This is a genomic window from Leptospira neocaledonica (genome assembly GCF_002812205.1).
Classification (GTDB): Bacteria; Spirochaetota; Leptospiria; order Leptospirales; family Leptospiraceae; genus Leptospira_B; species Leptospira_B neocaledonica.
This window is the reverse complement of sequence record NZ_NPEA01000001.1, coordinates 230,687-288,357: the sequence shown is the minus strand read 5'-3', so window position 1 is coordinate 288,357 and position 57,671 is coordinate 230,687. Positions and strand designations below refer to the sequence as shown.

At 40.8% G+C, this 57,671-nt stretch carries 58 protein-coding genes (2 of these 58 running past the window's edge); 33 read left to right on the top strand and 25 right to left on the bottom strand.

What is annotated here, in order from left to right; all coding sequences use genetic code 11:
- The 8 genes from CH365_RS01315 to CH365_RS01280 all read left to right on the top strand — a co-directional run.
- Window positions 1-19 carry the 3' end of an LBBP_01157 family protein gene (locus CH365_RS01315; RefSeq protein ID WP_100766804.1) on the top strand. It extends 761 nt beyond the left edge of the window, so 19 of the gene's 780 nt are visible here — the last part of the coding sequence; its start codon lies beyond the left edge, outside the window; it ends in the stop codon at window positions 17-19.
- A 2-nt stretch (window positions 20-21) separates the two neighbouring features.
- Complete coding sequence (gene gmhA / locus CH365_RS01310) at window positions 22-609, top strand: D-sedoheptulose 7-phosphate isomerase (protein WP_100766803.1); 588 nt, start codon at window positions 22-24, stop codon at window positions 607-609.
- Window positions 610-612: 3 nt separating this feature from the next.
- Window positions 613-1,398 carry an ATP-binding cassette domain-containing protein gene (locus CH365_RS01305; RefSeq protein ID WP_100766802.1) on the top strand — a complete coding sequence of 262 codons (786 nt, stop codon included), beginning with the start codon at window positions 613-615 and terminating at the stop codon, window positions 1,396-1,398.
- Complete coding sequence (locus CH365_RS01300; protein WP_100766801.1) at window positions 1,382-2,857, top strand: FHA domain-containing protein; 1,476 nt, start codon at window positions 1,382-1,384, stop codon at window positions 2,855-2,857. Before CH365_RS01305 ends, CH365_RS01300 begins: the two co-directional genes overlap by 17 nt.
- Window positions 2,858-2,982: 125 nt before the next feature.
- The gene (gene leuC, locus CH365_RS01295) at window positions 2,983-4,380 is read left to right on the top strand and encodes a 3-isopropylmalate dehydratase large subunit (RefSeq protein WP_100766800.1); all 1,398 of its coding nucleotides are present in this window, start codon (window positions 2,983-2,985) and stop codon (window positions 4,378-4,380) included.
- 16 nt (window positions 4,381-4,396) lie between these two features.
- The gene (gene leuD / locus CH365_RS01290; protein WP_100766799.1) at window positions 4,397-5,023 is read left to right on the top strand and encodes a 3-isopropylmalate dehydratase small subunit; all 627 of its coding nucleotides are present in this window, start codon (window positions 4,397-4,399) and stop codon (window positions 5,021-5,023) included.
- A gap of 33 nt (window positions 5,024-5,056) precedes the next feature.
- Complete coding sequence (locus CH365_RS01285) at window positions 5,057-6,058, top strand: PLP-dependent cysteine synthase family protein (protein ID WP_100766798.1); 1,002 nt, start codon at window positions 5,057-5,059, stop codon at window positions 6,056-6,058.
- 5 nt (window positions 6,059-6,063) lie between these two features.
- A complete protein-coding gene (locus CH365_RS01280) occupies window positions 6,064-7,947 on the top strand; it encodes an AAA domain-containing protein (protein WP_100766797.1) in 1,884 nt (627 codons plus the stop codon).
- A gap of 3 nt (window positions 7,948-7,950) precedes the next feature.
- On the opposite strand, the gene CH365_RS01275 is transcribed toward CH365_RS01280, so the two are convergent.
- Window positions 7,951-8,577, bottom strand: a complete 627-nt coding sequence (locus CH365_RS01275; protein WP_100766796.1) for an NrsF family protein — start codon at window positions 8,575-8,577, stop codon at window positions 7,951-7,953.
- 124 nt (window positions 8,578-8,701) lie between these two features.
- On the opposite strand from CH365_RS01275, the gene CH365_RS01270 reads away from it, so the two are divergent.
- From CH365_RS01270 to gshAB, 7 genes are read left to right on the top strand one after another with little or no spacing between them, the layout of a single operon-like run.
- Window positions 8,702-9,289, top strand: coding sequence for an RNA polymerase sigma factor (locus tag CH365_RS01270; protein WP_100766795.1), 588 nt, complete (start codon window positions 8,702-8,704; stop codon window positions 9,287-9,289).
- A 3-nt stretch (window positions 9,290-9,292) separates the two neighbouring features.
- Window positions 9,293-10,465: a GNAT family N-acetyltransferase gene (locus tag CH365_RS01265; RefSeq protein ID WP_100766794.1), complete on the top strand. Its 1,173-nt coding sequence runs from the start codon at window positions 9,293-9,295 to the stop codon at window positions 10,463-10,465.
- Entirely contained in the window at window positions 10,462-10,785 is a 324-nt protein-coding gene (clpS, locus tag CH365_RS01260; RefSeq protein WP_008590347.1) for an ATP-dependent Clp protease adapter ClpS, read from the top strand. Before CH365_RS01265 ends, clpS begins: the two co-directional genes overlap by 4 nt.
- Window positions 10,782-13,025 carry an ATP-dependent Clp protease ATP-binding subunit ClpA gene (gene clpA / locus CH365_RS01255; RefSeq protein WP_100766793.1) on the top strand — a complete coding sequence of 748 codons (2,244 nt, stop codon included), beginning with the start codon at window positions 10,782-10,784 and terminating at the stop codon, window positions 13,023-13,025. Before clpS ends, clpA begins: the two co-directional genes overlap by 4 nt.
- Window positions 13,025-14,788 (top strand): gamma-glutamyltransferase, encoded by a 1,764-nt coding sequence (ggt, locus tag CH365_RS01250; protein ID WP_100766792.1) that lies wholly within the window; start codon window positions 13,025-13,027, stop codon window positions 14,786-14,788. Before clpA ends, ggt begins: the two co-directional genes overlap by 1 nt.
- Before the next feature lie 27 nt (window positions 14,789-14,815).
- The gene (gene gshA / locus CH365_RS01245; protein ID WP_100766791.1) at window positions 14,816-16,357 is read left to right on the top strand and encodes a glutamate--cysteine ligase; all 1,542 of its coding nucleotides are present in this window, start codon (window positions 14,816-14,818) and stop codon (window positions 16,355-16,357) included.
- Window positions 16,345-17,385 (top strand): bifunctional glutamate--cysteine ligase GshA/glutathione synthetase GshB, encoded by a 1,041-nt coding sequence (gene gshAB, locus CH365_RS01240; RefSeq protein ID WP_165782559.1) that lies wholly within the window; start codon window positions 16,345-16,347, stop codon window positions 17,383-17,385. The genes gshA and gshAB overlap by 13 nt, the downstream gene beginning before the upstream one ends.
- On the opposite strand, the gene CH365_RS01235 is transcribed toward gshAB, so the two are convergent.
- The 9 genes from CH365_RS01235 to CH365_RS01195 all read right to left on the bottom strand — a co-directional run bounded on the left by CH365_RS01235 (window position 17,368) and on the right by CH365_RS01195 (window position 22,991).
- Window positions 17,368-17,628, bottom strand: coding sequence for a glutathione S-transferase N-terminal domain-containing protein (locus CH365_RS01235; RefSeq protein WP_100766789.1), 261 nt, complete (start codon window positions 17,626-17,628; stop codon window positions 17,368-17,370). The genes gshAB and CH365_RS01235 overlap by 18 nt on opposite strands.
- Before the next feature lies 1 nt (window position 17,629).
- Window positions 17,630-17,941: a Grx4 family monothiol glutaredoxin gene (gene grxD, locus CH365_RS01230; protein WP_100766788.1), complete on the bottom strand. Its 312-nt coding sequence runs from the start codon at window positions 17,939-17,941 to the stop codon at window positions 17,630-17,632.
- Between the two features lie 26 nt (window positions 17,942-17,967).
- Entirely contained in the window at window positions 17,968-18,192 is a 225-nt protein-coding gene (locus CH365_RS01225) for a BolA/IbaG family iron-sulfur metabolism protein (protein WP_100766787.1), read from the bottom strand.
- A gap of 65 nt (window positions 18,193-18,257) precedes the next feature.
- Complete coding sequence (locus CH365_RS01220; protein WP_100766786.1) at window positions 18,258-18,530, bottom strand: BolA family protein; 273 nt, start codon at window positions 18,528-18,530, stop codon at window positions 18,258-18,260.
- 5 nt (window positions 18,531-18,535) lie between these two features.
- On the bottom strand, window positions 18,536-19,309 hold the full coding sequence (locus CH365_RS01215; RefSeq protein WP_100766785.1) for an ABC transporter permease: 774 nt from the start codon (window positions 19,307-19,309) through the stop codon (window positions 18,536-18,538).
- Window positions 19,306-20,223, bottom strand: a complete 918-nt coding sequence (locus tag CH365_RS01210) for an ABC transporter ATP-binding protein (protein ID WP_100766784.1) — start codon at window positions 20,221-20,223, stop codon at window positions 19,306-19,308. The genes CH365_RS01215 and CH365_RS01210 overlap by 4 nt, the downstream gene beginning before the upstream one ends.
- Window positions 20,224-20,285: 62 nt before the next feature.
- Window positions 20,286-21,665 carry a dihydrolipoyl dehydrogenase gene (locus tag CH365_RS01205; protein WP_100766783.1) on the bottom strand — a complete coding sequence of 460 codons (1,380 nt, stop codon included), beginning with the start codon at window positions 21,663-21,665 and terminating at the stop codon, window positions 20,286-20,288.
- Between the two features lie 167 nt (window positions 21,666-21,832).
- Window positions 21,833-22,648 carry a hydroxyacylglutathione hydrolase gene (locus CH365_RS01200; protein ID WP_100766782.1) on the bottom strand — a complete coding sequence of 272 codons (816 nt, stop codon included), beginning with the start codon at window positions 22,646-22,648 and terminating at the stop codon, window positions 21,833-21,835.
- Between the two features lie 28 nt (window positions 22,649-22,676).
- Window positions 22,677-22,991 (bottom strand): STAS domain-containing protein, encoded by a 315-nt coding sequence (locus CH365_RS01195; RefSeq protein ID WP_100766781.1) that lies wholly within the window; start codon window positions 22,989-22,991, stop codon window positions 22,677-22,679.
- 275 nt (window positions 22,992-23,266) lie between these two features.
- On the opposite strand from CH365_RS01195, the gene CH365_RS01190 reads away from it, so the two are divergent.
- Together CH365_RS01190 and glpK are read left to right on the top strand one after the other, a co-directional pair.
- Window positions 23,267-24,223: an MBL fold metallo-hydrolase gene (locus CH365_RS01190; RefSeq protein WP_100766780.1), complete on the top strand. Its 957-nt coding sequence runs from the start codon at window positions 23,267-23,269 to the stop codon at window positions 24,221-24,223.
- A gap of 31 nt (window positions 24,224-24,254) precedes the next feature.
- The gene (glpK, locus tag CH365_RS01185) at window positions 24,255-25,748 is read left to right on the top strand and encodes a glycerol kinase GlpK (RefSeq protein ID WP_100766779.1); all 1,494 of its coding nucleotides are present in this window, start codon (window positions 24,255-24,257) and stop codon (window positions 25,746-25,748) included.
- Here glpK and CH365_RS01180 read toward each other — a convergent pair whose 3' ends face one another.
- The 6 genes from CH365_RS01180 to sppA all read right to left on the bottom strand — a co-directional run bounded on the left by CH365_RS01180 (window position 25,749) and on the right by sppA (window position 31,541).
- On the bottom strand, window positions 25,749-27,053 hold the full coding sequence (locus tag CH365_RS01180; protein ID WP_100766778.1) for a hypothetical protein: 1,305 nt from the start codon (window positions 27,051-27,053) through the stop codon (window positions 25,749-25,751).
- Between the two features lie 17 nt (window positions 27,054-27,070).
- Window positions 27,071-27,358: a hypothetical protein gene (locus CH365_RS01175; RefSeq protein WP_100766777.1), complete on the bottom strand. Its 288-nt coding sequence runs from the start codon at window positions 27,356-27,358 to the stop codon at window positions 27,071-27,073.
- 50 nt (window positions 27,359-27,408) lie between these two features.
- On the bottom strand, window positions 27,409-28,389 hold the full coding sequence (locus CH365_RS01170; protein ID WP_100766776.1) for a PP2C family protein-serine/threonine phosphatase: 981 nt from the start codon (window positions 28,387-28,389) through the stop codon (window positions 27,409-27,411).
- Window positions 28,386-29,003, bottom strand: coding sequence for a hypothetical protein (locus CH365_RS01165; protein ID WP_100767013.1), 618 nt, complete (start codon window positions 29,001-29,003; stop codon window positions 28,386-28,388). The genes CH365_RS01170 and CH365_RS01165 overlap by 4 nt, the downstream gene beginning before the upstream one ends.
- Before the next feature lie 100 nt (window positions 29,004-29,103).
- On the bottom strand, window positions 29,104-30,522 hold the full coding sequence (locus tag CH365_RS01160) for an MBOAT family O-acyltransferase (protein WP_100766775.1): 1,419 nt from the start codon (window positions 30,520-30,522) through the stop codon (window positions 29,104-29,106).
- 23 nt (window positions 30,523-30,545) lie between these two features.
- Window positions 30,546-31,541, bottom strand: a complete 996-nt coding sequence (sppA, locus tag CH365_RS01155) for a signal peptide peptidase SppA (RefSeq protein WP_100766774.1) — start codon at window positions 31,539-31,541, stop codon at window positions 30,546-30,548.
- A 170-nt stretch (window positions 31,542-31,711) separates the two neighbouring features.
- On the opposite strand from sppA, the gene CH365_RS01150 reads away from it, so the two are divergent.
- The 5 genes from CH365_RS01150 to CH365_RS01130 all read left to right on the top strand — a co-directional run bounded on the left by CH365_RS01150 (window position 31,712) and on the right by CH365_RS01130 (window position 37,385).
- Window positions 31,712-32,584 (top strand): aldose epimerase family protein, encoded by an 873-nt coding sequence (locus CH365_RS01150; protein WP_100767012.1) that lies wholly within the window; start codon window positions 31,712-31,714, stop codon window positions 32,582-32,584.
- A gap of 76 nt (window positions 32,585-32,660) precedes the next feature.
- Window positions 32,661-34,355, top strand: a complete 1,695-nt coding sequence (locus CH365_RS01145) for a DNA repair helicase XPB (RefSeq protein WP_100766773.1) — start codon at window positions 32,661-32,663, stop codon at window positions 34,353-34,355.
- 18 nt (window positions 34,356-34,373) lie between these two features.
- Window positions 34,374-35,591, top strand: a complete 1,218-nt coding sequence (locus CH365_RS01140; protein WP_100766772.1) for a pyridoxal phosphate-dependent aminotransferase — start codon at window positions 34,374-34,376, stop codon at window positions 35,589-35,591.
- Between the two features lie 4 nt (window positions 35,592-35,595).
- Entirely contained in the window at window positions 35,596-36,585 is a 990-nt protein-coding gene (locus CH365_RS01135; RefSeq protein WP_100766771.1) for a hypothetical protein, read from the top strand.
- On the top strand, window positions 36,570-37,385 hold the full coding sequence (locus CH365_RS01130) for an alpha/beta fold hydrolase (protein WP_100766770.1): 816 nt from the start codon (window positions 36,570-36,572) through the stop codon (window positions 37,383-37,385). The genes CH365_RS01135 and CH365_RS01130 overlap by 16 nt, the downstream gene beginning before the upstream one ends.
- On the opposite strand, the gene CH365_RS01125 is transcribed toward CH365_RS01130, so the two are convergent.
- Window positions 37,360-38,817: a sodium:solute symporter family transporter gene (locus CH365_RS01125; protein ID WP_100766769.1), complete on the bottom strand. Its 1,458-nt coding sequence runs from the start codon at window positions 38,815-38,817 to the stop codon at window positions 37,360-37,362. The two genes, CH365_RS01130 and CH365_RS01125, sit on opposite strands and share 26 nt — an antisense overlap.
- 120 nt (window positions 38,818-38,937) lie before the next feature.
- Here CH365_RS01125 and thrB point away from each other — a divergent pair, with 120 nt between their 5' ends.
- On the top strand, window positions 38,938-39,912 hold the full coding sequence (gene thrB / locus CH365_RS01120) for a homoserine kinase (RefSeq protein WP_100766768.1): 975 nt from the start codon (window positions 38,938-38,940) through the stop codon (window positions 39,910-39,912).
- Here the strand turns inward: thrB and CH365_RS01115 are convergent.
- Window positions 39,909-40,553, bottom strand: coding sequence for a hypothetical protein (locus CH365_RS01115; RefSeq protein ID WP_100766767.1), 645 nt, complete (start codon window positions 40,551-40,553; stop codon window positions 39,909-39,911). The genes thrB and CH365_RS01115 overlap by 4 nt on opposite strands.
- 3 nt (window positions 40,554-40,556) lie before the next feature.
- The gene (locus CH365_RS01110; RefSeq protein ID WP_100766766.1) at window positions 40,557-40,874 is read right to left on the bottom strand and encodes a hypothetical protein; all 318 of its coding nucleotides are present in this window, start codon (window positions 40,872-40,874) and stop codon (window positions 40,557-40,559) included.
- A 229-nt stretch (window positions 40,875-41,103) separates the two neighbouring features.
- On the opposite strand from CH365_RS01110, the gene CH365_RS01105 reads away from it, so the two are divergent.
- The 9 genes from CH365_RS01105 (at window position 41,104) to serB (ending at window position 49,437) form a co-directional block, all read left to right on the top strand.
- Window positions 41,104-42,171, top strand: a complete 1,068-nt coding sequence (locus tag CH365_RS01105) for a DsbA family protein (protein ID WP_100766765.1) — start codon at window positions 41,104-41,106, stop codon at window positions 42,169-42,171.
- Window positions 42,172-42,204: 33 nt separating this feature from the next.
- Entirely contained in the window at window positions 42,205-43,185 is a 981-nt protein-coding gene (locus CH365_RS01100) for a malate dehydrogenase (protein ID WP_100766764.1), read from the top strand.
- Between the two features lie 19 nt (window positions 43,186-43,204).
- Window positions 43,205-44,344: an aminotransferase class I/II-fold pyridoxal phosphate-dependent enzyme gene (locus tag CH365_RS01095; protein WP_100766763.1), complete on the top strand. Its 1,140-nt coding sequence runs from the start codon at window positions 43,205-43,207 to the stop codon at window positions 44,342-44,344.
- Between the two features lie 2 nt (window positions 44,345-44,346).
- Entirely contained in the window at window positions 44,347-45,012 is a 666-nt protein-coding gene (bioD, locus tag CH365_RS01090; protein ID WP_100766762.1) for a dethiobiotin synthase, read from the top strand.
- On the top strand, window positions 45,009-46,313 hold the full coding sequence (bioA, locus tag CH365_RS01085; RefSeq protein ID WP_100766761.1) for an adenosylmethionine--8-amino-7-oxononanoate transaminase: 1,305 nt from the start codon (window positions 45,009-45,011) through the stop codon (window positions 46,311-46,313). The genes bioD and bioA overlap by 4 nt, the downstream gene beginning before the upstream one ends.
- Before the next feature lie 68 nt (window positions 46,314-46,381).
- Window positions 46,382-47,476: a biotin synthase BioB gene (gene bioB, locus CH365_RS01080; RefSeq protein ID WP_100766760.1), complete on the top strand. Its 1,095-nt coding sequence runs from the start codon at window positions 46,382-46,384 to the stop codon at window positions 47,474-47,476.
- Window positions 47,477-47,623: 147 nt separating this feature from the next.
- On the top strand, window positions 47,624-47,797 hold the full coding sequence (locus CH365_RS19930) for a hypothetical protein (RefSeq protein WP_008591702.1): 174 nt from the start codon (window positions 47,624-47,626) through the stop codon (window positions 47,795-47,797).
- Between the two features lie 24 nt (window positions 47,798-47,821).
- Entirely contained in the window at window positions 47,822-48,565 is a 744-nt protein-coding gene (locus CH365_RS01075; protein ID WP_100766759.1) for a GDSL-type esterase/lipase family protein, read from the top strand.
- A gap of 5 nt (window positions 48,566-48,570) precedes the next feature.
- Window positions 48,571-49,437, top strand: a complete 867-nt coding sequence (gene serB, locus CH365_RS01070; RefSeq protein WP_100766758.1) for a phosphoserine phosphatase SerB — start codon at window positions 48,571-48,573, stop codon at window positions 49,435-49,437.
- A 52-nt stretch (window positions 49,438-49,489) separates the two neighbouring features.
- Here serB and mutS read toward each other — a convergent pair whose 3' ends face one another.
- Together mutS and CH365_RS01060 are read right to left on the bottom strand one after the other, a co-directional pair.
- Window positions 49,490-52,048 carry a DNA mismatch repair protein MutS gene (gene mutS / locus CH365_RS01065; protein ID WP_100766757.1) on the bottom strand — a complete coding sequence of 853 codons (2,559 nt, stop codon included), beginning with the start codon at window positions 52,046-52,048 and terminating at the stop codon, window positions 49,490-49,492.
- Window positions 52,017-52,679 carry a phosphoribosylanthranilate isomerase gene (locus CH365_RS01060; protein WP_100766756.1) on the bottom strand — a complete coding sequence of 221 codons (663 nt, stop codon included), beginning with the start codon at window positions 52,677-52,679 and terminating at the stop codon, window positions 52,017-52,019. The genes mutS and CH365_RS01060 overlap by 32 nt, the downstream gene beginning before the upstream one ends.
- Window positions 52,680-52,775: 96 nt before the next feature.
- Here CH365_RS01060 and pgeF point away from each other — a divergent pair, with 96 nt between their 5' ends.
- Window positions 52,776-53,474, top strand: a complete 699-nt coding sequence (gene pgeF / locus CH365_RS01055) for a peptidoglycan editing factor PgeF (protein ID WP_100767011.1) — start codon at window positions 52,776-52,778, stop codon at window positions 53,472-53,474.
- Window positions 53,475-53,498: 24 nt separating this feature from the next.
- Here the strand turns inward: pgeF and CH365_RS01050 are convergent, their stop codons facing one another.
- The 4 genes from CH365_RS01050 to CH365_RS01035 form a co-directional block, all read right to left on the bottom strand.
- A complete protein-coding gene (locus tag CH365_RS01050) occupies window positions 53,499-53,906 on the bottom strand; it encodes a response regulator (protein WP_100766755.1) in 408 nt (135 codons plus the stop codon).
- Between the two features lie 108 nt (window positions 53,907-54,014).
- Complete coding sequence (leuB, locus tag CH365_RS01045) at window positions 54,015-55,091, bottom strand: 3-isopropylmalate dehydrogenase (RefSeq protein ID WP_100766754.1); 1,077 nt, start codon at window positions 55,089-55,091, stop codon at window positions 54,015-54,017.
- A gap of 20 nt (window positions 55,092-55,111) precedes the next feature.
- Window positions 55,112-56,329: an aspartate aminotransferase family protein gene (locus CH365_RS01040; RefSeq protein ID WP_100766753.1), complete on the bottom strand. Its 1,218-nt coding sequence runs from the start codon at window positions 56,327-56,329 to the stop codon at window positions 55,112-55,114.
- A protein-coding gene (locus tag CH365_RS01035; RefSeq protein ID WP_100766752.1) for a phospho-sugar mutase crosses the window boundary here: on the bottom strand, window positions 56,326-57,671 show its 3' portion. It continues 421 nt past the right edge of the window; the window shows 1,346 of its 1,767 coding nt (coding positions 422-1,767); its start codon lies beyond the right edge, outside the window — the gene reads right to left on this strand; the stop codon is at window positions 56,326-56,328. Before CH365_RS01035 ends, CH365_RS01040 begins: the two co-directional genes overlap by 4 nt.

Below are 57,671 nucleotides of genomic sequence, written 5' to 3'. Positions count from 1 at the left end.
GTCTAAAAAGGATAAATGAGAATGAACTTAAAAGAAATCGCATCCAAACAGATACAGGACTCGATAGAGACCAAAAAAGCAGTATTGGATACACTTCTTCCGGAGATTGAAGAGGCAGGAAAAATTGCTTCCGAAGTATTAAAAAAAGGGAATACGATCCTTTTTTGCGGGAATGGCGGTTCGTCCTGCGATGCTTCTCATATAGCTGCAGAACTTGTGGTTCGTTACAAATCAGGAAATGAAAGAAGAGCGCTTCCTGCTTTATCATTGTCCGCCGATTCAGCGGTGCTCACAGCTTGCTCCAACGATTACGGATATGAATTCGTATTTTCCCGTCAGGTAGAAGCATTCGGAAAACCGGGAGATCTGCTCGTTGGACTTTCCACTAGTGGGAATTCCAAAAACGTGATCGCTGCCTTGGAATCCGCCAAAGAGATAGGGATGAAAACGATCTCTTTCTTAGGAGGAGACGGTGGAAAAATGAAAGGAATGGCGGACTTGGATTTGATCATTCCCAGAAAAGAGACAGCGCGTATCCAGGAATCCCATATTCTGATCGGTCATATTCTTTGTTCCATCGTGGAATACGAACTCTTTCAGTTAGGATAAAACTTGGAGAGGACTTCTTCAGAACCCATTCTTTCTATACAAGATCTGAATGTAAAAATCGGGTCTTCTCATATTCTTAAAAACTTCAATCTGCAACTTTTTAAAAAGGAAATACATGCATTGGTAGGAGAATCCGGAAGCGGAAAATCCACATTTGCAAATACGGTTCTAGGACTTCCAAATGAAGAAGCCTCCGTGTCCTGGGAAAAATTTTCAATATTCTCCGAAAATATACCGAGCGGAGATTTTTCTCTATGGAAAAATTGGCGAGGAAAACGGATCAGTTTGATTCCGCAAACTGCAGCGATCGGACTTCATCCATTCTTGAGTGTCGGATCTCAGATCCTGGAATATTTTTCGATCATACAACCTGAGTTTGCAAACGAAGAAACTTGTATCCGTTTATTAAAAGAATTCGGACTTTCCGATCCGGCGGCCGCATGGAAGGCGAGGCCTCATCAACTTTCTGGCGGAGAAAGACAAAGAATTTTAATACTACTTTCGGTGTATTCAGGTGCGGAACTTATCCTCGCAGACGAGCCCACATCCGCTCTGGATCCGAATACAGGAAAGGCAATTCTGGAACTTTTGCGAACCAGGGTAAAAGATATGGGAGCAGGGCTTCTATTTATCAGCCATGATCTTAGTTCTGCTAGGGACCTGGCCGATACTATAACTGTGATGAGAAGTGGAGAAAAACTCGAGACCCTAAGAAACCAAGGCGGGTCTTGGGAGCCACATTTGGAGTATTCCAGAAAACTGTTTACTTTGGATGAAAATCCCGCTTAAATTGCAAAATCTTATGATCCGGTCCTTCTTCGTTTACTTTCTGATCTTAGCGGCTAACGTTTATCCGTCGTTCGTCGGTGCAGAAAGTATCCATCTGGAAGAATATGATATTTCCAGATATCCTAAAGTGGAATTAAAGCTGAGAGCTAGTAAAGGTGTATCCTTAGATCAGGAGATTCTTACTGTTTCAGAACAAAAAGAAAATCGCTCTAGAAGAGTAGGTCCTCTTAAGATCCATAGACCGGAAGGCACAAGGCCAGTTCATATTTATCTGATCACACAGATGACAAATTCATTCGATCATAATGTGCAAGCCACAGAGATCTTAAAAACAATTGTTGAAAGAGCGGATTCTGCAGATCGTTTCAGCTTCGTATTTTTTACGGACGACGTATTCTTCTCCAAAGACGACTTAAGTAAATCGGATGCTTTGAAAGAAGCTAAGGTTCCTGGTGGGAAGTCCAACAGGAATACTTCTGCAAATCTGGATTATGTTTTTCAAAAGATCTCTCCTCATTTGAAAGAAACTGATTATATTCTGACCATTTTTTATGATCAGGATCTCATCCCATCCAACGAGGCTCAGAATGGGGAATACACTCCGAATATTCCTATCAATGTTCTTTCATTTCCTTCCAATGGTGGAAAATTTTTGGCCAAAAGATATGGTGGAACATTCTACTCTTTGATGAGTCCTGATTTTAGGACGCAAGCTTTCGGGGACCTGGATTATTTCAGAAAAGAACCCTGGTCTTTGGTTTACGAATCTCCTTTCCAAGACGAATGGCAGTTCCAGGGAAGCGGTAATTTGGAAGTGGAACTGGAAACTAAAAATTCCAGACGACTGAGCTTTTCCTATGATCTTCCATTCCAAACTAGACTGGCAGTTTTCTTATTACATCCTTCTATCTTTCTTCCAAGTTTTACATTCTTATTAGTTCTTACTTTGGTTGCTCTTATCGTAGTCCTGAAAAAAGGAAAAAAGCAGATTCCAGAGGGAACTGTGAGTGCGGAAGAGAGACTTCATACGATTGAATTCGAACAAGATGCTTACCGTAAAATGTACGGCAACCAATACCAACTTGTTTACTCCGAAGAAGATCGAATCGAAACGGAAAGGGCAGCCCCGGTCGCTTTAAAAGAATTCGAACAAGGTGAATCTTATGAAAAGGCTACCCTTGTTTTTAAAGAAGGAAGAAATCCTGGTAAACAATACTCTCTTGCAAGAGCGGAGACAAATATTGGAAATTCCGACCTTTGTGATCTAGTCTTATACGAACAATCTGTCAGTAAAAATCATGCTAGGATCAGAAAAGTACGTAACCGGTATATTCTATATGATCTGGTCTCCGAGTCCGGGACCTTCTTGAACGGTAAAAAAATTCTGAGACCCAGGATCTTATACGATTTTGACGAGATAGGAATCGGTAAAGCTTTGCTAGTTTTCCGAGGCAAATGATAGATTCGGGGCCTTCTTCCCGGAACCTTCTTTACGAAAAACCCCTGATTTTTAGCATGGAAGAGAGCTTCCTCAAGGAAGTCTAATCTTTACTCTTGAATTACCCCCTGGGGGATCTGCAAACCATGAAAACGATGTTCGAAAAAATCTGGGAAGACCATCTGGTCAGTGAAATGGACGGAGGGTCCTATCTTATTTATATAGACCGCCATCTGATCCATGAGGTAACGAGTCCCCAGGCTTTTGACGGTATTCGTATGGCCGCAAGAAAGGTAAGACGTCCAGAAGCTACTTTTGCTACCATGGACCATAACGTTTCCACTCGGATTCGTGACCTGGAATTAGCTGATCCGATCTCTGCGAACCAGATGAAAACTCTTATCAAGAATTGTAATGAGAACGGAATTACTCTTTATGACCTAAATCATCCGGATCAAGGTATCATTCATGTGATCGCTCCTGAGATGGGACTCACTCATCCAGGTATGACGATCGTTTGTGGAGACTCTCATACTTCTACTCACGGTGCATTCGGTGCTTTAGCTTTCGGAATCGGAACGTCCGAAGTAGAGCATGTGCTTGCTACTCAGACTCTTATGCAAAGAAGAGCAAAAACAATGGAGATCAGAGTAGATGGTCAACTTTCTCCTCATGTAACCGCTAAAGATATCGTTCTAGCGATCATCGGAAAAATCGGTACCGGTGGAGCAACAGGATACGTAATCGAATATAGAGGTTCCGCAATTTCTTCCTTAAGTATGGAAGCTCGTATGACTGTTTGTAATATGTCTATCGAGGCGGGAGCAAGAGCAGGACTGATCGCTCCGGACCAAACCACTTTTGATTATCTGAAAGGAAAAGATTTCGCACCTAAAGGTGCAGAATGGGATCTGGCCGTCCAAAAATGGAAACGTTATGTTACAGACGATGGAGCAAAATTTGATACTAGTATCGTATTAAAAGCAGAAGAGATCGCTCCTCAAGTGACCTGGGGAACTTCTCCTGGACAAGTTGTTCCTGTGACAGGAATCGTTCCTGATCCAAAAGACGCTCCTGACGCTGTAGAAAAGATCAGTATCGAAAATGCACTTAAATATATGGACCTGAAACCTGGACAAAAGATGCAAGATGTCTTTGTTAATAAGGTTTTCATCGGTTCTTGCACAAACTCCAGGATAGAAGACTTGAGAGTGGCTGCTACAACCGTAAAAGGTAAGAAGGTTTCCGATAAGGTTCAGGCTATCGTAGTCCCTGGTTCCGGAAGAGTGAAACGCCAAGCGGAAGCAGAAGGACTGGATAAAATTTTTATAGAAGCAGGCTTCGAGTGGAGACAACCAGGTTGTTCCATGTGTCTTGCTATGAATGACGACGTTTTACAACCTGGAGACAGATGTGCTTCCACTTCCAATCGTAACTTCGAAGGAAGGCAAGGAAAAGGTGGAAGAACTCATCTAGTCGGTCCTGCTATGGCTGCTGCAGCTGCGGTCGAAGGACATTTTGTAGATATTCGCAACTGGAAATAAAGGAACCTGGATTTATATGAAAGCTTTTACTCAACACGAAGGTTTAGCGGTCTTAATTGATCGCCCTAATATAGATACGGACGCTATCATCCCGAAACAATTTTTGAAAAAGATTGAACGTACCGGTTTCGGTGTTCATCTATTCCACGATTGGAGATACCTGGACGATGAGGGAACCAAACCAAATCCTGAGTTTTCTCTCAATTTTGATAGATACAAGGGAGCTTCTATCCTTGTCACCAGAGACAATTTCGGATGTGGTTCTTCCAGAGAGCATGCTCCTTGGGCATTGGAAGATTACGGATTTAGAGCGATTATTGCTCCTTCTTACGCGGATATTTTTTATAATAACTGCTTCAAAAATGGTATGCTTCCGGTCGTATTAAAGCCGGAAGAAGTGGACGAAATTTTCAAGATCGTGGATAAGACTCCGGGAGCTAAAATTAAGATCGATCTGGACAAACAGAATGTGATCAGTCCTTCCGGAAACGTATACAGTTTCGAAGTGGACTCTTTCCGTAAGTATTGTTTGTTCAACGGTTTGGACGATATCGGTTTAACTTTGCAGCATGCAGCAGAGATCTCTACTTACGAAGAGAAAAATCGAAAAGACGTTCCTTGGTTGTACGCTTCTCATAAGTAATTTTCTAAATAGATCACAGGACCCTAGAAGACTATGTTCGACGAAATTTCCCGTTCCATCGATGAATTCGGCAATAGCCTTCTTGGGGCTTTGAATACTGTCCAAAACACATTTGGACGGGAACTTAGTGTAGCAAAGCCGATCAAGGAGAATGTTCTCCAAATGATCGGAAACACTCCTCTGATTCGACTCAACCAAATCGGTTCTCATATCCCGAATGTAGAAATTTATCTCAAGGCAGAATTCTGCAATCCTACCGGAAGTGTAAAAGATAGGACTGCACTTTCTATGGTGCTTGCCGCAGAAAGAAGAGGAGAGCTAAAACCAGGCGGTTCTATTTTCCAAGCGGGGTATAATACTACTGCAATTTCTTTAGCCTGGATCTCTACTCTTCGCCAATACAAGTTCAAGGTATTTTTGGCTCCCGATACGGATCAGGAAAAGATCAAAGAATTAAAATCCTACGGTGCATTGGTAGAAGTGGTCCAGCTTGCAAAAGGTAACTGGGACGATTCTCTTTTAGAAACTGCAAAGGCAGCCAAAGATAAAGAGAAAAATAGCGTGATCTTGAATGAATTCAAGGACATGGCAAATACGAATGCACATTTCTTATTTACTGGGCCTGAGATCTGGAGAGATCTTGCTGGGAATGTAGATGCATTTGTTGCGGGAGGAGGATCTGGCGGAACTCTTTCCGGTGTAGGAAGATATTTAAAAAGTAAAAAACCTTCTCTAAGAGTCATTATGGGAGTGAGTAAAAATTCCCGCTTCATTCGCAAAATGGTACAGGGAGATTCAGGGATCAGACTTCCTGAGTCCTTCGATCCAAAAGTGACTGACCAGTACATTGGAGTGGATCGAGACGAGGCACTTCGGTACCAATCGGAACTTTACCAAAAAGAAGGGATTTTTGCAGGACTGACTACCGGGACCACACTTGCTTCCGCAATTCATTATGCGGAAAGTCTTCCTACTAGAGAAGATCAAAAAACTCCCAGCTATAAGATCGTAGTACTTTCTCCTGACCGACTCTAATTGGAATGGAAGAATCTTATTATTCCGCCTTACGTGAATCTTTAAAAAAAGAAAGAAAGGCGGAGCTTGATAAGTATAAGGAAGAGATTTCTTCTTCTGATCTGAACAAAAGAGTCCAAGATGGATTCACCGTATTTCCTTTAGTATTCGAAGACGCAGAACTCGGTGCCGACGGGAATTGGAAAGTTTTACTTAAATCCACAAAGTCCAAAAATATTCCGGAACTATTCAGACCAGGCACGCCTGTACGTATCGTAAAAGAATCAGAAGAATATATCTCGGTTCTACTGAAAGCTCAAGAGGATTCGTACCTGGTGTATATGGAAGAAGTCCCGGACTGGGTAGAAGAGGGTAAACTTGCGCTGGAGATCCTTCCGGACGAGACAAGTTTTAAAGAGTGGGACCGTGCACTTGAAAAAGTCATTTCTGCTAAAAAAGGTTCTAGGGAAAAATACTTTGCGGATCTATTTTCCAATCAATTAGAAGTATCTAAACCGAATTTTAAACCTCTTCCCAATCTTCCGGATACTCTGAATGATTCCCAAAAGAGAGCGGTTTCCGCAATTTTACAAACGGAAGATTTTATTTTAGTCCACGGTCCTCCCGGAACCGGTAAGACCAAAACGATCGTAGAAGCAATCCGACTCTTGGCTTCCGATGGGAAAAGGATTCTTGCTTCTGCCCCTACAAATTCCGCTTCCGATCTACTCGTGGAATCCTTGGAGAAGTTGAAGGTCCCGGTTTTAAGGATTGGTCATCCCGCTCGAATGCATCCCGATATTATTCAAAATTCTTTGGAGATGAAATTAAATCATTCTCCGGAAGCGAAGCTAATAGAAAGGGACAGGAAAGAAGTCCAAGAGTTATTGAAGAAGGCCCGCAAATACAAAAGAAGTTTCGGCAAACAAGAAGCGGAAGAAAGAAGAAGTCTTTATAAAGAAGCAGACGCACTTCGAAAAAGTATTAAAGAAAGACAGAAGGTCCTGATCCGGTATCTGTTGGAGTCCCATCCGGTAATCGTATGTACACATACCGGAGCTTCTTCTTACCAACTTCATAATTTAGATTTCGATTATGCGATCCTAGACGAGGGCAGCCAGGCTATAGAACCTTCTTCCTGGATCCCTATTTTAAAAGCAGAAAGATTTGTAATTGCAGGAGATCCATTCCAGCTTCCTCCTACTGTGATTTCCGAGGATCCATTACTTAAGGTTTCCTTAATGGAGAGGCTTCTTCCTGTTTTCCAAGACAAAGAAAGAATATTTCTATTGGACACTCAGTATAGGATGACCGATCCGATCCAGACATTTCCGAACCGTAAGTTTTACGGGGATCGATTGAAGTCAGGACTAGAACAAAACCTTAGAGAAAAAATTCCCTTTGATTCTGGAGAACCGTTCGGTTCTAGTTTGGTATTTTTGGATAGTTCCGGAACGGATAGCGCGGAAGAAAATTCGGAAGGAAGTTTGGGAAATCCTTGGGAAGCAGAATTTACAGTGAACATCGTAAAAAGAATTTTGGATTCCGGATGGGATCCTAAAAATCTGATCTTACTTTCTCCCTATAGATACCAAAGATATCTACTAAAACGAAAATTAGAGGAAATTATCCCGGAGCATTCTTCTCTGTTAGAAGTAGAGACTGTAGATTCTTTCCAAGGAAGAGAATCTGATGCAGTGATTTTTAGTTTGGTCCGTTCCAATCCGGAAGGTCAGATCGGATTTTTGGCCGAGACCAGAAGATGGAATGTGGGAATGACTAGAGCCAAAAAACTTTTAGTGATGGTAGGCGACGGTTCCACCCTTGGACAGAACGAATTTTTTAAAGACTTACTCGAAACGGTAGAATTGGCCGGAGAACTCAGGACCGCTTGGGAGTTTTTAGACTAAAACCTACCAACTGAATTTTTTTCGGATCGGAATATATAAAACCCCGATCCAAACCAAAGTGAATGCAAGGTGAGAGATCAAAATATGGGAAGGATCTTGAACGGAGCATACGAACTTCAGGCATAAATTGGAACTTGCTAATAAAAGATTTAAGAATAGAAATCCGGAAAGCCCCGGACGGGAACTCGCCGTATTTTTTAAAAGAAACCAAGCACCTCCTCCCAATAGAATCGAAGTGCTCATAATAATTGCAGGACAGAGACCTAGATGAATATGGGTAGGAACTTCTTCCGTAAATAACCGACTTAGTACTAGTACGATCCAAGCGAATAGGGAAACACCTGCCGCCCAAAAGATCCAACTAGAAGTTTCCTCAGGAAAGGCAAGTTTACAGAAAAGATAAGCGGAGAAAATTCCCCAGACTAATAGCAATATTGGCTCAGGTCCCCAACCTGGAAATGCATTCACCCTGCCAGTTAGATTAGAAGCGGTCCAACCCAGGATTACTGCCAAAACTACTAAGCCCAAACAGGAGAGAAAAAGGGTATAAATGTTCAGACTCCCTTTTTCCAGGTCGGAACTTAATGTTTGGATCAGTTTTTTGGTCTTATCCGATTCTGAATTTGACATACTTCCTCCTGGTTTAGATTTTCCGCATAGGTGTAAGAAAGATTGGACATCCTTAAAAAATCCAGTCCAATAGCTTTCTTTATACGACTCATTAATCTATTCGAGTCAAACTGCATAAGGTTACATGGCGGAAAAGCAAGATATCTGGCAAATTCTTTCGGAAAGAATGCGCATGTCCCAGGAAGGAGATTCCAAGGAATATGAACTCCTACTTTCCAAATGCAGGGAAATTTTAAACAATCATTTAAGCTCCAAGGTTCGTGACAAGGAAGATAGAGAGGATCTGATTCAGGATATTTTGATCGGTATCCATAAGGCCAGGGCTACTTATAGAAGGGATAAACCCTTTGCGCCTTGGTTTTTCTCCATCGCCAGATACAAGACCATAGACTATATCCGCAGGAAGGGGACCAGAGACAGAATGGTTTCCACGGAAATGGAAGGTTTTGCCCAGGAGGAAAAAATTTCGATAGAGGATCGGTGGGAAGTCCAACAAGGACTGGAATCCTGGCTAAACGTCTTAGAACCCAGACAAAGAAAGATCCTGACCATGGCAAAACTGGAGGGAAAATCCGTTAGAGAGATTTCCGAAACCACTGGTCTTTCAGAATCGAACGTAAAAGTGATCGTCCATCGTTCTCTGGAAAAGTTGAAACGATTTTTTTCGGAGTCTGAGAGAACGATAGAAGGCTCCAAGACGTCCAAGAAATAGAAAATGCCCAATAAAACGCAGATCTCCAGGATATCCTCTCTAAATGAAATTTCTGCGGAGGAATGGAATCTTTTAGGAGATCCAGAAAATCCTTTTTCGAATCATGAGTTTTTATATTCTCTAGAACTTTCTTCCTGTGTAGGCGGAAGGACCAGTTGGCATCCTGAGTATTGGATAGCGGAAGACGAGAAGGGAATACATTCTTCTCTTCCTTTTTATCATAAGTATGATTCTTACGGTGAGTATATTTTCGATCATTCTTGGGCAAATTTTTTCTCTCAGAACGGACTTTCTTATTATCCTAAAGGTCTTGTTGCTTATCCATTCACTCCTGTGAACGGTAAGAAAATTTTAAGAAGAAATAATGTATCTGCAGAAGAAGCGTTGGATCTCCTACTTCCACCTCTATTAGAAAACGCGAAAGCAGAAGGACTCTCGGGCATCCATTTTCTTTTTTTAGAGGAAGAAGAAGCTAAGGCCTTGGAAAAAAGGGGATTTGCCACTCGGATCACTCACCAATTCCATTGGAAGAATAGAGGTTATACAGGTTTTGAAAATTTTTTAGGAGATTTTAGATCTAAGAAAAGGATACAGATCAAAAAAGAAAGAGAGACCATTAAAGAATCAGGGATCAAGATTTTATGTAAAGAAGATAAGGAAATTTCCGAAAAAGATATGGATTCCATCTATACTTTTTATACGGAGACCTATTCCAGAAAATGGGGATCTCCTTATTTAAATCGTAAATTTTTTAAAATCATTTTGGAGAAATTTTCCCAAAATCTGGTATTATTTTTAGCTGAGAAGGACGGAGACACGATAGGCGGCACATTCAATCTGAAAAAAGGAAAGAAATTGTACGGTAGATATTGGGGATCTTCTTCACATTATCCTTTTTTACATTTTGAATGTTGTTATTATGCTCCTATTGAATATGCGATCAAGAATGGTTTTGAAATTTTTGAAGCAGGCGCTCAGGGAGAACAGAAGTTTTTAAGAGGATTTCCCGCCGTTCCTACTTATAGTTCTCATTTCATTTTCCATGACCAGGCTCGAAATGCGATTGAACGTTTTTTAGAAAGCGAAAGAATGCATATGCAAGAAATGATAAAGGAAACCAATCTTTCTTCTCCATTGAAGGACGAGGCCCTACGGGGAGAATCCGAAGAACAATGAGTGATTTAAAGACCGAAGAACAGGTTCTCACCAAAGAGAAACTGAAACTTAAAAAACCAGCTAAATACAGAGTAGTGATCTTGAACGATGATTATACTCCGATGGAATTTGTGGTTTGGATCTTAAGAGTTGTATTTTATAGAACCCAGGTCGAGAGCGAGCAAATTATGCTACAGGCACATACGACCGGAAAGGCTCTTTGTGGAGTCTATTCTCATGACGTTGCCAGAACAAAAGTGAACGAAACTCATATGCTCGCAGAGGAACATGGACATCCTTTGCATTGCCAGATGGAAATAGAAGAGGGGGAAGAATCATGACCTTATCCGAAGAACTGGAAAAATCTCTTAACCAAGCAAGAACAGAAGCCCTCAAAAGAAGAAATGAATATATCACTCTTGAGCATATCCTTCTTTCCTTAACTTACGATCCAGTCGGGGCAGAAGTGCTTCTTGCCTGCGGAGCAGATCTAGACCAGTTACGTTCTGAGTTAAAAGAATATTTAGATACTGAAATGGAGTCGGTTCCTGAAACATTCGGAGAGATCGAACCTGAATATACGATAGGTGCACAAAGAGTCCTTCAATTAGCCGCATTTCATGTTCAGTCCACCGAAAAGAAAAAATTGGACGGTGGTTATGTACTCGCCTCCTTGTTTAGAGAAGATCAATCTCATGCAGTCTTTTTCTTAGGAAGACAGGATATTTCCCGCTTCGATGTGGTACGTTATATTTCTCATGGGATCAAAAAATCAGGAGAGAAGGTGGGTGAAGGAAATTCTACCGACGAATCTTCCAAAAAACAAAGTGGGGACCCTTTATCCGATTTCTGTGTGAATCTGACTGAAAAAGCAAGCCTAGGAAAATTAGATCCTTTGGTTGGAAGAGCAGAAGAGATTGAAAGAACGATCCATATTCTTGCAAGAAGAAGAAAGAATAATCCAATCTTCGTAGGAGATGCAGGAGTCGGAAAAACCGCAATCGTAGAGGGACTTGCTCTTCAGATCGTAAACGGAAAGGTTCCGGATGTATTAAAGAATACGAAAGTATATTCCTTGGATATGGGACTTCTTCTTGCGGGAACCAAGTTCCGAGGAGAATTCGAAGAAAGACTGAAGAATGTTGTTCAGGCAATTTCTTCCGACCCGGATAATGTACTATTTGTGGATGAGATCCATACCATCATAGGTGCCGGTGCAGTTTCTGGTGGGTCCTTGGATGCTTCTAACCTTTTGAAACCTGCACTTTCTAACGGAGAGCTTCGTTGTATTGGAACTACAACATATAAGGAATATAAAGCGATCTTCGAAAAAGATCATGCTTTGTCTAGAAGATTCCAAAAATTAGAAGTAAACGAGCCGAGTGTAGAAGAGACCATCCAGATTTTAAAAGGACTTCTTCCTAAATACGAACAATTTCACTCCGTAAAATATTCTTCGGGGGCGGTAGAAGAAGCGGCAAAACTCGCAGAACGTTATATCTTAGATCGTAAACTTCCCGACAAGGCAATCGATCTCATAGACGAAGCGGGCGCAAAAGTAAAACTGAGAGAAAGTTCTAAGTCAAAAATCGTGAGCGTAAAAGAGATAGAGGAACTTGTAGCAAAAATTTCTAAAATTCCTCCACGCACGGTTAAGGCGGACGATAGAGAGAAACTCAAAAACCTAGACGAAGAATTAAAACGTAAAATTTACGGCCAGGACCAGGCAGTAATAGAACTGGTACAAGCAATCCGACTTTCCAGAAGTGGATTATCCGAGCCGGGAAAACCTGTGGGTTCCTTCTTGTTTGCAGGCCCTACGGGTGTAGGAAAAACCGAATTGTCCAAACAACTCGCGGCTATCCTGGGAGTGGAATTTATCAGATTTGATATGAGCGAATATATGGAGAAACATACAGTTTCCAGACTGATCGGCTCTCCTCCTGGTTACGTGGGTTTCGAGCAGGGAGGCCAATTGACGGATGCGATCGTTCGCACTCCACATTGTGTTCTTCTATTGGATGAGATCGAGAAAGCTCATGAAGATATTTATAATATCCTTTTGCAGATCATGGACCACGCAACTCTAACTGATAATAACGGTAGAAAAGCAGATTTCAAACAAGTGATTCTGATCATGACCACAAATACAGGTGCAAGAGAAAGAGCTTCTAATCCATTAGGATTCGATAATACTGCTTTGGTTGACAGAGGATTAAAGGCTATCGAAAAGCAATTTTCTCCAGAGTTTAGAAATAGGCTTACTGCGATCATTGAATTCTCTTCTTTGGATGAAGGCACAGTTTCTAAAGTGGTTCGTAAACAATTGGAACTTCTGGAAACCAGATTAAAAGAGAAAAGTATCCAACTTCATTATGGAGAAGAAGTTCTAATTTGGATCGCAAAAAAATCCTATGATCCTCTTTTCGGGGCAAGGCCGGTCCAAAGGTGGATAGATTCCAATATTTCCAAAAAACTCTCGGAAGAGATCCTGTTTGGAGAATTAAAAAACGGCGGGGATGTGAATTTGGAAATACAAAACGAGGAACTGAAATTAGTCTTCCGTTCTAGAGAAAAATAATGTCTTTTAGAACGGTTAGACCTAGTCCCAAAAGTTTCCTCATATTTTCCATTCTAGTTCTTCTTGTTTTTGGTGCTTGCAAGAAGAATGTACTATTCATCGAAGGAAGAGAAGTTTCTACCCAGAACCTTGTGGCTCCTAAGTTCGGGATAGATCCAAACACTCTATTTGCAGAATCCAAGAAGATTATGATATCTACGGATTCGGTCGACGCTTCCAAGGTTGGACTGGAAATTTATAAAAAGGGAGGGAACACAATCGATGTGGCTGTCGCTTCTTCCTTTGCAGTTTCCGTTACCCGACCTTCTTCCACAGGGATTGGCGGTGGTGGATTTTTAGTCTATCATCACGCTAAATCCGGAAAATCATACGCTTTCGATTTTAGAGAGAGAGCGCCTTCTTTAGCAAATCGTAATATGTATAAAGGACGTCCTAAGGAAGAATCCTTACTCGGTTACAAATCCGTAGGTGTTCCTGGTATGGTGGCCGGCCTTGTGCAAATCCAAAAAAAGTTCGGTAAACTTCCCTTAAAAGATGTTTTGGCCCCTGCGATCCGATTGGCAGAAGAAGGATTTATCGTATATCCGGATCTTTCAGAAGCAATCCAAGAATCGGAGAAAGACATGAGTCCTGGAATGAAGAAGATCTTTATACCAGGCGGAAAAATCCCTGAGTCCGGAGATATACTAGTCCAGAAAGATCTCGCAAAAACTCTTAAGGTCATTTCTGAAACGGGAGACAAGGATTTTTATACGGGGGAGATCGCAAAAGCACTCTCGGCAGAAGTTTCCGCAAATGGCGGCGCTATTCATTTTAATGATCTGAAAAATTATAGAGTAAAAGAAGAAAAACCTTTAGAGATCATTTACAGAAATTATAATATTCAAACCATGTTTCCTCCTTCTTCCGGAGTTCATCTTTTCACTATGTTAAAGATGCTGGAAACAAAAGAGTTACACTCCATGTTCGATTTTTCCCAGAGTGATTATTATCATTTCTTGGCAGAAGTTATGAGAAGAGGGTATTCTGATCGGGCCGTTCTCGGCGGAGATCCGGGATTTACAAAGATCCCAGTGGATACATTAATTTCTTCCGAATATGCCAAAGAGAAAATTTCGGACTTCAATCCTGGGAAGGCCACTCCTAGTTCCACATACTTAAGTAGATTGAACTTAAAAGCGGAATCTCCACAGACCACTCATATCTCAGTCGTGGATGCGGAAGGGAATGCTGTTTCTACCACACATTCTATCAATTATAGATTTGGTGCAGCCGTAGTTTTGGATGGATATGGTTTTGTTCTGAATGATACAATGGATGATTTTAGTCGTTCTCCTGGAGAGCCTAACGTATATGGTCTCATTGGGGCAGAGGCGAATTCTATCCAGCCTGGAAAAACACCTTTGAGTTCCATGTCTCCTACGATCGTTTTAAAAAATGGAGAGACATTTTTAGTCACAGGTGCACCTGGCGGGTCTTATATAGTAAATGCTGTTTTACAATCTATACTGTTTAGTTTAGATCTTAATCTTACATTATATGAGTCCGTTGCAAGAGGAAGAATTCATCATCAGTTTTTTCCCGACGCACTTTCTATAGAAGGGGCTGCAACGGATACTGCTACATTCAACCAACTGAAGGCCAAAAAACATGAAGTCCGGCTTGGAAATAATATGGCAAAATTATTCTGCGTAAAAAGAGAAAATGGAACATTGTACGGTGCCGCGGATCCAAGGGGAGATGGAATCCCTTTGGGAGAATAATATTAAAAAAAGTGTTAGGAATATAAAATGAATCGATCCGCCAAAACCCCGGTCTTTCCAAATCTACGTCATGCTGTAAAAGCAAAACACGGTTTGGAAAAGGAAAGTATGCGCATATTTTTCGACGGGAGAATTTCTACTACTCCTCATCCGGAAACCTTAGGTTCCAGTCTTACCAACCATTTTATCAAGACTGATTTTTCTGAACCCCAACTTGAATTTGCTACAAATCCAAGACCTCGAATCGAGGCCATTGTAAGAGAATTACAAGATCTGCATATTTTTACGTCGAGGCATTTGAAAGAAGAGTGGATCTGGCCATTCAGTATGCCTCCTATTCTTCCTAAAGAAGATAAGGACATTCCTCTCGGGCAGTATGGTCATTCTTTTTCGGGAGAATGGAAAACAGTCTATCGAAATGGGTTGGGCCTTCGTTATGGAAGAAGGATGCAGACCATCTCCGGTGTTCATTATAATTTTTCTTTTTCAAATCTGTTCTTGAAACAAATTTTAGGAAAAGAAATCCACGCATTTACAAAAGAGGAAATTTCGGAATTATATCTTTCTGTAACTCGGAATTTTATGAGAAGAGTTCCTGAGATTTTATATTTAACAGGAGCAACTCCTGTTTTTGACGAAACGTTCTTACCTGTGCCTAGCGATTTTCCATTCGTAAAACATAAGAATCATACTTATTATGCTCCTTATGCTACTTCTTTAAGAATGAGCGAGATCGGGTATACAAGCAAGGTCCAAGACGAACTTCCTATCAATTATAATTCTTTAAAGGAATATATTGATGGGATGTGTTACGCTGTTAGTACTCCTTATCCTAAATACCAGCCATTTGGTGGAATTCCAAATCAGCTCAACGACCATTATCTGCAGATAGAGAATGAATTTTATTCGCCGATCAGGCCAAAACAAATCCCTAAAAATGACGAAAGACCTTTAGATGCGCTCCAAAGTAGAGGGATCCAGTATATCGAGATTCGTTGTTTGGACCTCCAACCTGAATCTCCTACAGGGATTCATAAGCCGAGCCTAGGCTATATACAAATGGTACTACTCGACGGCTTGTTAAAGGAAAGTAAATCCATAGACCAAAAGGAAAAACTGAAGTTAAGAGAAAATACAAAACGAATCATATGGGAAGGAAGAAAACCCGGCTTAAAAGTTTTAGGGGACGATGGAGAAGAACAAGATTTTCTAACTAGAGGAAAAGAATTCACTCAAAGCCTTTTACCTATTGCGGAGGAATTGGATCGCCACACCGGAAAAAGATTCTACCAAGAAATTTTAAACGTAATGAATAAACGTTGGGAAGATGCTTCGTGTACTCCTTCCGGAAAGTTAATGAATCGTATAATAACGGAAGATTGGGAGTTTAGGGACCTAGGGATCCATTTGGCTAAAGAAAACTATAGAATCCAATCTCAGATGGAACTCACTCCAGGAAAATTTAATATGTTTGCCAAAGAAGTGCAAAAGTCTATAGCAGAAAAAGTAAAAATAGAAGAATCCGAAAAAGTAAAAAAGAATCCTACTGCAAGGATCTGCAACCATTGAAATATAAACTGGAACCGGGACAAAAACTAGATCCGAATGAATTCATCCTAAAAGGATTCGAGGATCTGGAAATTTCCACTCAGATTGTGATCCGAGACGCACTCAATCTAGGATTAGAAGTGGAAGTTTTAGATCGCCCCAGCCATTTTATTCGCCTGAAAGGCCAAGGGGTCACTAGGCTCGTAAAAGAAGCATCCAAAACTGAATTAGATTCCTATATGACTTTTTTGGTGATGGAGAATAAAACCATTACGAAACGTATTTTAGAAGAATCAAATATACTTGTGCCAAAAGGGATCGCAGTTTCTGATCTGAACTCCGGGTTGGAATTCTTAAATAAAAACTCGGATAGGAAAATGGTGGTAAAACCTGTTACTACCAATTTTGGGATTGGGATTAGTATTCTTCCATCCTCTTCTTCCACTGAAGAAAAGAAGAAGGCCTTGGAAATTGCACTTGGATTTTCCGAAACTGCCATTGTCGAGGAATTTGCGGAAGGAAACGAATATAGATTTTTAGTGATTGGAAATGAATGTGTGGCGGTCTGTAATCGTATTCCTGCGAATATAACCGGTGACGGAAAGAAGACGATCCGAGAACTAATTGAAGAGAAAAACTCCGATCTCCGAAGAGGAGTGGGGCATGTTACTCCTTTGGAAAAGATCCGATTGGACGATACCGAGATAAACGTTTTAAAAGAGTCAGGAAAAACTCCTGAATTTATCCCGGCTGCAGGCGAAAAAGTTTTTGTACGCAAAAACTCGAATATCAGTACTGGTGGAGATTCAGTAGATGTGACTGATATTGCACATTCTTCCTATAAAAGGTTAGCAGTGGAAGCTGCAAAAGCAGTCGAAGCAAAGATTTGTGGTGTGGATATCATTGTAAAAGATCTAGAGTCTGAAGGAGATTACAGGATCTTGGAATTAAACTTCAATCCAGTATTATATATTCATAATTATCCCTATTCGGGTAAGAATAGAAGAGTGGGGGAAAAAATTTTGGACGTGTTAGGTTACCGTTCCTAATTTTTGTATCTTACTTTTTACATAGTCCACAATATCTCTGGACTCGTACATTTTGATATCACCGTCTATCAAGAAGGGAACCTGAGAAAGTCCTCCCAAACGTAGGACTTCCTCTCTGCCCGGCGTGCCCTTACTTGCCTCTACCAATTCGTAGTCCTTGCCTTCTTTCAGGCCCATTTCGGAAAAATGGCCACGAACAAAAGCGCAGTAGGGACAAGTATCGTATTGGAAGAGTTTCATCATATTAAGCACCGATCTTTTTTTGTAGTTCTCCGCTTTTTGCCATTTCCACGACTATATCGTGACCACCTATAAACTCTCCGTCAATGTATAACTGAGGGATGGTAGGCCAGTTTGCGAATTCTTTGATCCCTTCTCGTACGCCTATGTCTGAAAGAACGTTAAATGAGTTATAATCCGCGCCAAGACTTCTCAGAACATTAGTCACTCCCGCGGAAAAACCGCACATAGGAGCGTCAGGGGTTCCCTTCATAAACAGAAATATTTTTTTAGAAGCGATCAGTCCTTCGATCTTATCTTGTAATTCTTTATCCATGATACTTGTTCCTATCTGTTATTTATTTATGATACCTTGGTTTCCAGTCCTAAAGCATGCACTTCTGCCTTCAATTCGTGCTTTAAAGTGGCGTACACCATTCTGTGTTGTTCCACGATGGACTTTCCGGCAAATCCGGAAAACTTTACGATCGCTTTAATATGTACTCCATCATTGTACGGATCTTGGATCTCTACTTCCGAGCCCGGAAGTCCCGCTTGGATTTTTTCCTGGATTTCTTGGACAGTCATCTGTTATATCTTAGACTCTAATACTATCAGCTCTTTTTAGAATCTCTTCCTGGACAATCTTTTTTCTATGGAATAGAGGTCTTTAATTCTAGCGCGTGGACACCCCATTCTTTTAGGAATGGGTCCATGATTTGGTATACCGACCTATGTTGTTCCAAAAGGGATTTCCCTTGGAACTCCGGACTTGTAATAAAGATCCGGATATGGGTCCCTCTTTTTTTGCGAGTGGGATTTCCTGAATGACCTGCATGTTGTTCCGAAAAATCCTCTATCCTTAATTCGGAAGGAGATAGTCCATTTCTCAAAAGTTTTTCCATTTCTATAAACAGATCTTGCATAAGTTTTAAGTCCTAGTTCCGTACCCACGGCTGAGTAAAAATACGGAGAGGGAATAGAGTAGAATGGTACCTACTACTAAAAGTCCGATTGCCTCTAGAGGATCAATATCGCTGACTCCTAAAAATCCGTAACGGAACGCGTTCACCATATAAAGGATAGGATTGAACTTGGAGACGATCTGCCAGGCATCGGGAAGCATTTTAATGGAATAGAATACTCCGCCTAAATAGGTCAAAGGAGTCAGAATGAATGTTGGAATGATGGTTACATCGTCGAATTTTTTGGCGTACAGTGCATTCAAAAATCCTCCCATAGAGAACATCAAAGCAGAAAGTGCCACGGTGATGATTACAATCCCTGCATCATATAATCGTAGCTCGGTGAAGAATAAGGACACCAATGTTACGATAAATCCAACTAAAACCCCGCGGATCACTCCACCTATGGAATATCCAAGTACGATCAAATACGCAGGCGTAGGGGATACTAAAAGTTCTTCTATATTTTTCCCGAATTTTGCTCCAAAAAAAGAAGATACCACATTATTGTAAGCGTTTAGTATCACAGACATCATCACAAGTCCGGGAACGATAAACTGGATATAGGTATGACCTCCGACATCTCCGATTTGAGAGCCAACTAATTTTCCGAAGATCAGAAAGTATAAGGAAATTGTAATGCCTGGAGGAATCAATGTTTGGATCCAGATTCTTAGAATACGAACTGTTTCTTTGCGAACGATAGTGGAGAACGCGTTAAATTTTTCTTGGAAGTTCATAATTTTTTCTCCACCAGTTTCAAAAATAATTCCTCCAATCGATTGGATTTGTTTCTCATACTTGATATTTGTATTCCGCTTCTATCTAAAAGACGGAAGAGGTCATTTAATGAATTATTCTTTCCTATATCCACTTCCAAGGTAAGATCATCTATTTTATTTAAATGAAATCCGTTCAGATCAATTGGAGAAGTAACAGGTTGTTTTAGGTCCAACACGAACGTCTGTGTATCCAGTTTTACTAGAAGTTCCTTCATGGAAGTATTCTCTACGATCTTTCCTTGGTCGATGATTGCTATCTTCTTACAAAGATTCTCTGCTTCTTCCAAGTAATGTGTGGTGAGAATGATCGTGATCCCTGATTCGTTCAATTTGACTAGGAAGTCCCAAAGAGAACGTCTGAATTCTATATCCACTCCCGCAGTCGGTTCATCCAGGATCAAAACCTTTGGATTATGGACTAGGGCTCTTGCGATCATGAGCCTTCTTTTCATTCCCCCGGAAAGTCTACCTGCACCTTCCTTTCTTTTTTCGTACAGCCCTAGTTGGCTTAAATACTTATGAGTTCTTTCGACTGCCACCTTTCTGGAAAGACCGTAATATCCTCCTTGGTTGATGACAATATGTTCCACTCTTTCGAAAATATTAAAATTAAATTCTTGGGGAACCACTCCAATATAAGACTTTGCTAATGTAAGTTCCGTGTCTATATCGGCTCCGTAAATTTTCACATCTCCGGAAGTTTTATTTACTAGGGAACTGAGTATACCGATCGTAGTGGACTTCCCCGCGCCGTTCGGACCTAAAAGGGCAAAAAAGTCACCTTCGTCCACAGTCAGATCGATCCCTTTTAAGGCCTGCACCCCTCCGGCATAGGTCTTCACCAAATTTTTTATTTCTAAGGCTTTGTTCATTCGCGAAAAACCGCTCCAATTCTATGATTTTGAACAAGCCCTGTTTCGACAATCTTTTGGCTTCAGGAAGAGCTTAAGATTTCTCTTGCTTTCCTGGCAGCATTTCTTGCAATTTCAGGCAAAGCGGGATGAACATAAATCATCTTTAGCAAGTCATCTAGAGTCCCACCCATCGTCATCAGGAGTATAAAAAGATGGATTAGGTTAGAAGCCTCTTCCCCCACTATATGGGCTCCGAGTACTTTTCTGGTTTTAGGACTTACTAATATTTTGACGAATTGGTCTTCGGATAGTCTAGCCATTCCGGTAGCACTGCTGGAATATGGATTGATTGCGGAGATATATTCGGTACCTTCTTCCTTTAGCTGTTGCTCCGTTTTTCCTACAGCTGCTACTTGTGGATAAGTGAATACGGCGTGGGGAACCGGAGGATATTCGACCGGGGTTCTATGTTTGTCTACATATAGAGAATTGAATAAGAACTCTCCTTCAAAGTTGACTGAGTGTCGGAAAAAATATTTTCCGATAATATCTCCCAGGGCATAAACTCCGTCCGCAGTGGTTTCCAAATATTCGTTGGTTTTGATATAACCTTTTTCATTAGTTTGGATATCGGTGTGTTGGAGATCCAACCAATCCGTATTCGGTTTGATTCCTGTGGCAACGAGTAATGCGTCTCCTTCTAATATATAAGTCTCCTTAGAATTTTTACATTCTAAACGGAAGATCCCATTTTGATAGTCAACCTTCTTCACTTCTGTTCCCAAACGAACATCTTCTCTTTTGGAAAATGCTTTTTCGAAACCGTCTACGATATCCTTGTCCTCATGGGAAAGCATTCTGTTGCGAACAATAAAAGTGGTTTTAGAACCGAAGGCTGAATAAGCAAATCCCAGTTCCAGGCCGATATAACCTCCACCAATGACCAAGAGTTTTTTGGGAAGTTCCGTTCTTCTGAGTGCTTCTCTACTTGTCATATAGGGGGTTCCAGCAAGACCAGGAATATCAGGGATAGAAGGTCTACATCCCGCTGCGATAAAGATACGATCCGCAGTGAGAAGTTCACCGTTTACTTTTACTACCTTATTCTCTATGAATCTTCCTTCGTGAGGATAAAAGTCTATGTTCGGGTTTTTTTCATAAGCTGGGATGATACTATCCGAGTCTGCATCCACAGTAGCGGAGACCCTTTCTACCAAGGTTTTAAAATCCACGGAGAATGGACCTGGAATGTTTAACTGGAATTTGGAAACATCCTTTGCCTGGGTTAAAATTTCCGCAGGATGGATGAGCATTTTAGAAGGGATACAACCCCTGTTTAAGCAGGTTCCCCCCAAACGATCTTTTTCTAAGATTGCTACCTTATAACCAAGTTTAGAAGGAGGAGTGACTAGTTTTGTTCCTCCTCCGGAGCCTATTACGAGAATATCATACTTTTTCATGCGGTTAATTCAATGGAGAATGGGATACTTCTAAACGAAAAGAATTCTTTTGGAGAGAACCTAGGATAAATCTCAAAAATTCACAGAGTATTCTCTCTGAATTACAAAATATTAGATATTGTTTGTACTGGATTCGGAAAAATAAAAAGAAGAAAGGAGAATACCTTCTACCATTTATCCCGTAGAGACCTGAGTGCAATGAATAAGGTTTGGGGATCGGAAGTTAGAGAGAGATTTTGCATTTTGTTTCGGATGCCGGAAACTAAGTTTTCTTTTGGGTCAAAAACGAGGAAGAAGGGATTGAATGTCCTTTCTTCCGAGAAGGTCGTAGTCCAAAATTCTTGGTTTTCTTTTAGTTTTTCCGCCTTGGACAATGCTAAGGAGGTGGCTTCATTTTTAGGATCTATAGAAAGACTGAATTTCAGATTGTTTTTAAGATAATCGTGGCCTGGATACAGTCTAACGTTTCCCGGAAGTTCTTTAAATTTCTGGACGACAGTGTCGTATAGAGTTTTAGGATCTCCACCCCGAGTGCAATTTCCCACGCCTGAATTAAAGATCGTATCTCCTGTAAATACCGCATAAGCTGATCCGTTTTCTATCTGCAAAAGGCATATATGAGCGAATGTATGTCCGGGAGTATAAATGACTTTTAGATAAGAATTTCCATCCGGACTTTCTAAAATTTTTTCTCCTTCTTCTAATGGGTGAGAAGCATGGGGGATTTTTCCGAGTCCAGCAGGATGAGCCAAAACTTTAGCGCCATATTTGGAAACTAGTCCATCGTTTCCGCAAGTATGATCATTATGTTCGTGAGTGTTTAGAATATAGTCGAGGTTCCAGGATTTATTCTCCAAAACTTTGGAAATCTGATCCGGATCATAGGGATCTATAGAAAGTGTTTTTTTAGAATTCGGTTCTCTGACTAGGTAAGTAAAATTTCGGAGAGGACTGTCAGTGTAGATCCTAAAAACTTCCAACATAGGCTTTAGACAAGTGGAGAAGGTGGTTTTATTGGATAATGTCCAGGTGTTTGTCTAGATTTGCGATCCTTAAAATAGTCATCACATCTCTACTTAGGTTTCTAAGTTTCAGATGACCATGTCTTTCTGTGACGTACTTTTGGGTATTAAAAATGGCGCCGATCCCGGAAGAGTCTAGATACACATCTCCTTCAAAGTCCAGTATGATATCCTTATGACCCTCGTCAAACTGGCGAATGATGAGTTCTTTTAACGCAAATGCGTTCTTTAGGCTTACATTCCCCTGGATCTTAACTACGCAAGACCCCTCTTCTAGGGACACATCTGTTTGAAAACCTTCCAATGAGTGGCTCCGATCTCTATTTCTCTGACTATCCTCGGGTTAAGAAAACAACGGATCTTCTCAGAAAACTGAGAATAAATTTCCAAACCGGGAGGGAACCCGAGCCAATAGACTAATTTGTGGCAAAGAGGAGGTAAACTCTTTTTTAGAACAAAATCTGATCTAAATCTATTTCAAATAAAATAAGAAATCGCTCGCAAAAACTACTGATTCGGCAAAACTAAGTGCTCGATTTTGTAGCGAAACTTAAGGTTTCGGACGATATTTAAAACTGTATGCGGATCAAATTCTGGGGAGTGCGGGGCTCCATTTCTTCACCCGTTCAGGGAGACCTGATTCGATCTAAAATCCTGAGGATACTAAGCTTAGCGTCTCCGTCCGACCTGCAAAGTCCGGAGGCGATCGAAGATTTTTTGGACTCCTTGGCACTCTCCAACTGGAGCACGTATGGTGGAAATACTACCTGCATCGAAATCCGGGACAAAGAAGATAAACTTGTTATTATAGACGGAGGTACTGGACTCCGAGAGCTGGGAAACTCCATCTTACATGAGGGGTACGCTTCCGGAAAAGGGAAGGCGATCTGGATCTTCACCCATACTCATTGGGATCATATCCAGGGAATCCCATTCTTCGTTCCTTTATATACTCCAGGCAATAAATTCGAGTTCGTGAGTTCGGTAGAAAATTTGGAAGAAAGATTGAGATACCAACATACATTCACTCATTTCCCGGTTCCATTCGACGGCTTCCAAGCTGAGAAAGCATTCCGCCATGTTCCGGAGGGAAGAGCCTTCCGAGTTACTGACTCAATTACCGCGATCTCTAAAGCAGTCCGACATCCAGGCGGAAGTTTTTCTTATAGGTTCGAAGAAGACGGTAAGGCTCTGATCTTCGCCTCCGATGCCGAATTCAATTTGGACGAGATGGAAAATATAGAAGATTATCTGAACTACTTCAGAGGAGCCGACGTTCTGGTATTTGATACCCAGTATACTTTCGAAGAGTCCTTACAGAAAATTGATTGGGGGCATAGTACTGCTTCCATGGCGACGGATATTGCGCTTAGAGCCAATGTTAAAAAATTAGTAATGTTTCACCATGATCCTTCTTATGATGATGAAAAATTGGATGCAGTATATCTGCGTGCGATTAAATACAAAGAAATGTTTGATCCTGATAACCAATTAGAGATCATCATGGCAAGAGAAGGTCTGGAAATCCAAATTTAATCTTTAATTCAATCGATCAGGGAGATATCGAATGAGTGAATATATCATCGGAATAGATGCCGGTACCACCGGCATACGTACATTCTGTTTTAGTAAATCCGGGACCGTGATCTCAAGCGCCTATTCCGAATTTAAACAATACTTTCCAAAACCAGGTTGGGTAGAACATGACCCTGAAGAGATTTGGGCAAAAACAGAAAAGCTCATCCTTAAAGCCATTCGTAATGGAAAGTTAAAGCCGGAAAAAGCTGTAGCGATAGGAATTACCAACCAAAGAGAAACCACTGTATTATTCGATAAAGATACAGGCGCTCCTGTTTACAACGCTATCGTTTGGCAATGTCGTAGGACCTCCGACTTCTGCTCCGGATTAAAGAAAGAAGGTTTAGAGCCTATATTCAGAAGAAAGACAGGACTTGTCGTAGACGCTTATTTTAGCGGAACCAAGATTAGATGGATCCTGGACAATGTAAAAGGTGTTCGTGCAAAAGCAGAAAAAGGAAAGGTTCTATTCGGGACCATCGACACTTATTTATTGTATCGTTTGACTGCGGGAAAATCCCATAAAACGGATCATACTAATGCGAGCAGAACTCTTATCTTCAATATCGAAAAGAAAGAATGGGATAAGGAACTATTAAAAATTTTACAAATACCTGAGGCGATCCTTCCTGAAACTCATAACTCTAGTAGTTTGTTCGGAAGAACAGAAGGTGTGAAAGGACTTCCAGACGGGATCCCGATCTCTTCTTTAGTGGGAGACCAGCAAGGAGCATTATTCGGACAATTATGTACGGAACCTGGAGAAGCAAAGAATACCTACGGAACCGGATGTTTCTTACTTTTTAATACAGGAAACAAATTACAAATTTCTAAAAACAATCTGATCACAACTCTTGCCTGCGGACCGGAAGGAAAAACAGTCTATTGTTTAGAAGGTTCTATCTTTATCGGAGGAGCCGTAATCCAATATCTCAGGGACAATCTCAGATTCTTTAAGGAATCCAAACTATCCGAAAAGATGGCTTCTTCCGTTACCAAGGAGGATGAGGTAGTATTTGTGCCTGCATTCTCCGGATTGGGGGCGCCTTATTGGGATATGAACGCAAGAGGTGCAATCCTAGGCCTGACTAGAGATACCACCCAAGAACAAATCACTCGAGCTGCCTTAAAATCAATCGCATTACAATCTTATGAATTAGTGGAAGCGATGGAGAATGATACAGGCTCCAAATTAAAAGTCCTGAAAGTGGATGGGGGAGCGACTGCTAATAATTGGCTCATGCAATACCAAGCGGATATTCTAGGAAAAAAGATCGTAAGGCCATCGAATCTGGATACCACTGTTTTAGGTGCTGCATATCTTGCCGGACTGGAAAGAGGTTTTTATTCTTCCGTAAACGATCTGAAGAAGAACCAAAAGACTAGTAAGGAATTTTCTCCAAAGTTAAGTTCTAGTTTGAGAGAAAAAGAGATCAAAGTTTGGAAAAATTCCGTAAAAAGAATATTAACTTCCGAATCTTAATTAGTACGAAAAAGAGAGCAGGCTAAATTCTAAGGGTTTTCTTTCGGAATTGATGCCTGCTCCTATGATCAGTTTTGCCTGATCATATTTAGGGATCTCTAAAATAGAATCCGCGGAAATTTTAAAAAACTCATACTGATCTCTTTCCTTTTTGGATAGATATATATCTATTCTTATAATCTCCATGTATTTCAGAATTCGTAGAAGAATTTTATCCTTTGTGACAGCGTACAATTCTATTTGGTTAGAAGTTCGATTTAAATTGTATTTTTCTCCAAAGACAGCTTCGAATTCTATTTCTGTTTTAGAAGTTTCCTCTTCCTCCGAATCCTTATAGTCCACTGCGGACAGGCTCTTATACACTGGGAAATTCCCTTCTTCATAATAGATCCTTCTGGAAAAACGTCTGAATATTTCTTTTTCCACAATTTCCGGAAATGACTCTCCAGGCTCCGGCTTTTTGCTTGGACCGTCTAAGATCTGTTTCCATTTATTTTTAGAAACATTCCTCTCTACCATTCTGCGAACCGGAGGGGAAAGTTTCGGAACGGAAAACTTTAAAATTCTTTCATCCAATTTATTTAAGATAGAATTTAAGAATGGCCCGTGTATAAGCGGAAGTATCTCGATGGAGAAAATTCGATCTCTCAGAAACTTAGCGAATTCAATTTCGTATGTAAATAGATTAGAAACTAAGTTCTGTTCTTCTGTGGGAGTTCCTGCGTATAAGATTTTTACCAACCGAAATAGATAGGTTTTACTTTCCGGATCAAAATATAATTCTTCGATTTTTTTGGTCACCTCTTCTTCGTTTAGTTCCGGATTCACTATATCTCTAAGTGAAAGATATTTGGTAGAAAACATTCTTTTTCGGAATATTCTATGAAGCCTAAACTTTCCAGTTTGGATACTTCCTATTTGGGTTTGTAGATTCTCTCTTACGATGAGGATTGGTCCCTTTGGCGCTCCTACAACTCGATAAGGGTTCGTGCGAATTGGGTATTTAGATCCTTGGAAAATTTCCTCAGATTCCTTCGGAAATTTAGAATCTTCAGAATATAGTAAACCATTTGCTAATTTTAAATAAGCTGGGGTTACGATCGAAGAACTTGGAGTGGTCTTACGATCGTACTCCAATTCATAAAGAAACTTCGGGATGAGTGCGGGTTGTGAATATAGATAGGGAAGTTCTTCAATTTCACTGACTGGAAAATCGTAAAAAGGAGAAATTTTAGAATGTACTCTTGCTACGGAGTCCGGATTACAAAATAGAAAATGATAGTTCTCTCCCTCGAAGTAGATCATGGGAACTTGTAAAAGGATTAATCTTCTTCTATTAAATCCGGATGTAAAATGGAAAGGCCCGGTGCCTTTGTTTCTCTTTTGGAAAGTTTGGAAACTAGTCGTTTTTTGAATTGGGTCCAGTCATACGTTTCTTTTAAGGATTGTATCTCTTCTTCAAAGCCGTATTGTAAAAAGTCCAGTGTCTCTTCTTCCGTAAGTCCTGTGACAAGACTGCTATCGGAAACAACCCTCAAAATTTTACGAATATCTCTCTCATTCCAGAGTAGGATTCCTGAAAGCCTTACGACCCAATATTCATGGTCCATTCTTACAGAATTGCGGATTTATTCTCTTTATTCAAGAGTAAATTAGGACCTTAAAATTTTCTGATTACCATAAGGCTCATATCGTCCTGTATTCTTCCGCCGGTATGTTTCACAACGTCGAAAAAAAGATCGTCTATAAGTTTACGAATATTCTTTTTAGGAGCGGTCTCCAAAAATTTATATAAGTTCTCTCCGTAGTATCCGCCAATACTTCTGTTTTTTTGTTCGAATAGACCATCCGTAAAACAGAATAAAATGTCATCCCTATCCATCTTAAAACTTTGAGAAAGTTTCGGTTTTTTAAGCGGAGAATTCATCACTGTGGAAAGGAATTTGCCGTCTGTACTTACCACATACGTTTTGTCTTCTTTACTCTTGTATAAAACTAGACTCGGGTGGATTCCAGAATGGTAAAAGTTTCCTTTTTCGTCCGCCTTCATCAAAAGGAAAGTAGCATATAAACTTCTGTGGATATGCGGATAAGTGTTTGTTCTTTCTTCCAAATGTTCCAGCATTTGGTCGATAATCTCATGAGGAGTTTCAAATTTATGAATCAGATGGCTCATTTGGTTCATGATCATTAGGCTAAATAGACCAGCCACATACCCATGCCCAGAGGTATCTCCGATTCCCATCCAATAATTTCCTTCTTTGTCTTTTAAAAAATTGTAGAAGTCTCCGCCGATGGGATTGTAAGTCATACATCTTCCGCGGATCTCATAGTTTTCATCCACATAATCCAGAGGAAGAACATAGTTTTGCATTCTACTGTCTCCTCGGCGGAAACGTTTGATGATCTTTCCGAATTCCTGCTCTTTAGGTAATATCCTTTCCGTTAGAAACAAAACGAATGCAGAAAAATTAATGAATAATGTAAAACAACAAACCAGAAGTAAAACGATCGGAACTCGTACAGGTGGAGTATAAAATTTAAGTCCTATTCCTAAACAGCCCAGAATAGAAAGATTTAGCACGATCAAGATCGGCCAGGCATCCTTCATGTACTGTTTGATCGTAGTGGAACTTCTCATCTTACCTTAAAATAGGCATGGCCTTGGTATTCCTTCTTGGAATAATTCCTGCGAGAAATCCGAAATAATTCGTCTTCCGCATAAGGTGTATTTGTGCCTTCCACTACGCCGAAAGGTTTTTCTCTGTATCCGGATTCATAGATCATAGAAATTAAGGAATCACTAGAAGGATCGTAATGATACAATAGTTTGTGAGAAGTTTCCAGGAAATTTATTTCAGGGCCGGATATTTGTTTTCCATCTTTCCAAATGGATTCTTCTTTTTTGATCTTTTGTGTGGTAAGTAGAAGCCAATTTCCTCTGGACTCATATTTCCCGGATCCTTCTATTTTGATTCGACGAATTTCTCCTTTTTCTTCGATCTCCCTCAAGTAGTACTTTTGGAAAGATTTTTCTGAATGGGAAAATTCTAATCTTTCGGATTGTTTTTCCTTATAGGTCACAGAAGTGAAAGGAGAGAAGGGAGGAAGTTTTTTACCGTAGATCCCCTTCAGGGTTATATCGCTGGAAGATTCAGGTTTTTCGGGAAGCTGCCTGATCCAAGATGGAGGAAAACATCCAATGGAAAAAGAAAGAAGTACAAGTATTCTTAGAATCGCTAGTATAACTTTCATTGGAAAATCCCGGAAAAAGAAACACATAATTTACGAGTTTCTAATCTGTTTTACTTCCAAAATCCGCTTAAGGCTTGCGAAAGGCAAACCGGAAATATTCTCAAAATTGGAAGTAAATAAATTCTCCGCCTCCGTCCCCGAATATACCCATTAATAAAAGTATAATGATGGAGAAAGAAGGTAATAACCAGCGGAATCGGATCTGTATTTTTTCTCTTATGCTTGGGTAATATTGAACCGCATTCCAAAGGAAGGTGAATAAAATAAATGCAGCCAATTCTTCCCAGCGGACCAATGCCTTTCCGCCTATAATATTTAAGAAACCTGTAAAGTAGTCCCAAGCTAAACTCAGCGAATTTTTACCTGCGGCTGCAGTCCGGAAGAAGATACCTGAGATCGCAAATAAATGAACGATCAACGCTACTTTCCAAAAACGTTTCCAGCCTCTTGGTTCTTCTTCCTTTTTAGGATCACCGGGAGAGAAAAATCTTTCTACTCCCAAGATCAAACCTAGATAAGCACCCCAAATCACATAGCCGAAGTTTGCTCCATGCCATAGACCTCCCAGGGTCATTGTAATCATGGAATTTCCTTGGGTTCTCCAGAAACCACCTCTGCTTCCACCGAGAGGAATATAGAGATAATCTCTGAGCCAAGTGGATAAGGTAACATGCCAGCGTCCCCAGAACTCTCTGAAGCTTGGAGAAAGGAAAGGCCCTCTAAAGTTTTCAGGGATCTCGTAACCAAGCAAGTATGCGGAACCTCTTGCCATATCGGTATAACCGCTGAAATCACAATATACCTGGCAGGCAAATCCGAATGTTACTAGATACAAACTGAAAAAATTATACTCACCCGGATGTTGGTAAATCCCCGAGATGATACCCGAAATATTATCAGCGATCACTACCTTTTTAAATAAACCGGAAAGAATAAGGAAAATTCCCCATTGTACTCGATTGAAATCGATAGCAGGTTTGTCCAATTTCGGAAGAAAGTCAGTAGTTCTCATGATCGGTCCTGCGATCAACTGAGGGAAGAATAGAATGAATAAGAAATAATCTAATGCAGAAATCCTTTCCGGAACATGGTCCCTATGAATATCCACCTGTAGCGCGATCAACTGGAATGTATAAAAACTGATAGCGAGTGGAAGAGGGATATGTATCCCTTTTCCGAATTCGGAAAATTGCAAAGAACCAGTGAAGAAGTCCAGTGAATCTAGAAAGAAATAGAAATATTTGAAGAACGCTAGGTTCACAAAATTGAGAACGATGATCCAGGCCAAAAGTTTAGATGTGGATTTTCCTTCTCTTTTATTCTCCCAAAGTTTGAGTGAAAAATAAAAGTTCACTGCGATCACTAGTAAAAAGTGAATCGAGAATGCAGCACCCGAGTAAAAATAGAAAAGAAGGGAAGAAACTAAGAGTAAAGGTTTTCTTCCTTTTTGCGGGAGACTCCAATACAATAAAAAAGTAAGTGAAAATAAAGCTAGATAGGGAAGGGAATTAAAAAGCATCTTAGAATTTTTTTATAAAAACCTTATTCGGGTGAAAATAGATAATGCAATTTATGATCCGGAGAAATTCGGAAAGGTAATAAGGATTCCAAAAGTGTAGGACCAGGTCCGGTATCACTATCTATTTGGTAGAAGTTTTCCGGCTGAACTCCTTTATAAGAATAGAATACGATTCTTGGTGTCAAAGGAGAAGAAGCTTTATAACCAGGAAGTTTGGTCACTTGGACAACAGCATCTTCGAAATACCCTATAGAATCTATAAGGCCAGTTTCTAAGGCTTGGTTTGCAGAGTAAATTCTTCCGTCAGCCAATCTTCTCAACTCTGCTTCCTTTAATTTAGGCCTTCCTTTTTTGATAATGTTTAAAAATCTTTCGTAGTTCTCCATGATAATGTCTTGGAAAACCTTCTTTTGTTCTGGAGTAAATTCTTCCACCGGGTTTCCTGTAGCTTTATTCGGACCGGAACGGATTGTGCTACTTTTAATACCTAACTTGTCCAATGCTTCCTTAACATTGATCCCGAATCTAAGAACTCCAATAGAGCCGGTAATTGTAGTAGGATGAGCTTGGATATGATCGGTGGCCATACTTAGATAATATGCGCCGGAAGCAGCGGTGTCCATGAACAGAGAAAGGACAGGCACATTCTTCTTCTTTTTGAATTCTAAAATTTCATGATGAATTAGATCACTAGCTGTAACCGATCCGCCGGGAGAATCAATTTTTAAGATCACTCCCTTGATCTCAGGATCTCTTGAGGCCATCGACAAATAGGTTTTGACCCTGCTAACGATACTGTCCTTGTCTCCGGATAGAAGTCCACCCGAGGATTTTTTGTCGGAGATTTCACCCTCGATAGGAATAAGTAATATTTTATCCGGGCTTTCTGTAGAAGAACCAGTGACTAGTTTTTCTTTAGGAATAGGAGATGTCTGATTCGGGATAGAAAGGAACAAACATTGGCTTAAGAACAAAATTCCTAATACAAATAGAATGGATTTGTGGAATAGGAACTTCATCAGCAAGCCTCATGTCCCATTTTGGGAGGCCTCGGTATCGCTTCAATTCCTTTCCTTTCTGTTTGGTGTCCAAAAAAAAGTCTCAGATTCGTTTTTTACTTTCCCTCTCAGCTAGTTTTCCCAACCTCCTTCCCGCAATGTATGAATTTCGGACAGAGAATTCTAGTTTTTTGACCGACGGTATCCAATGGTTTTCTTGGGACTGGACCCATCCAATTACCAAGGAAATTATTCCGATTATTCTACCTTATGATAAAAATCTAAGTATATTCGAATCCGGTAATTTTCTCATGTTCCCTTGGGTGAATCGACATGCTTCCCAGGAATTTATACTGAATGCTAAAGAGTGGAATGCTAAGGAACTGGTCCGAGATTCCAACGGATTTCCGGTTCATGGGTTGGTACATTCTCTAGAGAGAAAACTTTTGAAACTCAAGAATAACCAAAAGGGTGCGGAGTTCAGAGTAATTTTTCCGGAAGAATGGAAGGATTCTCCGCTTTCAGGTGTCGCCATTCGAGAAGAATATTCAATCGAAGAGACTTCTTCCGGGACTCTTCTAAGTGTGAAGACTAGATTTAATAATTTAAGGTCTGATTCTATCCGATTCGCCTACGGATATCATCCTTATATAAATTTAGGAAAAAATAATGAAGAATGGAAACTACAACTTAAGTTGGACAAAAATTTGGAATTAGGAGAGAACTTAGTTCCGATCCAACCATTTCTTTCCAATCCAATCTCTTCCATTTTAGAAGGGGAAAAGATCCCGAACCTAGATCATTTATTCTACGGAAAAGAACCTAGAGTAGTTTTGGAAAATGGAACCAAAAGATACTCCATCACGGTCTTAAGTCCTCCGCCGGAAGAAGGACAAATTCCATTAAATTATTATCAGATTTATACAAAACCGGATCGTTCTGCGATCGCAGTCGAACCTTGCAGCTCTCCCGGCAATGCACTCTTGTCCGGACAGGATCTAAAAGAGCTAAAAGGACACTCCGAAGCCTTCGGAGAATTCAGGATTTTGGTGAGATCGTTATGATTCGGCCTTATAATCGCTTTCTTCTTGACAAGGAGGGGGTCATTTTCAGTCTAAGTTTTAGGGGAGATTCCACGCCGTGAGTAAACCGTTAATCGTTCAAAGTGATAAGACTATGCTTTTAGAGGTGGACAATCCTGAATTCGAAGCCTGTCAGTTAGTCGTATCCAAATTCGCGGAATTGGAAAAAAGTCCCGAATATCTACACACTTATAGAATTTCTCCTCTTTCCTTGTGGAACGCCGCATCTATCAAGATGAGTGCAGACGAGATCGTAGAATGTTTGGAAAAATATTCTAGATACTCCGTTCCGAAAAACGTAGTCAATGAGATCAAAGAACAGATCGGAAGATACGGAAAAGTAAAACTAGTTAAGGAAGAGAATGGAGATCTTTGTATCATCTCCAATGAAAAAGGATTTTTGCAAGAGATCTCCAATCATAGAGCGGTCCAGCCTTATATAGAAAAGACTGAGAACGATAAGATCTATATCAAAAAAGAATTCAGAGGCCATATCAAACAGGCTCTGATCAAGATCGGTTTCCCTGTAGAGGACCTTGCTGGTTACGACGAAGGAAACAAATACGGATTCAACCTAAGACCAACTACCAAGTCCGGTAGAAAGTTCGGAATGAGAGACTACCAAAGAGCCTCCGTGGAAGTATTCCATGCTGGTGGTGGAAACGAAGGTGGATCCGGAGTAGTGGTTCTTCCCTGCGGTGCCGGTAAAACGATCGTAGGTATTGGTGTGATGCAGATCGTGGGAGCCGAAACTCTCATCCTGGTCACAAACACACTTTCTATCCGTCAGTGGAAAAACGAAATTTTAGACAAAACTGATATTCCAGAATCTGATATCGGGGAATACTCCGGAGAAGTGAAAGAGATCAAACCGATCACAATCGCTACCTATAATATTCTTACTCATAGAAAGAAAAAAGGCGGGGACTTCACCCACTTCCATCTATTCAGCGCAAATAACTGGGGACTGATCGTTTATGACGAGGTTCACTTACTTCCTGCTCCTGTATTCAGAATGACTTCCGAATTACAGGCAAAAAGAAGATTGGGACTCACAGCAACCCTAGTTCGAGAAGACGGGTTGGAAGAGGATGTATTCAGTTTGATCGGACCTAAAAAGTACGATGTGCCTTGGAAGGAACTGGAAAGTAAATCCTGGATTGCGGAAGCAAAATGTAAAGAGATCCGTGTTTCTATGGAAGACGATCTTCGTATGAGATATTCTATCGCAGATGATAGGGAGAAGTTCCGTTTAGCCTCCGAAAATCCGGAGAAGTTAAAAGCAATCGGAATGATCATGAAGAAGCACTCAGAGTCGCATTTACTTGTGATCGGACAGTACATCAATCAGTTGGAAGAGATCTCTAAAACGTTCAAAATTCCACTTATTACAGGAAAAACTCCTTTGGGAGAAAGACAGGAATTGTACGATGCGTTCAGATCGGGTAGGATCAAGTCTCTGGTTGTGAGTAAAGTTGCAAACTTCTCCATCGACTTACCGGATGCAAATATCGCAATCCAGGTTTCCGGAACCTTCGGTTCTCGTCAGGAAGAGGCACAACGTTTGGGCAGGATCTTAAGACCGAAAGGCGAGGATAATACTGCAGTTTTCTATTCTTTGATTTCGAGAGATACGAACGAAGAAAGATTCGGTCAGAACAGACAACTTTTCCTTACGGAACAAGGTTACGAATACGAAATATATACTCTAGACCAATTCAGAGAATCCCTCGAAGAAAAAGTCGGAGCTTAAATAAAAAGAGAGGTCCAAATGGAATGGAACGCAAGAAGGCTAGATGTAATCGAGCCTTCACCCACCCTAGCAATCAGCGCTAAGGCGGCAGAACTAAAAAAGAAAGGCGAAGATATCGTTAGTTTCGGAGCAGGAGAACCTGACTTCGAGACACCGGCTCATATTAAAGAGGCTGCTAAAAAAGCGATCGATAAGGGCCAGACACGTTATACTGCCGTTTCTGGTACGGTGGAACTCCGAGACGCAATCATCACTAAATTTAAAAGAGATAATGGACTAGAATATTCCAGAAATCAGATCATTGTAGGAACAGGCGGTAAGCAGGTTATCTATAATTTCTTCTTAGCTACCTTAAATCCTGGAGACGAGGTTGTGATCCCGGCTCCTTATTGGGTAAGCTACGCGGATATAGTACGTCTGGCAGAAGGTAAGGCAGTCATTGTTCCGACGACCAAAGCAGACAATTTCAGAATTTCTCCTGCACAATTAGAGAAAGCGATCACACCTAAAACCAAGGTAGTGGTTCTAAATTCTCCATCCAATCCAACCGGTTCTGCTTATTCCAGAAAGGAATTAGAAGCGATAGGAGAAGTGATCTTAAAACATAAGGTCATGGTTTTAAGCGACGATATCTATGAGAGTATCGTTTTTGACGGATTCCAATTTTCGAATCTGGCAATGCTTTCTCCCGAATTAAAAGAACTTACGTTCGTTGCAAATGGAGTGTCCAAGGCATACTCCATGACAGGTTGGAGGATCGGTTATGGCGCCGGACCTTTGCATATTATCCAGAACATGGATACCATTCAAAGTCAGTCCACATCCAATCCTTCTTCTATCTCCCAAGCTGCCGCAGAAGCTGCGCTGACTGGAGACCAGGCTTGTGTAGGCGAGATGGCCAAAGCATTCCAAAAGAGAAGAGACCTGATCGTAGGACTTTTAAATGAGATCCCGGGGGTAGAAGTGAATGTTCCTCAAGGTGCATTCTATGTATTCCCTTACTTGACAGGAGCTTATGAAACTGACGGTTTCAGAAAACTACAAGCTGCAAGTTCCGAAACAAGTAAGAGCAAATTATTCTGCGCCCAACTTTTGGATAAATACAAAGTAGCTGCAGTTCCAGGGATTGCATTTGGGGATGATAATGCGCTTCGTCTATCTTACGCGATGGGAGAAGAAGATATCAAAAAAGGTGTCGCAAGAATCTCCGAAATGGTAAGGGACTTTTCCCGTTAAAAGAATGTATTTGCGACGGTTAGTATATCTCATACTGATCGCGAGCTGTACATTCTCCCTTTCTGCTCAAGGCAGAAAACAGTACATCGTTTTAGATCCGGGAACGGAACTTTATCTGTTCCCGGAAAAAAAATCGGAAGTCCTGCGCAAACTTTCCTTTGGCGAGATACTTTCTTCTGAAAACCAGAAAGAAGCAGATTCCAAATTTCAATTACTTACAGACAAGGATGGACTCACAGGTTGGGTGGATTCCCGTTCTTTATTTAGAATGGGAAGCAAGGGAAGTTATCCTGTCATTACTAAGGCCATCGAAAAACTTCTCTACCAAGATTCAGGGCCGAACGAGTTAGAATCCGTTTTTACTTATCTAACAAAAATAGAAGAAGGTCCTATTTTCCAAGGAAACGAGTATTTGTTCCTAAAGATCCGTAGGTTGGTGGTCCTTCAAAGATACGCAGAAGTTTTACAATCCCCGGAATACAGATTTAAATCCAAACAAAAGTTAGAAGATCTTCTGAAGAACAATCCTACAGAACTTGGAGTATATTCCAAAACAGGAATTTGGACGGACACTCTTTCTAACGCGCCGGAAGGTTCAAAACTAAAAGTCAGGCCGGAAACTTTTTGGAAAGTTGCAGAAGCTTATCCAAACTCCAAACCCGGAGATTTTGCAGCATACTTAGCTGTAAAATACACACCCGAGATCAGATGCGGAAGAGATCCAATTTGTGTTTTGCAGGACGAAGAAAACCGCAGATTAAAATATCTACTATTGCAACCGAATGGAAATTATGCGCCGATCTTCTCCACTCATTTAGAAAAACGACTTCTTCATTTTTCCAAGGATAGAGAAACCTTGGTATGTGATTCGAAACTTCCCAAGGAATCAGGGCTCAAAAATTTCAGGAATAAAGTGCAAGAATTACCTGCAAGATACGGAAAGAAGTTCTATTCAAAACTCAGAGTGATCGAAGAGGAATGTTTAAAGAAGTGAAACTTTTCTTTAAAGAATATCCCGCTAAAGAAACTGCTACTTTATCTACGCCTATCTTAATATTACACGGACTATTTGGTTCTTCTAAAAACTGGGTAAGTGTTTCCGATTTTTTAAGCCATTATTCCAAAGTATATAGCCTGGATCTTAGGAACCATGGAGATTCTCCACATTCTTCGGAACATTCTCTGAGTGCAATGGCAGAAGATATTAAAGAATTTTTGGAAGATCATGGACTGACTAAAGTAATCCTACTCGGTCATTCCATGGGTGGACTCGTTGCAATGACATTTGCTCTTAGATATCCTGAGAAGGTAGGAGATTTGATCATTCAGGATATCGCCCCCAGAGACTATGAATTCAAATACGAAGGGGAACTTGCAGTTTTAAGAACGGATCTTTCTAAATTTAAGAATAGGCAAGAGATAGATTCTGCGACATCTCAGTTTGTTCCAAATCCGTTTATCCGGAATTTTTTACTCATGAATTTGGATAGAACGGAATCCGGAGAATATCGCTGGAAACTGAATGTGGATGCGATCTCCCGTTCTAAAAATATGTTCCAATCCGAATTTTCCGGCACCGACAAACAATATTCTGGAAAGGTACTGTTTATTATAGGAGGGGACTCTGAATATTTTTATACAAGCGATAAGATCGTAAGTTTAGAATATTTCCCGAACGCCAAATTTGAGACCATTCCTGGCGGAGATCATTATATCCATTTCACTAAGGCGGAAGAATTTCGTAAAATCCTGACTTCTTTTATGGATTCTATTGTTTCCGGCTCGGAAAAATAAATCCTGCGATTAAAGCCAAAGTCCAGAATAGTATCATTCCGAGAGGAACAAGAACTGTAAAATTATAGTTTTTTACAGTTCCGAAAATCCCAGTCACCAAAATTGAACCAGCTAAAGAAAGAGCGAGTCCCAGATCGGAAACGGTAATTCTTTTCCTTAAGAATGGGATCACTTCTGTTAAAAAGACCGCTACCATAGAACCCACAGTGAACGATGAGATCTTTAATCCCAATTCCAAAAGCCCCTTTGTATAATTTTCTGGAAGGGAGAAAAAGAAGAAGGAACTGAAAAAAAGTAGAATCCCGAAGAATAGAGAAGATAATTTCTGTCCTCCTAAATTCCAACCGAAATCCGCTTTCGCAGTTAAAGATAAGGAGTTTATGGAACTGGATAATGTGGACATTGTAGATGCTAATATTCCGGAAAGTAAAAGTCCTAAAAATGGGGCAGGAACTTCTTCTATTAGAAATTTAGAAAATACCTTGTCTTGTGCGATTGTCTGCCCATTAAACTTATAGAATAAGAAAGTCCCAATCGCTAAGAATAGGATCATTTGAAAGAATACCGCAATTCCGGAACTGATCATTGCTTTTTGTGCATCTTTTACATTCCTTGCAGCAAGTGACCTTTGGATAAACATTTGGTCCGCACCATGGGTTCCTAAGCTGAGCAAGGCCCCGCCAAGCACGGCCCAAGGCATAAAATAAGTCGCAGAACTATTCTCCCATTCTAGAACTTTCAGTTTGTTTTCTTCCCAAGCAGAAGAAAGGATTGTTAGAGGTTCTGGACTCGATTGGTATAAAAGAACTAATGCAAATACTCCTCCGAATACATATACAAAGTATTGTAATGTATCCACCCAAACAACCGATCTGAATCCACCTTGCATCGTATATAAAACGGTAATCAGGGTTACGATAATTAAGGTCCAAACTCCAATCGAATATTGAGTAAACGAATAGGGTAAAATTTTAGGAAGTCCTAACTCGAGTAACATCGCCACCGGAAGTGTGGATGCATAAAGTCTGACTCCATCTCCTAAAATTCGAGTCACGGAAAATAGACCTGACATTGTCTTTTGGGATCTTCTTCCAAATCTGGTCCCAACCCATTCGTAGACCGAGAGAAAATTATGATGGTAGGTGAGTGGAATAAGAAATAAAGCAACTACGGTTCTTCCCAAAATATAACCGAACACCACTTGTAAGAATGTAAAGTTTCCTGAATAAGCGATTCCTGGAACGGAAAGAAAGGTCAATGCAGAGGTTTCCGTCGCTACAATGGAAAGTGAAAGTGGAACCCAAGAAAGAGATCTGTTCGCTAAGAAGAATTCCTTGGATTCCGAACTTTTACGTCCGGATTTATAACCGGAATAGAGAACGATCCCAAAATAGAAAAATAAAACCAGAGCGTCGGACCAGGCAAAATGCATACGCGAACATTCTTTCTTCCCGGAACCTATGCGCAAATCAGAATTCTTTTTGTTTTAGAAAAGCAAATGACGATCGGAGAATTTCCCAAAAGATGGCAGAAAATCCGGATACTCTGTTAGATGAGCACTCCAAAATACAAATTCCAGATCAAGGTCCCCGGAACTTCCGCTAATTTAGGTTCTGGTTTCGATCTATTGGGATTGGCCTTTCAAATTTATAATGAATTCAGTTTTGAATTCGGAAAAACTTCCGAGTTCACAAGAAAGATCAAAGGATCTTCAGCTCCTGTGTTTACGGATGACGAGGATCTAGTTTTACAATCTTATAAAACATATTTTTCAGTATTTGTATCTTCGCAGAAGTCGAGTGCTTCTCCGGTTCCTTATTCTGTAACTATGGAACTGGGGCTCCCATTAAAAGGTGGTTTAGGTTCCAGCGCGAGTGCTGTAGTCGCCGGATTTTCTGCTGCAAGGTTTGCACAAAGTATATATTTTCCGGATACAAAACTTCCGAGTGAGTCCGAATTCTTATACCAACTCGCTTTATTAGAAGGGCATCCTGATAATACAACTCCTGCCTATTTAGGTGGATTTGTTTTCTCCTATTTTGCAGAAGATAAACTTTACTATTTTAAGAAAAAGTTCCCTAAGAATGTACATTGTTTCTTTCTTATTCCTGAATTGGAGATTGCGACCAATCATTCCAGGAAATGCCTTCCGGATACATATCCGGTCTCTGATATTATATTTAATATGAGTAGAATGTCTACTTGGTGGGAATTTCTAGATTCAGGAGAACCTGGACTTTTAAAGAGAGCATTGGAAGATAAGATCCATACTCCTTATAGAATGAATTCCGAATTTCCACTTTTACCCTTGGTTGAAGAGATCCAAAAATTTTCGATAGGAGTTTCTCTTTCCGGAAGTGGGCCTGCTGTTCTTGTTTATACTAGAAGAAAGGACTCCAAAAGACTAGAGAAAAAATTCTCGGAACTTACAAAACAATTTTCCGAAAAGTCTGGGATCCCTTGCAAGTTATTGCGTCTTTCTCCGGATACGGGTGGAGCAAAGATCCATTTTAAAAAGATCTCTTAATCTTCTTCAGAAGACCTTTCTTTTCCGAATGAATAGAGTCCTTTTTTATCTCTAGATCGAGTGGCAAGTCCAGGATGAATCTTTTGGACGGAAAATATAAATCTCATTCTTTCCTTTCCTAACTTATTCATAAAGAAGTTAGAAGTAATGCCTATCTCAAAGTATTGGGTCATACGATCCTTAATGATCTTGTCGGAAATCCTAAAAGAGGCAGTTTGTCCTATGATCTCGTGGCTTTCCAATTTTTCCTGGGATTCCATTTTGGCAAAATGTTGCATACGAGGAGGTTTCATAATTGCAGGGCCGGAACGATTAATTAGAATATCATAATCTTCCGTATCTTTCCCTTTTTTTAATACGAATACTAGATGTTCGTCTTGGATAGATTTGCAAAGAGTAGGGATGTCTCCGTAGACTTGACCTACTGAAAATTTATAAAATCTGGTGCTTTCCGGAACTACGATTTCGTAGGTATCTCCTTCTTCAGGAGGGTCCATTTGACCGGGGCGTGTTTTGGCGGCGTACGGGCGTAGTACTTCCCAATAAAAAAAGAAACCCATCCCTGAAACTGCGATGAGTGTCAGGACGCCTAAGGCTAAATCCAGCTTGGGAGAAAATACAAGACCTAACTCAAAAGCCAAGTTTTATCCTTTTAAATCTATCTTACCGCGACCGGTTTTCGTTTCTGAGAAGGAGCTAAATCTGGAACTTACGATCATGGATAAAAGATCCTTCATTTGTTCCGGACTAATCACTTGGCTCATTCTTTCTTCTGCGCTTACTGGACTCGGTTTCATTACTAATTCGTCCGCGCCATGTTCGTTTTTCAGTTTGATTCCTTTCCGATCGACACCTTGGATCTCCAATACGTCTCCGACCGTTTCTATTTCGGGTTTTGCTTCTTTCTGTACCGGTGACCAAGTCGCCGGATACTGTCCCGATTGTATCCCATTTACGTTCATAAACCTAAACCTCCGTTTTCAGGTCCCTATTAATTCCTATCGGATATCCGATCGCTTGCTTAATTTTTTTTCGAAATAATTCCTATATAAGCCGGAATTTGAACGGTTTTTTTCCCATGGATAGGAGCGGATTTTTGCCTTTTTCACCCCCCGAATTATTCGTTTGCCTCCAATACTCGGCTTTCTAAATTGGCAGCTAGGGGAATATTTCTCCCTTGGTAAGGATATTATGTCTGAAGAAACTTCTACCACTCTCTTGGACCGTGTTTTCGGTCAGAAATTTAAGGCCGCACTTCCTTGGGTCTTTTTAGCTTACGTTCTATTATCTATTTATCCTATTGTGAAGTTCTTTGTTCCAGAACATTATATGAGAATCGGAACTTTTGGATTCTATACCATCTCGGATATAAAAAAGGATAACCCGGGCGCTTATCGTAAATATCTGCAAGAGAATAATCAGCAGATGTATCGAATGTTCTCTCAGCTTGCTTCCCAAGAGATCCTAAAAAAAGAAGCGGCTGCAAAAGGAATCCCTGTAGAAGAGCTTACTAAGTTCGGAAGAGGTTACGAGCCTGTTCAGGACGAAGTTGTTGCAGCTTATAATCAATTCAAGAATGAGCCTGGCTTAAAAGGAAAACCTTTAGCAGCAGTCCAAGGCGAGATCGTAAAATATTTAAAAGCGGTTCAGGCTGATAGAGAAAGACAATCCTTCTTCGGAAGAATGAGAGAAGAGTATAATACTGAGATTATTGGACCTGAACTTCCTCCTCCAACTAGAGTTGCGATCGATGCTAGCGAGAATCCAACAATCGGACCTAACGACGCAAAAGTTACAATCGTAGAATTTTCAGATTTCGAATGTCCATATTGCGCGATGAGCCAAACTACTACTAAGGCTCTCAGAGAACAATATAAGGATAAGATAAAATGGGTCTTTAGGGATTTTCCTATGGATTTTCATAGAAATGCAATGTTCGCTCACGTTGCGGCAAACTGTTCTATTCCCCAGGGAAAATACTGGCAGTACAATAGCCTTCTATTCGAGAACGGAAGAAAATTAGAAAAAGCGAATGTGATCAAACTGGCCCAACAAGTCGGCTTGGACATGGGAGCTTTCAATCGTTGTATTGCAGACGAGGACAAGATCAAGAGCGAGATCGAAGCTGATATGCAGGCTGGACAAGGTTACGGAGTAAACGGAACACCTGCATTCTTTATTAACGGTATTTTAGTGGAAGGCAATATGCCGATCCAAAATTTCACGAAGATCATCGACGAAGAGCTAAAAAACAACTAAGCTCTATCGTATATAAAATATTAGGAGTTTCAAATGGCAAAAACAGTTAAGGTGGCAGTTACGGGTGCCGCAGGGCAGATCGGATATTCTTTACTATTCAGGATTGCGTCCGGTCAAATGTTCGGAGCGGACACCCCTGTAGAGATCCAAATGTTGGAACTGGAGGCGGCTCTTCCTGCTGCTAAAGGTGTGATCATGGAATTGGAAGACTGTGCCTTTCCTCTTTTGCAAAAAGTAAGTGTTTCCGCGGATCTGGATGTCGCTTTTAAAGACATCAATTGGGCTCTGCTCGTTGGTTCCGTTCCAAGAAAAGCAGGAATGGAAAGAAGTGACCTTCTTAAAATTAACGGTGGGATTTTCGTAAACCAAGGAAAAGCGATCGAGAAAAACGCGGCTTCCGACGTAAGAGTTTTAGTAGTCGGAAACCCTTGTAACACGAACTGCCTCATCGCTATGAATAATGCAAAAGGAGTTCCTACAGATCGTTGGTTTGCAATGACCAAACTGGATGAGAACCGAGCAAAATCCCAACTTGCGATCAAGTCTGGAAATCTTGTAAAAGACGTAACGAATGTTGCGATCTGGGGAAACCACTCTTCTACTCAGTACCCTGATTTCTATAATGCTAAGATCGGTGGAAAAGCCGCAACCGACGTGATCAAAGATCATGATTGGTTAAAAGGTGATTTCATTAAGAACGTTCAACAACGTGGAGCGGAGATCATCAAAGCAAGAGGAGCTTCCTCTGCCGCATCTGCTGCTAACGGAGTTGTGGATACGGTTCGTCAGATCATCACTCCAACTCCTGCAGGAGATTGGTTCAGCGTTGCTGTAACTTCCGATGGATCTTACGGCGCTGACAAGGGTTTGATCTTTGGATATCCAGTGAAGTCTGATGGCAATAAAGTTGAGATCATTAAAGGACTGGAATTGAACGACTTTGCGAAAGAGAAGTTCAATATCACTCACGATGAACTAAAATCAGAGAGAGACGAAGTAAAAGGGATGTTATAATCCCTTTCGGAAATATCCCGTGCAGGAAACTCCATCCACGAAACTTCCTTTCTATTCGGAGCTTCCTGCTTTCTTCTCCAGGTTAGAATCTCAAAAGAGGATCCGGGTCTTGGATCCTCCTTCTGGCCTGGACCTTTGCTCCAACGATTATCTGGGGCTTTCTAATCATCCTGAAATCATCCAAGCTTTAAAAGAAGGTATCGATATCTACGGTGCAGGTTCTACCGCGAGCCGTTTAGTTCGAGGCCATCGAAGAGTATTCGAAGAATTGGAAAACGATTTTTCAAATTGGGTACAATCCGAAGATTCTCTCTTCTTTGCGAACGGATATGCAGCGAATTTGGGAGCGATCTCTTGTGTTGCAGATCCTTCTTATACGATTTTTTGTGATCGAAAGAATCATGCTTCTTTAATGGACGGGGTTCGACTTTCCGGAGCCAAAAAAGTATATTATAAACATTCGGATCTAAACGATCTAGAAAATTCCTTAAAAAAATACCAAGGCACTAAACATAAGATGATCGTCACCGAGTCCGTATTCAGTATGGACGGGGACAAAACGGATGTACGCGGCTTATTAAATCTGAAAGAAAAATACGGGGCACTTCTCTATTTGGATGAGGCTCATGCGATCGGACTTTTCGGGAAAGAAGGTGCTGGAGTTTCCTTAGAAGATAATATCTCCGGATCTTCAGAAATAGATTTTAGAATGTCTACATTAGGAAAAGCATTAGGATTAGAAGGTGCTGTTATTTCCACCACTAAGGATGCCAGGAAATATTTACTTCATTCCGCCAGGACATTTGTGTTTTCGACCGGTCCACTTCCTGCAATCGCTCATGCGGGCAGAGTAGCAATCCGTCTAGCAAGACAGATGGATCATGAAAGAAGAATATTAGCAGAAAATTCGGAATTCTTCCGTGATTCTCTTCACCGGATCGGAAGAGATACGGGAAATTCAAATACTCAAATTGTTCCTATACTTTTGGGATCGGAAGAAGAAGCATTAAAACTTTCTTCACGTCTAGATCAAAACGGATTCCAAGCTAAGGCAATACGACCTCCGACGGTAGATATTTCGCGTATCAGAGTTTCTCTCAACTCTAAGATCCAAAGAAAGGACTTGGAAAAATTCGTACAATTGGTTCGGGAGAATTAAGTTTGTCCATTTTTGTAACCGGAACCGGGACCGATATTGGTAAAACATTTTTTTGCTCTCTGATGATGGCCAAGTATGCAGAAGAGCTTGGACTAAAATATCTAAAACCGATCCAAACTGGAGCAGATTCAGATCGTGTAAAGATTATGAATCTCACCGGACTAAACGAATCTTACTTTTTAAAAAATTATTATACATTCGAACTTCCTGCTTCTCCTCATCTCGCTTCCGAAATGGAAAATACTACTGTGGATACCGATGAACTTTCCAGGCATCTATTCAGTATCAAAGATGCTAAAATATTGGTAGAAGGTGCGGGAGGTGTTTATGTTCCTCTCAACCGTTATTATTTTACCGCCGACTTGGTAGAGCAGGCAAAAATTCCATTGGTCTTAGTAGCTTCTACAGAACTTGGAACAATCAATCATACATTATTGTCCATTGATGCACTTCGAAAAAGAGATATCAAGGTTTTAGGAGTGTATTTTATAGGTCCTGAAAATCCTCTTCGTTCAGATAATATCCGGACCATAATAGAAGCAGCTGAAATAGGACTTTTGGGGACATTTCTTCTACCGGAAAGAAAGTTGTCTAGAAAAGAATTCTTAGATAAGGTTGTAAAAGAATTCGATCCGGATAGGATCCTTCCGGACTTACTTTTCCCTTGATCTGGCATCCATACACAATCCAACTAGATTCCGATCCTCCTTTAAAGATAGTTTCTGCAAAGGGAGAATTTTTATATGATGAGAACGGAAAGGAATATATAGACGCAATTTCTTCCTGGTGGGTGAGTATCCACGGCCATAATCATCCCAAACTTGTGGATGCTGTTAAAAAGCAGTTGGATTCTTTGGATCATGTACTTCTCGCAGGTTTTACTCATCCTCCCGCATTGGAGTTGGCTCATGAACTTTTAGAATTCACTGACTGGCATTTTCGTAAAGTTGTCTTTTCCGATAATGGTTCTACTGCATTGGAAATCATGCTAAAGATCGCTTTGCAGTATTTTAGAAACCAAGGCAGAGAAAAGAAAAAAGTATTTATCAACTTTTCCTATTCCTATCACGGGGACACGATAGGAGCGATGAGTGTAGGCGGGGATTCAGTATTCAATAGAGTTTTCCAAAGCCTTTTATTCCAAACCAAAAATTTCCCTTCTCCTGCCTGCCATGATTGCCCTGTTTTCAAATCCCCACATTCATGTGCGGAAGATTGTTTGGATGAACTCGAGGCGTATTTATCCGCTCACTCCGAAGAAGTTGTAGGAGTGGTCATGGAACCTTTGATTGCCGGTGCAGGTGGAATGTTATTCCATAAACCGAGCGTTCTGACTAGACTTAGGGAAATCACAGAACGTTATGATGTGCTTCTTCTTTTGGACGAGGTGTTTACAGGTTTTGGAAGAACCGGGGCCAATTTTGCCTACCAAAAGGCAGGGATCCGTCCGGATATGGTGGCACTTGCAAAAGGACTAACAGCCGGGATTCTGCCTTTGGCAGTGACCCTAGTCAGGGAAGAAATTTACAAAGAGTTTTTATCCTCAGAACCGATGAAAGCATTCTACCATGGGCATACAATGACAGGGTATCCGCCTGGTTGTGCTTCCGCACTCGCTTCATTAAAAATTTATAAAGAAGAAAACAGACTCGCTGATGTAAGACGATTGGAATCATATCTGGAAGAAGGTTGGTCCAAACTAAGAGCTGAATTTCCAGACAAGATCAAAAATACAAGAGTGCTTGGTTCCGTAGGTGTAGGGGAACTTTTTACGGGAAAAGTCCAACCTGGCTATGTGAATCCGTTCGCAAGAGAATTCCGCAGGATCTGCCAAGAGAAAGGAGTTATCCTCAGACCTCTTGGTAACGTGATATATGTCACGCCTCCGTATAATATTTCTAAATCTTCTTTGGATAAAGTTTTTCAAGCAATCCGAGAAGGACTTTCCGCTTACAAAATCCAAGATTGACGAACACCCGTTTTTTAGTCTGAATATAGATTGCCAAGGAAAACACCGGCTCGAAAACTATCAGCAGAATGAAACTTAGTCTAGAAACTCCCCAAGTTACCGAAGAGAAAGTATTTTCAGAGGTGCCAAGCATTATAGATCGGGAGGAAACACATGCCATTCTAAGTGGCCAGATCCCTTTGACTGAAGCTTTGGACAAGGCGTACAAGGCCCGGGAAAAATACTTCGGTAAAACGGTTCGGATCCACGTTCTAGACAATATTAAGAACGGACATTGTCCGGAAGACTGCGGTTACTGCGCCCAAAGAAAGAATGCAGGCTCTGGAGTCCAAGAATACTCCATGAAATCTCCTGAGGAGATTTTCCAGGACGCAGTCCAAGCAAAGGAGAACGGTGCGTACCGTTTCTGTATGGTCACTGCAGGAACAGGGCCGAATTCCTTGGCCACAGAAAAACTGGCATTCACCATTGAGAAGATCAGCAAAGAGTTAGGCCTGAAAGTATGTTTGTCCGCGGGTCTATTGGACAGAGAAAAAGCCGAACGTTTGAAGGCAGCCGGACTAGACAGATACAATCATAATCTCAATACTTCTAAGGCACACTATCCCGAAATCTGTGACACACATACCTACGAACAAAGAGTGGAAACCATTACACATTTGATGAAAGCAGGTGTTGGAATGTGTTCCGGTGTGATCGTTGGAATGGGAGAATCTCTTTGGGATCTAACAGATGTTATCTACGAGATTAAAAATCTAAAAGTGATCTCAATCCCTGTGAATTTTTTCATCCCGGTTGCAGGACATGCGATTAAAAATCCTCAAAGTTTGACCCCTGAATTCTGCCTCAGAACGCTTATTGCGTTTCGTTTAGTGAATCCAGATTCAGAAGTCCGTATTGCGGCAGGAAGAGAAGGGCATCTCAGAGGATTGCAAGGAATGGCTTTATACGCCGCGAATTCCTTGTTTGCAAGCGGGTATTTGAACGTAAAAGGTTCCGATGCAGCCGACACGATTCGAATGATTTTGGACTCAGGTTTTTATCCTGAATTTTCTTCCGGTATGGGAGAAGAAATCGATTGGGAATCCGCTCTCGGAAAAGACCATCCATATGCTCCCGAAAATTTCCCGGAACTTTATAAATATCGGAAATCCTTGAAATAGTTTTTTTGAGTTGAGAACCAAAATCGTATAGCATTTTCAAACCGACTATGGGAAGATTCCCAGGCTCGGTGGTTTTCCAAGATTAATTTCGGAATAGATTGAAACTCTGGTAGGGGTGAAAATCCTGGATATAACGGAGATTGTCGGATGAAATATAAAATAGAGATCAATAAACTAAAAAACGGCTATATTGAAGCCAAATTGATCGATACAGTTTCCAACAACCCAATTGAATTTCGTATTTGTGACACGGAAGAATATCTGCAAGCTCAGATCGCTGATTGGCATAAACGATTTCATATGAAAGAATCCGAGAACTGAGAGTTTTTAAGGGACCCAAATCAAATGAAGGTATTAGGGATTTGTTTTTTTCTTCTTTCCCTAATCACTTGTTCTGTTTTCCAAACCAGGACAATCTACGACTATTATAATCCTGATTTCAAATGTGTGGACAAGATTGGTGTCCGGGACGCCGGCGAATGGGAAAAATACCAGAAATTGTATCTAGAAGCTGTTCAGATCTACAGCAAAGAGAACGAAAAATTAAAAAAAGCGAATATAGTTTTTGTAGGAAATAGCCTGATCGCGGCAATTCCTCCTGATCTGATCCAAACAGATTTTCCGGGTTCCGTGAATCGTGGGATCGCAGGGGATATGACCGAACTTCTTCTGAATCGTTTGGACTCGACAGTATTGAACTTAAAACCTTCTACCATTATCCTGGAGATTGGTGGAAACGATATCCGGGACGGTAAATGCCTGGATTATATAGAAGGTATTCATAGACAGTTGATCCAAAAGATCAGAACCAGCCTGCCAAATACCAGAATCCTGATCCTAGGAATCCCGCCGGTTTTGAGCCGAAATGTGAATTCTGTATCTCCTGTAGTAAATGTTTGGCTTTTACGGATCGCAAATGAGAACCCAAATGTGCAGTTTTTAGATATTTGGTCTGAGTTTAGACAAAAAGAGATCCCTTTTATCAAAGAAGAATTGGCCTTTTCTCATGATGGTAAAAAAGATCCGATCCATATCAATAGAGATGCCTATATCATCTGGCTTCGCAAAATCAAATCTCTCGTTCGATAATCCAAGTGATCTTATTTTTTAGTCCTAAAAACGATTCGGATCCTCAAAGATTATCCGAAGCACTTTCAGATCGATTCAAACAACCTGTTTTTATAGAAAGAAAATCAGAAATTTCCAAAGATTATGTATGTGATGTTTGGAGAATGGATCGTTCACTTTCGAGAGAAGAATTAATCTATCTCAGACAAGAATTACAAAGATTCCGTAAAATAGATCTGATCCAAATCTCCTCCTTTTTAAACAACGGCGCGTTATTCTGTTTCGATATGGATTCCACTTTAATTCGAGAAGAAGTCATAGACGAACTAGCAAGATATGCTGGCGTTTATGAAGAAGTAGCACATGTGACCAAGGAAGCCATGGAAGGAAATCTAAACTTCCAAGAGGCTCTCCAAAAAAGATGCTCTTATCTGAAAGACCTTCCTGTTTCCGTTTTCGACGAATTGTATTTTAAATTACATCCGAACCATGGTGTTCCTGAATTATTCGAGGGATTAAAACAGAAAAACGCGAAAACCGCAGTCTTCAGCGGCGGCTTTACAGATATATTAGAAAGGTTTAAACAAGAATATTCCATAGATGAGATCCGTGCGAATTATCTGGACAGAACGGAAGATAAACTTTTAGGAACTGTATCCGGAATTGTAGTGGATAAAAATATCAAAAGAGATTCTCTTTTAGAGCTACAATCTCGCTTTCAATTGGGAAGAGAAAATATCGTAGCTGTAGGTGATGGTGCAAACGATCAACTAATGTTAGAAGCTTCCGGTATCGGTATAGGATTTCATGCGAAAGAAGGTCTCAAGTCCAATATTTCTAATTGGATAGACTTTGCATCTATGGACGTTCTTCTGTATTTGTTTGAAGATTAAGCGCGGCATGTTGGAATTCCAACATCACGATTTGACATCCCGGCTCGTAACTTTAACCTCTTGAACTAACTCTCTTTTGCCAATCATCTAATAGTTTTAAAGCCTCGATCGGAGTCATAGAATCGATCGGAAGATCCGCGATCTCTTTTTTGAAGTCCTGCCAGAATTGATTCTCTGAATTTGGAGAACTTAAATCCTGGAATAGAGAAGGTTCCCTGGTTTGGATGCGGATTTCCTTCTTCCTGGACTCCATATCTGTAAGAATTTCTGCGGCACGTTTCACTACAGAATCCGGAACTCCTGCTAGCTGAGCAACATAGATACCGAACGATTTTTTAGCCTTACCAGGTTTTACTTTTCTTAAGAAGATTACCTTATCGTCTTTCTCCACTGTTTCCATATGAAGATTCCAAACACCCGGGAGCCTGGAGAGTTCCGTAAGTTCATGGTAGTGGGTGGCAAAAACTGTTTTGGGACGTGGGTGCATCTCCGATAGAGATTCCAAAATCGCCCAAGCAATACTCATTCCATCGTAAGTAGAAGTTCCTCTTCCCACTTCATCAAAAAGTAATAAAGATTGAGAAGTGCAGTTTTTGAGAATATTCGCAGTCTCTTTCATTTCCACGTAGAATGTGGACTCTCCTGCGTTTAGATTGTCTCCTGCTCCGATACGAGTGAACAGTTTGTCCAAGATAGGAAGTTTTGCAGTTTCTGCGGCCACACTTCCTCCTATTTGGAATAAGATTTGGTTGATTGCGATCTGTCTCATGAATGTGGACTTACCGGCCATATTCGGACCTGTTAAGATTGCGATTGAGTTTTCTTTTCCATCCAAACCCACATCGTTGGGAGTGAATTTGGCACCGACCGGGAGACTCGCTTCTACCACAGGATGTCTGGAAGATTTCATTTCTAAAGTGGAATCTTCGCTGAGTTCGGGGCGGATCCAGCCGAATTTTTCCTCGGCCTTTAAGAGTGAAATTTGGAAATCCAAGTCTCCAAATTCTTCGGAGACTAGCAGGAGTTCGGAAGAATATTCCAAAACGGTTTGGACCATTTTTTCAAATTCTGCCTTCTCCACTTTTTGGATGATCTCATCCGCTTCTAAAATAGTTCTTTCTATCTCTTCTAATCGGGCAGTGGTAAATCTTTCGGAGGTAACCAGGGTTTGTTTTTTGAGATATTCTTTAGGAGCCTGCTCTGCTTGTACACGGGAGATCTCTATAAAATAACCGACGATCTTATTGTACTTAATCTTAAGAGTCGAAAGGCCCGTTTTCTTTTTTTCTTCCGTTTCTAATTCTAAGATCCAGTCCGCACCTTTGGAACCTGCTTCCCTGGCTCTATCTAAATTTTTATCAAAGCCGTCTTTTAAAAATTTACCATTTCCTAATATAACGGGCAGTTCGTCCGTATGGATCCTTTCTTCGATATAATCTTTTAATGTATCTAATTTGTCAGGTTTGGAGATCGGATATCCGAAAGGAGAAAGTAATCCGATTAGAGAATCCAATGTTTGAATAGAAGAAAGAACTGTTTTAAAATCTCTAGGATAAGCCTTGTTTCCCCTAAATCTGCCGAGGATTCTTTCTAAATCCCCCAGATCTTTAAGAGCCTGGGTCAAATGGGCAAGAGGGATTTTTTTAATAATATCCTGTTTTTCCCATCTGGATTTTAGAATGGCTGGATCTGTTTCCGGAAATAAGATCCTTTGTTTCAGAACTCTTTTCCCTTTGGCTGTGCTGCAAAAATTCAGAACGGAAAATAGGGTATGACCCTTATCTTCTTTTTCGTTTTCGATCAGTTCCAGATTCAGGATGGTTTCTCGATCCATCTCTAGATAAGAACCTGTTTGTAAGATTCGAGGTTCTCTTAAACTGAGAGTCCCGTCCCTATAATTCTCTCTAATATAATATTCTAATGTTTTGGTAACGGTTTGGAAAGGGTCATTGGAGTTTTCGGCCCCGACTTTGGACGCATCTAAAACGGTTAATTCTCTTTCTCCGAAGTTCTGCCAGGTCCTGATCCGTTCTAAGTCTTGAGAGAATACACAAATCTCGCTTGGTTTGAATTTTACGAACTCCGATTCCAATACATGGGTCCTGGAGATTGGAACTGCAAAATGTAAAACTTCTCCCGTAGAAACGTCTGCCATTCCCACAAAGATTAATGCAGCTTTCGGGACTAATACGCAAAGATAATTGTTTTGGAAACCGGAAAGTAAATGTTCTTCGATGACTGTGCCGGGCGTGATGATTCTCACCACGTCCCTGGTCATTAGTTTTGTATTTCCATCTTCGGGCCTAGATTGTTCACAAACAGCTATCTTCTTTCCAGCTAATAGTAATCTGGAAATATATCCGTCCTTACTATGAAATGGGATCCCGCACATAGGAACCGAGTTTTGTCTTTTGGTAAGTGCAATATCTAAAATTGCAGAGGCAATTTTTGCATCTTCCAGAAACATCTCATAAAAATCTCCCATTCGGAAGAATAGGATAGAATCAGGGAACTTAGCCTTGATCTCTAGATACTGCCTCATCATAGGAGTATCTAGGGCTTCTGTCAGATCCGGAGAATTAGTTTCCGTTGTAAGAGAATTGTTTTGCATTTCTGATAAAATTCCGAATGAGTTCCTGGTCCTTATTTCCGGGAGAAGATTCCACACCGCTTGCTACATCCACTCCATAGGCCTTGGTTTGGGAAAGTGCCTTTGCAACATTCTCAGGAGTTAAACCTCCAGCGAGTAGATAAGGTCGACGAACCTCGGAAACCTGTTCCCAAGGAAAACTTTCTCCAGTTCCTCCGCCAGCATTCGATTTATAACTATCTAATATCAATAAATCGGAATTAAGGAAATGTAAGGAGTCATCGTTTACTTTTCCTCGAACACGATACGAAAGAATTCTAGAATCCCTGGTTTGGTAAAGTGGGGAAGTTTCCCCCGGAGCCAAAGAGTCATCGCTAACGTATTGGACATAGTCGTGGGTTAAATTTTTTAAAAGTGGTTCTATATATTGGGTTGAAGATTTATAAAAAAGGAATACGATTTTCGGACGCAAAAATGATGGAATGGAAGTGTATAAATAGGTGATCAATATCTCCGCTTCTTTGGGAGAGACTAGTCTTGGGCTGGAGGAAACAAAATTGATCCCGATCAGATCGGCTCCTTCTTCTACGCAGACTTTCAGATCGTCTACTTTTCGGATTCCACAGATTTTTACTTTAGGGGTTTGGGACATGGGACTTTTTTTCCGGGATTGTCTTTCAGTTCCGTTTTACGGCTCGAAATATTTCCTCTCTTTTCTATACAAGACCAGGACTTCCCCAAGTCAAGTATGATCGATCATAGATTTTTTCTAGAAGATAAAAGAAGCCTGAGGCTTTTGATCCTGGGAAACAAAGAGGCTGCCGGCGATCCAAACGATCCCAATTTTATCCGGGAAAGGGTGGCCCAAGCATCCGGAGTCACGGGTGCAGAAGTATTTTTCATGAATCAGGAACATGGAACTACGATCCTGGAAGCAAACGGTTCCTCGGGCTCCGATATTCCTACAGGGGATGCATTATTCACTACCGAACCTAAAAAGATACTGGTCGTTAAAACGGCAGACTGTATGCCCATCTTCTTTTGGACGGGAAGGCCGGCTCTCGTAGGCGTAATCCATTCTGGTTGGAAAGGAACTCTCGCAGGAATTACCGAAAAAACTTTGGCCCATGTGCAAAAAAAATACGGAGTAGATCCAGAACTAGTTCATTTCTATTTGGGGCCTTATGCGACCGGCAAACATTACGAAGTCGGGGAAGATGTGGCTTCTCTTTTTCGAAAAGAGGTTCCGAATTCTCTAAAGGCATTGGAAGAGCCTGGAAAGTTTCTTTTAGAGCAAAAAACCTTCTTACTTCATAGAATCAAAAGTCTGGGGATCCAGCCCTTTTTGGAAACTGCAGGGGTTTGCACCATGTCTCCCAATTCTAAATTTTTCAGTCATAGAAGGGGAGATACAGGTAGGAATTTAAATTGTATCTGGTTGGAATAAGATCCTAAAGATCAAAACTTAGGATCAAATTTTGATCGTCTTGCGAACAGTAGCGTTCGCTTTTTCTAGAACCTTTTCTCTTTTGATCGGTTTTACTAGATAGTCCATGATACCGTCATCGGTCAGAGACTTGATGACTGCAGGAGTGTTTTCGTCGGTGATCACGATCACTCTGGGAAGGACTCCCATTTCTTTCATTTCGTGAAAGGCAGCAAAACCGTCTATCACAGGGAGGTGAAGGTCTAATGTAATCAGGTCCACCTTTCGGTTTTCCTTGTACATATTCAGGAGCTCTTTGCCCGATTCGGCAAAACCGACTACTTCGTAACCTTCGGATTCCAGGATCTGAGCCAATTGTTTGGCTTGGAATTTAGAATTTTCCGCAATGATTACCTGATAAGGTCTTCCTGATGGAGCTACTCCGCCTTTCATCCAGTCACCGTCCCCGTTAATTCAAGAAATTTCCAGAAAGTTTCGCACTTTTAGTATTTATATACGTAAAAATATGAAATTTCCGGGCAAGGAATTCAATTCCAGGCTTTATAAAACCTTCTCAATTTCTATTCCGATTTCTTCTGTTCCCAAAATTTCAGCACCTTTCTCGGCGATATCTCTGGTACGTTTTCCAGCGGAAATCACTTTACGGACCGCAGATTCTATCTTTTGAGCTTCTTCTTCCATAGAGAAAGAGTAACGTAAGAGTAGGGCGGCACTCAAAATTTGCGCGATCGGATTTGCAATTCCTTTGCCCGCTATATCAGGAGCCGAGCCGCCGGATGGTTCATATAAACCGAAGCCGGATTCTGAAAGGGAGGCGGAAGGAAGCATCCCAATGGAACCAGTGATGATGGAAGCCTCGTCGGAAAGAATGTCCCCGAACATATTTTCGCAAAGGATCACGTCGAATTGTTTCGGATTTACGATCAGCTGCATCGCCGCATTATCCACGTAAAGATGGGTTAATTGGACGTCGGAAAATTCTTTTTTGTGCAAATCGATTACCACTTCTTTCCAAAAAACGGAAGTGGTTAATACGTTCGCCTTATCGATACTTGTGACCTTATTATTTCTTTTTCTCGCGGCTTCGAATGCAACTCTTGCTGCTCTTTCTATCTCTCTGCGAGAATATCTCATTGTATCGAATGCGAATTCTTCTGCTCCGCTTCCTTCTCTACCTTTTGGCTGACCGAAATAGATCCCAGAGGTTAATTCTCTTAGGATAAGAATGTCCAGACCTTCTCCAATGATTTCCGGTTTAATAGGAGAAGCATTTCTAAGTTCAGGATAGATGATCGCAGGTCGTAAATTTGCAAATAGATCAAAATGTTTACGAAGTGGAAGTAGTGCTCCTCTTTCCGGCTGTTTTTCAGGAGGAAGAGATTCCCATTTAGGACCTCCTACTGATCCGAATAGAATAGCATCCGATTCTTCGCAAAGTTTTAATGTTTCCGGAGGAAGAGGGCCTCCGGTCTTATCGATTGCAATTCCTCCTACAAGCGCTTCTGTAAATTGGAAGTCGGAGGCTTTGGAGCCGAGTGCTTTTTTAAGAACGGATAGGGCCACCTTCATGACCTCGGGGCCGATTCCGTCCCCGGCTAATACGGCTACTTTTTTCATAGAGAATATTGTTTTCCTTTTTATTTCTGTGTTTCTGCTAGGACGGATTCTAAAATATCCAATCCTTCATTTAAATACTGAGTAGAGATCGTAAGAGGAGGCATGATACGAATTACAGTATCTCCGGTTGCATTTACGATCAGTCCTTTTTCTAGACAGAGTTCCGCGACTGGTCTTGATGGAACGGTTAATTCCACACCAATATGAAGACCCTTTCCTCTGATTTCTTTAATGATCTTATTCTTTTGTTTCATCTGGTTCAGACGACTGAATGCGATCTCAGAACAAGAGTTTACGTTTGCTAGAATGTCTCTGGTTTGGATGAGTCTGATTGTCTCGTAAGCGATCGCAGCGCCCAAATGATTTCCACCGTAAGTGGTTCCGTGAGTTCCTTTTGCTAAAACGTTTTGGTATTTTTCTGCGACTACTAAAGCACCGATTGGAAATCCGGAACCTAGTCCTTTTGCGAGAGCCATTACATCCGGGGAAAAACCGTATGTTTCGAATGCGAACATAGTGCCTGTCCTTCCGAATCCGGTTTGGATTTCGTCTAGAATGAGAAGTGCCTCGTTTTCTAAGGTCAATTCTCTAGCTAAGTTTATGTACCCATGAGAAAGTGGAATGATACCACTTTCACCCAAGATCGGTTCTGCAATGAATGCTACCACTCTGCCTGCAAATCTTTCAAAAGCTTCTACAAGTTCTTCTTCGTTGTTTGGAGAAACGAATTCGATTCCATCCAAAAGTTTTCCAAAGCCTGTATGTAATTTTTTCTGTCCTGTCAAACTGATCCCGGAAACAGATCTTCCGTGAAAACTTTTATGAAGAGAAATAATAATAGGATCGTGGATTTGTTTCTGTTCAGCGTATGCTCTTGCCAGTTTGAATGCTGCTTCAATTGCTTCCGTTCCTGAATTGCATATAAACACTTTTCCAGGAAAAGTATTCAAGATGAGAAGTTCCGCTAAACGAGATGCCTCTTCCGAATAGAACCAATTGGAAGTATGCATAAGTTTGTCTATCTGGTTGCGAATTGCCTCAATAATATCCGGATCGCTATGGCCTAAATTTGTAACTGCGACTCCTGCTAAAAAGTCGATGTATTGTTTATTGTTTTGATCGAACAATAATTCGTTCACTCCATACCGGAATGCTACAGGGTAACGATTGAATAAATCTAGAAGATACTTGTCTGTAAGTTCTTTTGTCGTTTGGAATTCGGATGCGGTGTCGTTCATGATAAGCCAGCCAATTGTAAAAATAAGGACTCTGTTTCTTTCAATTCTGCTAATAAACTTTCTGTGAGTTTTGGGATCTCAGTTTTAGTTTTAGGAGAAGTCCTACTCTTGAAAGAAGAATAAATTTTGATCTTAGGTTCCGTCCCAGAGGGACGGATGGTCAGCTTTGCCTGACCTTCTAATTCTAGTTGGATCACATCGGAAGAAGGAAGACCCGAAAACGCGGATTTAGAAGCGCTTCCTTTTGCGATCTTATTCTTAAAATCTAAAAATCCAGTAACCTTTCTTGTTCCGATCGGCTTTCCGATCAGATCATTGTCACGGAGTGATTGTAGGGAATCTTGGATCTTTTTTTTGCCTGCGAGTCCCTCCAAGGTCAAAGACTTTAGACTTTCTTGGTACAATCCATATTTCAGATAAACGTCGTCCATATAGGAAAGTAGGTCTTTTTTTTCGGAAAGGACTTCCATGAGAAGAAGTGCAGAAGACAAACTATCCTTGTCTCTTACAAAATCCACAGGCAAATAACCATAGGACTCTTCTCCTCCGAATAGGAAATACTGGGTTTTACTTTTGTCCAGTTTTCCCATCACTTCTGCGATGAACTTAAAACCTGTTAGAACATTTTTAAGAGCGATCTTGTTCTTCTTTGCTATCTCAGCTTGTAAGTCTGTGGTGACTACAGTTTTTACAAGTACCGGTTTTTTTCCTTTTTTAGGTTTAGAGCCGACCTTCTCCGCTAAGTATGCAGCAAGAATGGAACCGATCTGGTTTCCGTTTAGAAGGGCATATCCACCCTTCGGATTTTTGACTCCGATCCCAAGTCTGTCCGCGTCAGGGTCCGTTGCTATAAATGCATGAGCTCCAATCTTTTCGGAAAGTTTTCTACTCATCTCCAGAGCTTCCGGTTCTTCCGGGTTCGGGAATTTGACCGTTGGAAATTCTCCATCCGGATCTTTTTGTTCCGGAACCAGGGTTACGTTTTTGTATCCGAAGTCTTGTAGTAATATCTTCATATATTTTCCGCCGGTTCCATGAAGTGGAGAATATACTAATTTGGTTTGGGATCTTTCTTTCGGAGTTACCTTTGCGGATACGATTCCGGATTTTTTCAGTGCTTTTAAATAAGAAGAAAAACAATCTTCTCCCGCTTTTTGGACGAGCTTTTTGTATTTCGGGTCCTTGGAAGAAAGAAACGGGATCTCATTCCAATCTTGGACTTTGTCGATGAGTGAAATGATCTTTTTATCATCCGGCGGAGCAAGTTGTTCCCCTTTGGAAAGATAAGCTTTGAACCCATTGTACTCAGGCGGGTTATGAGATGCGGTGAGGACTACACCAC

Excerpts from the sequence above, each read along its gene's own strand:
- mutS (WP_100766757.1), bottom strand. The coding sequence starts at position 52,048 with ATGCAAAACAATTCTCTTACAACGGAAACTAATTCTCCGGATCTGACA.
- leuB (WP_100766754.1), bottom strand. The coding sequence starts at position 55,091 with ATGAAAAAAGTAGCCGTATTAGCCGGGGACGGAATCGGCCCCGAGGTC.
- CH365_RS01265 (WP_100766794.1), top strand. The coding sequence starts at position 9,293 with ATGCCCAATAAAACGCAGATCTCCAGGATATCCTCTCTAAATGAAATT.
- CH365_RS01040 (WP_100766753.1), bottom strand. The coding sequence starts at position 56,329 with ATGAACGACACCGCATCCGAATTCCAAACGACAAAAGAACTTACAGAC.
- CH365_RS01300 (WP_100766801.1), top strand. The coding sequence starts at position 1,382 with ATGAAAATCCCGCTTAAATTGCAAAATCTTATGATCCGGTCCTTCTTC.
- clpA (WP_100766793.1), top strand. The coding sequence starts at position 10,782 with ATGACCTTATCCGAAGAACTGGAAAAATCTCTTAACCAAGCAAGAACA.
- pgeF (WP_100767011.1), top strand. The coding sequence starts at position 52,776 with ATGATCGATCATAGATTTTTTCTAGAAGATAAAAGAAGCCTGAGGCTT.
- CH365_RS01285 (WP_100766798.1), top strand. The coding sequence starts at position 5,057 with ATGTTCGACGAAATTTCCCGTTCCATCGATGAATTCGGCAATAGCCTT.
- CH365_RS01135 (WP_100766771.1), top strand. The coding sequence starts at position 35,596 with ATGTATTTGCGACGGTTAGTATATCTCATACTGATCGCGAGCTGTACA.
- CH365_RS01180 (WP_100766778.1), bottom strand. The coding sequence starts at position 27,053 with ATGATCTACTTCGAGGGAGAGAACTATCATTTTCTATTTTGTAATCCG.
- CH365_RS01235 (WP_100766789.1), bottom strand. The coding sequence starts at position 17,628 with ATGATGAAACTCTTCCAATACGATACTTGTCCCTACTGCGCTTTTGTT.
- clpS (WP_008590347.1), top strand. The coding sequence starts at position 10,462 with ATGAGTGATTTAAAGACCGAAGAACAGGTTCTCACCAAAGAGAAACTG.
- CH365_RS01100 (WP_100766764.1), top strand. The coding sequence starts at position 42,205 with ATGGCAAAAACAGTTAAGGTGGCAGTTACGGGTGCCGCAGGGCAGATC.
- gshA (WP_100766791.1), top strand. The coding sequence starts at position 14,816 with ATGAATCGATCCGCCAAAACCCCGGTCTTTCCAAATCTACGTCATGCT.
- CH365_RS01170 (WP_100766776.1), bottom strand. The coding sequence starts at position 28,389 with ATGAGAAGTTCCACTACGATCAAACAGTACATGAAGGATGCCTGGCCG.
- ggt (WP_100766792.1), top strand. The coding sequence starts at position 13,025 with ATGTCTTTTAGAACGGTTAGACCTAGTCCCAAAAGTTTCCTCATATTT.
- CH365_RS01125 (WP_100766769.1), bottom strand. The coding sequence starts at position 38,817 with ATGCATTTTGCCTGGTCCGACGCTCTGGTTTTATTTTTCTATTTTGGG.
- leuD (WP_100766799.1), top strand. The coding sequence starts at position 4,397 with ATGAAAGCTTTTACTCAACACGAAGGTTTAGCGGTCTTAATTGATCGC.
- CH365_RS01210 (WP_100766784.1), bottom strand. The coding sequence starts at position 20,223 with ATGAACAAAGCCTTAGAAATAAAAAATTTGGTGAAGACCTATGCCGGA.
- CH365_RS01105 (WP_100766765.1), top strand. The coding sequence starts at position 41,104 with ATGTCTGAAGAAACTTCTACCACTCTCTTGGACCGTGTTTTCGGTCAG.
- CH365_RS01050 (WP_100766755.1), bottom strand. The coding sequence starts at position 53,906 with ATGAAAGGCGGAGTAGCTCCATCAGGAAGACCTTATCAGGTAATCATT.
- CH365_RS19930 (WP_008591702.1), top strand. The coding sequence starts at position 47,624 with ATGAAATATAAAATAGAGATCAATAAACTAAAAAACGGCTATATTGAA.
- CH365_RS01110 (WP_100766766.1), bottom strand. The coding sequence starts at position 40,874 with ATGAACGTAAATGGGATACAATCGGGACAGTATCCGGCGACTTGGTCA.
- glpK (WP_100766779.1), top strand. The coding sequence starts at position 24,255 with ATGAGTGAATATATCATCGGAATAGATGCCGGTACCACCGGCATACGT.
- thrB (WP_100766768.1), top strand. The coding sequence starts at position 38,938 with ATGAGCACTCCAAAATACAAATTCCAGATCAAGGTCCCCGGAACTTCC.
- gmhA (WP_100766803.1), top strand. The coding sequence starts at position 22 with ATGAACTTAAAAGAAATCGCATCCAAACAGATACAGGACTCGATAGAG.
- grxD (WP_100766788.1), bottom strand. The coding sequence starts at position 17,941 with ATGGATAAAGAATTACAAGATAAGATCGAAGGACTGATCGCTTCTAAA.
- CH365_RS01270 (WP_100766795.1), top strand. The coding sequence starts at position 8,702 with ATGGCGGAAAAGCAAGATATCTGGCAAATTCTTTCGGAAAGAATGCGC.
- sppA (WP_100766774.1), bottom strand. The coding sequence starts at position 31,541 with ATGAAGTTCCTATTCCACAAATCCATTCTATTTGTATTAGGAATTTTG.
- CH365_RS01280 (WP_100766797.1), top strand. The coding sequence starts at position 6,064 with ATGGAAGAATCTTATTATTCCGCCTTACGTGAATCTTTAAAAAAAGAA.
- CH365_RS01205 (WP_100766783.1), bottom strand. The coding sequence starts at position 21,665 with ATGAAAAAGTATGATATTCTCGTAATAGGCTCCGGAGGAGGAACAAAA.
- CH365_RS01165 (WP_100767013.1), bottom strand. The coding sequence starts at position 29,003 with ATGAAAGTTATACTAGCGATTCTAAGAATACTTGTACTTCTTTCTTTT.
- CH365_RS01175 (WP_100766777.1), bottom strand. The coding sequence starts at position 27,358 with ATGGACCATGAATATTGGGTCGTAAGGCTTTCAGGAATCCTACTCTGG.
- CH365_RS01190 (WP_100766780.1), top strand. The coding sequence starts at position 23,267 with ATGCGGATCAAATTCTGGGGAGTGCGGGGCTCCATTTCTTCACCCGTT.
- leuC (WP_100766800.1), top strand. The coding sequence starts at position 2,983 with ATGAAAACGATGTTCGAAAAAATCTGGGAAGACCATCTGGTCAGTGAA.
- CH365_RS01215 (WP_100766785.1), bottom strand. The coding sequence starts at position 19,309 with ATGAACTTCCAAGAAAAATTTAACGCGTTCTCCACTATCGTTCGCAAA.
- CH365_RS01220 (WP_100766786.1), bottom strand. The coding sequence starts at position 18,530 with ATGCAAGATCTGTTTATAGAAATGGAAAAACTTTTGAGAAATGGACTA.
- CH365_RS01200 (WP_100766782.1), bottom strand. The coding sequence starts at position 22,648 with ATGTTGGAAGTTTTTAGGATCTACACTGACAGTCCTCTCCGAAATTTT.
- CH365_RS01060 (WP_100766756.1), bottom strand. The coding sequence starts at position 52,679 with ATGTCCCAAACCCCTAAAGTAAAAATCTGTGGAATCCGAAAAGTAGAC.
- CH365_RS01140 (WP_100766772.1), top strand. The coding sequence starts at position 34,374 with ATGGAATGGAACGCAAGAAGGCTAGATGTAATCGAGCCTTCACCCACC.
- bioB (WP_100766760.1), top strand. The coding sequence starts at position 46,382 with ATGAAACTTAGTCTAGAAACTCCCCAAGTTACCGAAGAGAAAGTATTT.
- CH365_RS01275 (WP_100766796.1), bottom strand. The coding sequence starts at position 8,577 with ATGTCAAATTCAGAATCGGATAAGACCAAAAAACTGATCCAAACATTA.
- CH365_RS01225 (WP_100766787.1), bottom strand. The coding sequence starts at position 18,192 with ATGACTGTCCAAGAAATCCAGGAAAAAATCCAAGCGGGACTTCCGGGC.
- CH365_RS01160 (WP_100766775.1), bottom strand. The coding sequence starts at position 30,522 with ATGCTTTTTAATTCCCTTCCCTATCTAGCTTTATTTTCACTTACTTTT.
- CH365_RS01130 (WP_100766770.1), top strand. The coding sequence starts at position 36,570 with ATGTTTAAAGAAGTGAAACTTTTCTTTAAAGAATATCCCGCTAAAGAA.
- CH365_RS01075 (WP_100766759.1), top strand. The coding sequence starts at position 47,822 with ATGAAGGTATTAGGGATTTGTTTTTTTCTTCTTTCCCTAATCACTTGT.